This is a genomic window from Ciceribacter sp. RN22 (assembly GCF_024054295.1).
Classification (GTDB): Bacteria; Pseudomonadota; Alphaproteobacteria; order Rhizobiales; family Rhizobiaceae; genus Allorhizobium; species Allorhizobium lividum.
Genome location: NZ_JAMXLD010000002.1, coordinates 842,678 through 898,772 on the forward strand (window position 1 = coordinate 842,678; position 56,095 = coordinate 898,772).

The following is a 56,095-nucleotide window of genomic DNA, read 5'->3' on the forward strand; positions in this document are numbered from 1 at the left end:
GCCCTCGTCAGTGAGCGGATGTATAATCCTACCCCCTCAAACAAGTCAACAGACCACTACGGATTTTTTCAAAGAAATTTCCAAACATCTGAAAAATAACATACTTTTCGAATTTCAGGTAGCCGTGACTCAAACCTCGCGCCCAAAGCCCCCTCCCGCAAAGCATGACTCCACACAAAGCCCGCGGCGAAGCGGCAGCCGCCATCGGCCCGACACACAACCAACGAGACAATGAAGGGGCGCAAAGGTCTCCTTATGTGGGCGGGCGTGCCTGTGATAGAACCGGGGCAGTGCTTGCCGCGCGTCGTCCGCGGAGCGCGTTCGCGCGTGTCCGCCCCGAGAAATTCACAATCAAGTGCTCTGAAGCGACCTGGAGAAGGAATCGCCGGACGCGACGACCCGTCATTTGACGAGCACCCATCAAACGTGCAGATTTCGCGGCCAGATGCTTAGAAACGGAGTGTACTCTTGAACAAACGGAGGCAGGCGGCATGATGACGGACCGCAACATGCTGCGGTCTCTCGGCACCGAGCCGCCGATTCTTGCCGACGGCCGCCGTGCGCCGGACCGGCGGGAAATCTCGTTGCGCTGGCTGAGCGGTACCTTCCTTACCGGCATCACCTCGTGCGTGCTGATGGGCGTCGCATTGTTTGCCGCGCTCGATGGTCGCCAGCAGCTCGCCATTCCGGCGGAAGCCTATGCGGTCGCCGGACCGGACCAGAACGAGACCCAGGAAACCGCCAAACGCGGAGAACGGCTTCTCGGTCCGAACATCGCGGCAAGGCCTTCGGACAAGGCGATTCTCGAAGTGCCGACAGTCATTCACGAGGGAGAGACCGAGGTGGTGCGCCGGCAGCCCTTCATGCACGTGAAGATGAGCCTCGCCGCCAATTATACTGTTCAGGAGGACTATCCGAGGTTCGACCCGCTGGCGATCTTCGCAGACGACGGCGAAAAGAGCACGGCGCCGCGAACCGGCAGCCTCTACGGTTCCGACGTCGAATCCCAGGTGAGCTTAAGGACCGTCGCCTTTCCGGTATCAGGAAACGTTCACCCCTACGCCGGCGAGATGTCCTTCGACGAGGTGGAGGAGGCAGTTCGCACCAACGGATCGGTCTTGACCGACGGCAGCACGCAGATCGCCGCACTCTACTACATCGACCCGCAGCGTTTCGCCGACGACAGCGGCGTCGACCTGACCACCGGATTGGCCGCGCGCATCATCGAGCAGAACATGTCGGTATCGGCGCCCGAGCCACTCACGCCGCAAACACCCGAATATGCCGACGACATCATCCCGGTTCGCCGTGCGCAGTCGGTGGATGCCGCCATGATCGGCGCGGGCTACCCGCGGGCGGAAGCGGAGGACGTCGCACGCTACCTCGGCCCGCAGATCGGCGCGGACGGACTGTCCGAGGGCGACGTCCTCAGGATCGGCCTCATCCAGAAAGGAGAAGAGGCAAGGATCGTCCGTGTCAGTCTCTACCGACACGCCACACATGTCGTGACGCTTGCGCTGAACGACGCCGGCCGCCTGGTCGTCGGCAGCGAACCGCCCGTTCTCGACGCCATTGCGTCGGCCTTCGACGACCGGCCCATGTCAATTCCGGCCGGTCGCGACCTGCCGCGGGTATATGACGGCATCTACCGGGCGGCCATTTCCTACGGCATGAACCAACAGATGACAGCGCAGATCATTCGGCTGCTTGCCAGCAATGTCGATTTCCAGGCGCAGCTGAAGCCGACGGACATGCTGGAAGCCTTTTTCTCGGTGCCCGACGAGAACGGCCAAGCCACCGAGGAATCCGAACTTCTCTATGTCAGCGCCCGTTTCGGCGACACCCTGACGACTTTCTACCGCTTTCAGGACCCGGCCGATAACTCGATCGATTACTTCGATGCCGAGGGTAAGAGCATCCGCCAGTTCCTGCTCCGGAACCCGGTACCGAACGGTCGCTTCACCTCCGGCTTCGGTATGCGCCGCCATCCGATCCTCGGCTACTCCAAGATGCATACCGGCGCCGATTGGGCCGCCCCCCGCGGCACACCCATCATCGCCTCCGGCAACGGCGTCGTCGAAAAGGCGGGCTGGGACTCGGGTGGCTATGGAAACCAGACCCTCATCCGACACGCCAACGGTTACGTCACCTCCTACAATCACCAGAGCGCGATCGCGAAGGACGTCAAGCCGGGCGCGAAGGTCCGCCAGGGACAGGTGATCGGCTGGGTCGGAAATACCGGGCTTTCGACGGGTGCCCATCTGCACTACGAGCTGATCGTCAACGGCACCAAGGTCGATCCGCTGAAGGTCCGTCTTCCCGGCGGAAAGTCCCTGACCGGGGATGCGCTCGCCAAGTTCGAAGTGGAACGTCAGCGCATCGATTCACTGCTTGGCAACGTCGAGCGACAGAAGCAGCTAGCCGCGCGCTGAGGAACGGGAAATGATCGCACAGCGATCCGGCTACCCATGAAAAATGGCGGCACGCAGGCCGCCATTTCGTTGTTGCCGTCCTTGACGGGTCTGCCGCTTACGCCGCTTCGTCAGCCAGTTGCCGGACGCTGAACAGCAGTCGATCCGAGCCGGCGGTAATCGTCACTTTCGAACTATCCGGAATTCGACCCGAGAGAATCTGCTCCGCCATCGGATCCTGGACATATTTCTGGATGACCCGCTTCAGCGGCCGAGCCCCATAGACCGGATCATATCCCTTGTCCGCGAGCCAGTTGCGGGCGTCGTCGCCAAGCTCGAACTCGATCTTGCGTTCGGCGAGAAGGGCCACGAGCCGCTTCATCTGGATATCGACGATTGCTCCCATTTCCGTCCGCTGCAGACGATGGAAAAGGATGATCTCGTCGACACGGTTGAGGAATTCCGGCCGGAACGATGCCTTGACCACGTCCATCACCTGATCGCGGACCTGATCCGTATCGGAGCCTTCCGGCAGGTTTGTCAGGTACTCCGCCCCAAGGTTCGAGGTCATGATGATGATCGTGTTCTTGAAGTCCACGGTACGGCCCTGTCCGTCGGTCAGGCGGCCATCGTCGAGCACCTGCAACAGCACGTTGAACACGTCCGGATGGGCTTTCTCGATCTCGTCGAACAGCACGACCTGGTAGGGTTTGCGACGAACGGACTCGGTCAGCGCTCCACCCTCCTCGTAGCCGACATAGCCGGGAGGCGCGCCGATGAGGCGGGCAACCGAGTGCTTCTCCATGTATTCCGACATGTCGATGCGCACGAGAGCGGTGTCGTCGTCGAAGAGGAAGCGGGCAAGCGACTTGGTGAGCTCCGTCTTGCCGACGCCGGTCGGGCCGAGGAAGATGAAGGAGCCGATCGGGCGGTTCGGGTCCTGCAGCCCGGCACGCGACCGGCGAACGGCACGCGACACCGCCTGCACCGCATCGCCCTGGCCGACTACCGATTTCGCCAGCTCGTCTTCCATGCGCAGCAGCTTGTCGCGCTCGCCTTCCAGCATCTTGTCGACCGGAATCCCGGTCCAGCGCGACACGACATGAGCGATCGCGTCCGGCGTCACGACTTCCTGCACCATGGCATTGGTCGTGCTGTCCTGCGCCTCGGCTTGTGCCAACTGCTTCTCAAGATCCGGAATGACGCCGTAGGTCAGTTCGCCGGCGCGCTGGAATTCACCCTTGCGTTGGGCGACCGCCAGTTCGTTACGCGCTTCGTCGAGCTTGCCCTTGAGCTCGGCGGCAAGGCCGAGCTTCTGCTTTTCCGCCTGCCAGCGCGCCGTTAGCGCATCGGCCTGCTCTTCCAGCGACGTCACCTCGGCCTCCAACCGCACCAGCCGGTCGGCGGACGCGCTGTCGGTTTCCTTCTTCAGCGCCTCGCGCTCGATCTTCAGCTGCATGATGCGGCGGTCGAGCTCGTCGAGCTCCTCGGGCTTCGAATCCACCTGCATCCTCAGCCGCGAGGCGGCCTCGTCCATCAGATCGATTGCCTTGTCCGGCAGGAAGCGGTCGGTGATATAGCGGTTCGACAACGTCGAGGCCGCGACGATCGCGGAGTCGGAAATACGCACCTTGTGGTGTTGTTCGTACTTCTCCTTCAGCCCACGCAGGATCGAGATTGTATCCTCGACGGTCGGCTCGTCGACCATCACGGGCTGGAAACGACGGGCAAGCGCCGCATCCTTTTCGACATGCTTGCGGTATTCGTCAAGCGTGGTCGCCCCGACGCAGTGCAGTTCGCCGCGCGCAAGGGCCGGCTTCAGGAGGTTTGAGGCGTCCATCGCGCCGTCGGCCTTGCCGGCGCCGACGAGCGTATGCATCTCATCGATGAACAGGATGATTTCGCCACTCTCCGCCTGCACTTCGTTCAAGACGGCCTTCAGGCGTTCCTCGAATTCACCACGGTATTTCGCGCCGGCGATCAGTGCACCCATGTCGAGGGCCATCAGCCGCTTGTCCTTCAGGCTCTCCGGAACGTCGCCGTTGACGATACGCAGAGCGAGACCTTCGGCGATGGCCGTCTTGCCGACGCCGGGCTCGCCGATCAGGACCGGGTTGTTCTTCGTCCGGCGTGACAGCACCTGGATGGTGCGGCGGATCTCGTCGTCACGGCCGATGACCGGATCGAGCTTTCCGTCGCGTGCTTCGGCCGTGAGGTCGCGAGCATATTTCTTCAGAGCATCGAATCCCTGCTCGGCACTCGCCGTGTCGGCCGTGCGACCCTTGCGGATTTCGTTTATGACCTGATTGAGCGTTGTCGCCGTGACGCCGGCCTTCTTCAGGCTGGCGGAGGTCGATGCAGATGGCTCGATTGCCAGCGCCAGCAGCAGGCGTTCGACGGTGACGAAACTGTCACCGGCCTTCTTTGCCGCCTCTTCGGCGGTCGAAAACACCTTGGCGAGCGGTTGCGAAAGATAGACTTGGCCGCCGCCACCGGAAACCTTCGGAAGCTTGGAAAGGGCCATGTCGTTGGCCAGACGCGCTTCCTTCGGATCGCCGCCGGCGCGCGTGATGAGAGACGCCGCCATGCCCTGATCGTCGTCCAGAAGGACCTTGAGGACATGTTCGGCCGTAAATTGCTGATGGCCTTCCGACAGTGCGTGGGTCTGTGCCGACTGCAGGAAGCCGCGAACCCGCTCGGAATATTTCTCGATGTTCATCGCCTATCTCCACGAGCTGCACTGCCCGCAACGGCACAATGCAGCGGTTAAGGATCGGGCCCCCTGAACAGGCGAACCCGCGGGCGTGTTCGCCCTTGTGATCGAGATATGGGGAAAGAATTTCGGCGTTTAAAGAGGAACTTAAACGAAAAACTCCGGCACGTGGCCGGAGTCTCTCGATCCTTTACTTCGCAACAGCGGCGGTCGCCTATTCGGAGGCAGCCGCGGCCAGCTCCGGCTTTTCCGAGCTCGACTCGGCGTCAGTCGATCCTACCTCACCGGCATCATCCGCCTGCGCGCCGCCACCACCGCCGCGACGCTGGCGGCGCGGACGCGAGCCTGAATTGCGACGACGAGGCTGCCGTTGCTCGCCACCTTCCTCCGCAGCCTCTTCGGCAGCGGCGACCTCCACCGGAGTCCCCTCGATCACGGGTTGCGGGCCGCTTCCGGCAATCTCGGCCGGACGCGGCGCAGCCGGTGCCGCATGATGAACGGTCGGTTCATCGAGGATGTCCATGTCATCGACGTCTCGGTCGGCGTAGTCCCCGCGGTCATCGCGCTGGAAACGCTCCTGCATCTGCGCCTGAGCGGCAGCGATGATGCGATTGTAGTGCTCGGCGTGCTGGAGGTAATTTTCCGCCATGACACGGTCGCCGGAACTCTGGGCATCACGAGCAAGCGCTGCATACTTCTCGGCGATGTGCTGGGCAGTACCACGAATCTTCACATCGGGACCGGAGCTGTCATAGGTTCGCGTCAGCGGATTGGCGCCCTTGCGGTTGAAGTTGCCGCCGCCGCCGCCGTTGCCGCCACGCCCGCGACCACGCTTGTTCTGCTGTCCTGGCCTCATCGATTATTCACCTGAATTCTCTTGATTGCTGATAGATTGGCTACGCTGCCGCATCTGGTTAGACCGGATCAAAGCTCCGCGTGCCGCGGGCATGGTGCGCCATTGCTTCATCTGCCGCTGGTGAAAGCCAAATTAACTGATCACGCAACGGGATCTGCTTGCTTCGCGAAACTCCAAAGGAGCCGAAATCGAAGCCGCCCCAGACCCGAACGAATCTCTGTTCATTCCCCGCTGCCCGCTGCGTGCCCGCAACCTAGCCCGCTTCCTTCGGAAAACCAAGCGTTTTCTTCGCAAGTCGGAAACAACTTAGCACGCGCAGCAATTTCGCGTCGTGAACAGCAGGACCCGGTCATTGCCGCCATAGTCGCGATGCGCCTCGAGCAGGGAAAAACCTGCATTTTCGAACAGCGCGGTGACGCTCTTCTTCTGGTCATAGCCGATCTCGACGACCACCAAACCGTTCGTCTGCAGGAAGTTGCCCGCTCCCGTCGAGAGCGCCCGGTAGGCATCAAGACCGTCTTGACCACCGTCCAAGGCTGCGAACGGATCGTAGTCCCGGACCTCCGGGTCCAGCTCGGCGACCACGCCTGTCGGAATATAGGGAGGATTGGACACGATGATGTCGAACCTTCCCTTGATGTTCGCGAACCACGCGCTGCGCACGGTCTCGAACCGCTCGGCGACGCCATTGATGTAGGCATTGCGTTCCGCCGTCGAAAGAGCCTCTTCGGAAATATCGCTTCCGACGGCGCGAGCCTGCGGACACTCCTTGAGCAGGGCGAGCGCGATCGCCCCCGTTCCAACACCGAGATCGAGCAGCCGCGCACTGCCCTTTTCAGCAATCATCCGCTTCAAATGCGGCAACACGCAATCGACCAGAATTTCGGTATCCGGCCGTGGCTCGAGAGTCTCCGGAGAAAGCCGAAGGTCCAGCCCGTAGAAGGCCCGATGCCCCAGAATCCGGTGAACTGGCTCGTGCTTGCAGCGACGCGTGATGGCCACCCGCACCTGCTCGGCCTCTTCATGGGAAACGGCGGCGTCCCCTCGCATCACGACGTCGGAGAGCGACAGGCCAAGAACGCCGGCGACGAGAACACGCGCATCAGTCGATGGATCGGCCAGCTCAGCCTCGGCAAAACGCCGCCTCGCTTCGGCAATCAACAGGCTGACTGTATCGGGTTGCCCGCTCACGACTGCTCGCCGAGCTGCGCAAGCTGACCGGCCTGGTAGTCGGAGATCAGGGCATCCACGAGTTCGTCGATATCGCCCTCCATCATCCGGTCCAGCTTGTAGAGAGTAAGATTGATGCGGTGATCGGTGACCCGGCCCTGTGGAAAATTGTAGGTGCGAATACGTTCGGATCGGTCTCCGGACCCTACCTGGCTCCGGCGATCCGCCGAGCGCTCGCTTTCGGTCCGTTGACGCTCCATGTCGTAGAGCCTAGAACGCAGGACCTGCATCGCCTTGGCCCGGTTCTGATGCTGCGACTTCTCCGAACTCGTAACCACGAGCCCCGTCGGCAGGTGCGTGATACGTACCGCCGAGTCAGTGGTGTTGACGTGCTGCCCGCCAGCGCCGGACGAGCGCATCGTGTCGATCCGGATGTCCTCCGGACGTATCTCGACATCGATCTCCTCGGCCTCCGGCAGCACCGCCACGGTTGCTGCCGACGTATGAATGCGACCGCTCGCCTCCGTTTCCGGGACGCGCTGCACGCGGTGCACGCCGGACTCGAATTTCAGTTTCGAGAACGCGCCGCGGCCGGTGATGGACGCGATGATTTCCTTGTAGCCGCCCGCCTCGCCTTCGCTGGCCGACAGGACCTCGACCCTCCACCCTTTGGAACTGGCGAAGCGCTCGTACATCCGGAAGAGGTCACCGGCAAACAGCGCCGCTTCCGAACCGCCGGTGCCGGCGCGAATTTCGAGAATGGCGCTCTTTTCGTCCGCTGCGTCCTTCGGCAGAAGGAGGATCTGGATATCTGTCTCGAGCGCCGCAATGCGCTCCTCGACCTCGGGAATCTCGGTCTCGGCAAGAGCACGCATCTCACGATCGGTCGATTTGTCGGCCAGCATCGATCGCAGGCCCGCAAACTCGGAGATCGCCACCTCGTATTCGCGAACCTTGCCGACGACCGGCTGCAACTCGGCATATTCCGACGCGAGCTTGACGTAGACGTCCGCGGCCGGCCCGGCCGACATGCGAGCCTCGATCTCACCGAATCGGCGTTCGAGCTCACGCATCTTATCGACAGGTAGCTTTGCCACTCTCTACTCCAGGCAGATCATTCAAAGGGGAATGTTGTTGTCTTCCGCGAATCCGGTGAGGATGTCGCGTACAGGCAGATGCGTGCGGTGATCGTCCAGCGCGCCGTCCAGCAGCTTGCTCAGGCGGTCGACATCCAGCGCCAGAAGCATCGCCTTGATCGGGCCGATCGACGTCGCCGACATCGAGATCGACCGGAAGCCGAGCCCGAGAAGAGCCATCGCGCTCAGAGGCTTGCCCGCCATCTCGCCGCACAGCGTCAGCGGCGTCCCGGCCTTGTCGGCGGCGCGGACGATGTCGCGAAGAATGCGCAGGAACGATCGGCCGAGCACGTCGAAGCGGTCCGCCACCCGGGCATTGCCGCGGTCGACAGCCATCGAAAACTGGAAGAGGTCGTTGGAGCCGACGGACACGAAGTCCACCTCCTCCATCAGCTCCTCCAGTTGCCACAGCAGAGCAGGAACCTCGAGCATCACGCCGAACTGCAGGCGCTTCGGCAGCTGGTGTCCGAACTTGGAGAGGTGCTGGACCTCCTTCTGCATCAGTTCGCGCACTGCGCGAATTTCGGAGACCTCGGTCACCATCGGCAGCATCATCTTGAGTTCGGCGCCCGCCGACGCTTTCAGGAGCGCCCTGAGCTGAGTGCGCAACAGCCCGGGCCGGTCGAGCGACAGGCGTATCGCGCGCCAGCCGAGCGCCGGGTTTTCCTCTTCCTGCGACCGAAAATAGGAAACGACCTTGTCGCCGCCGATATCCAGCGTGCGAAACGTCACCGGTCGACCGTCGGCCTGGCGCAGAACGCTGCGGTAGAAATTCTCCTGTTCTTCCGCTTTCGGCATCGTGGAAGAAATCATGAACTGCAGTTCGGTACGGAACAATCCGATGCCTTCTGCACCCGAAGCGGCCAGTTGCGGCAGATCGACGAGCAGGCCGGCATTCATCTGGAGGAGGATACGCTTGCCGTCCTTCGTCAGCGGCTCCACGTCGCGAAGCGCCCGGAACTGCTCCTGCCGACGCGCGCGCAATTTCACCTTCTCTTCGTATGCCTTCTGAAGGTCCGCCATTGGCCGGACGTGGACCTTTCCGTCGTCACCGTCGATGATGACAGGATCGCCATTCTCGGCAAGCGCTACCGCGCCCGCCGCTTGGCCGACAACCGGGATACCCATCGCGCGGGCGACGATCACGACGTGACTCGTCACCGCCCCCTCTTCCAGCACCAGCCCGCGAATATGGCTGCGCGGATAGTCGAGCAGTTCCGCGGCACCCATGGCGCGCGCGAGAATGATCGCGTCGGACGGAAAGCCTTCCGATGCACTCCGCGACGAAAAACCGGTCAGCTGTCTGAGCAGGCGGTTGGCGAGGTCGTCGAAGTCGTGCATCCGCTCCCGAAGATAAGGATCCGTCAGACGGATCATGCGGGCCTTGGTGTCGCTCTGCACCTTCTCGACCGCCGCCTCCGCGGTCAGTCCATTATGGATCGCCTCTTCCATGCGGCGGACCCAGCCCTGATCGTGGGCGAACATACGGTAGGTCTCAAGCACTTCGCGGTGCTCGCCTTCCATTGCGACTTCACGCCGTGACAACATGTCATCGATCGAGATGCGCAGCGAACCGAGCGCATCGGCGAGCCGTCGGATTTCCTTCTCGCTGTCTTCGTTGAGAAGGTTGGTGACCACAATGCGCGGTTCGTGCAGCACGACATAGCCAAGCCCGATCCCCTCGCCATAGCTGTCCCCTTCGATGGTGACTGCCCGCGTAAGGTCGAGTTCGAGACCCGGCCTGGTGATCTTCTTCAGTTCGCCCGTCGCGATCATCTCGGCCAGCACCATGGCTGTCGTCTCGAGCGCTTCAAGTTCATCCTCCCGGTAATTCCGCTGTGCCTTGTTCTGGACCACGAGAACGCCAAGACTGCGGCCGGCTCTCAGAATCGGCACACCGAGGAAGGAATGATAGATTTCTTCCCCAGTCTCAGGGAGATAGCGGAACGCCGGATGGGCCTGAGCATCCGAGAGATTGAGCGATTGCGCGCTTGCTGCGATCGTACCGACAAGCCCCTGCCCCATTTTCAGCTGGGCAAGGTGCACCGCGTCCTTGTTGAGACCTTCGGTCGCGTAGAGTTCGAGGACGCCGTCGGAGCGCAGCACATAGACGGAGCACACTTCCGCGACCATGTTGCTCGCGATCTGACGAACAATCCGGTCAAGGCGCTCCTGTGGCTCAAGCGGCTCCGCCATCAGTTCGCGGAGCCGTTTGAGGAGGACGCGTGGACCGGCAGACAGGTCTCTCATCGCGCGCATGCTCCCGAAAACGGTCTATGGACGGGGCGGACCGCCACCCGCGTCAATCGTCGAGAGTGGCAGACCGCCTCAGCGGAATCAATTCTTATCGAGGCCGTAGCAGGAATGCAAAGTCCGGACCGCGAGTTCGGCATAGGGGCCGTCGATCAGGATAGAGATCTTGATCTCCGACGTGGTGATCGCCTTGATGTTGATGCCCTTTTCAGCGAGCGCCTTGAAGGCGGTGGCCGCCACGCCGGCATGGCTGCGCATGCCGATACCGATGACCGACACCTTGACCAGCCCTGATTCGCTCTGGAGCACGTCGTAGCCGATCTTCTCCTTGTTGTCGCCGAGAACGGCGAGCGCCTTTTCGACGTCGCCCGAGGGAACCGTAAAGGTCATATCCGTCCGGGTTCCGTCCTCGGAGATATTCTGAACGATCATGTCGACATTGATATGCGCCTCGGCGAGCGGACCGAAGATCGCGGCGGAAACGCCCGGCCGGTCTGCGACGCGGCGCAGCGAGATTTGCGCTTCATCCTTGGCATACGCAATGCCGGTGACAACTTCCTGTTCCACGATCTCTTCCTCATCGCAAATCAACGTACCGGGCGGATTGAGAAGGTCGCCCATCCCCGGAGCATCCGGGTCCTCGAAACTCGAGCGCACGAAGGTCCGCACCTTGTGCACCATGGCCAGCTCGACCGAGCGCACCTGAAGCACCTTCGCGCCCAACGACGCCATTTCCAGCATTTCCTCGAAGGCGATCTTCTTCAGTCTTCGCGCCTTCGGTTCGACACGCGGGTCCGTCGTATAGACACCGTCGACGTCCGTGTAGATATCGCAACGATCGGCCTTGACCGCGGCGGCGATCGCCACCGCCGACGTGTCCGAACCGCCACGACCAAGCGTCGAGATGCGATTATCGGGGCCGATACCCTGGAAGCCGGCGACAACCGCCACCTGCCCCTCGCCCATCCGCCGGATGATGTCCGAACCATCGATCTCCTGAATGCGGGCGGCTCCGTGGGCATTGTCCGTCTTGATCGGAATCTGCCAGCCCTGCCAGGAGCGCGCGTTGATACCCATAGACTGCAGGGCGATCGCCAGCAGGCCGGAGGTTACCTGCTCCCCCGAGGCGACGACCGCGTCGTATTCGCGTGCGTCATAGAAAGGCGAGTCGGCGCCGGCGACCTTCGGTATGTTGCGCACCCAGTCGACCAGTTCGTTCGTCTTGCCTGACATGGCCGAAACGACAACCGCCACTTCGTGACCGGCATCGACCTCACGTTTCACATGCCGTGCGACATTGTGAATACGTTCGAGATTGGCGACGGAGGTTCCGCCGAATTTCATCACGATGCGAGCCATTGCCTTAACTACCGTCACGAATGTTGGGTACCGACCGGCACCGCTGAAGAAACCACCTGAGCCGCGAGGCGCAGACAAGTTGCGGTCTCATAGCCAAATCCCCCGGGAAGTTCAATGGCCCCGGGCCTGAAACGCCTTCAGCTCAGGGCTTCGGCGGCGAACGATGTGACCAGACGACGGAGCGCCGTGTTTTCGCGGCGGGAGGATACGGAATGCCCGACGTCGCAACAGGGCGGGCGGCTCAAGGATCGTTTCGGATCTTCTCGCCCCCCGGAGCGGCTGGAACAATGGCGGCGCTCATGTCGATGAGGAGGCAGGACACACGGTTCTGGTATCTGCACGAGATTGATCTGCGCGGCCGCCACGGCGATCGCGCAGATTCGTCTGGGCTCGTCAATCGTGCGACTGACAGGCAATCATTCCTTGGTTGCAACGCTTGATCAGACGCTTGCCCTCTGCCTGCTTGTTCTTCTCGCGGATCAACTCGCCACGATCCCGCGGCGGAAGGCGGCGCCCGCTTCGTTCATAGACGGGCTGCGCGTCGTCGTCCCACATCACTGGTGGTGGCGGTGGCGGCGGAGGGTCTCGCCGCGGCTCGCGAACGCGCCGGGACGGCTCGCGCCAGCCGTATTCCTCGTCGTCGTCCCACCGCGGCGGCGGAGGAGGACGGCGATAAACATCGCGGCGAACCGCCGGACGATAGTACCCGTCTCGCCACTCGTCGCGATCCCGATAGAAGTCACGGTCGCGATAGTAGCGGTCCCAGTAGGTGTCGATGCTGAACACCACGGTCGGAATGCCGAGCGGTTCGTAGTAGCTCGGGCCGACATAGACGCGGCGCTGCTCATAACTCGCCTGCAGATAGCTGCCTGATACCCAGCCACGGATGCCGCGGTAGTCGACGTCGCACCAGGCCTGGGAACTCAGGCACCCGCGGATGTCCACACGGCTGCCGTAAGGGATCACCAAGACGGGGGGATACTGCGTGCTCGGGCCCGAACGCATGTTGACGTCCGCCGTCGAATAAGCAGGTGCAGCGTCCGCAAGCGCCGGGATGGCAAGCATTCCCACGGCGGCCATCGCAAGTAGCGATAATCTCTTCATGATCGTCTCCTGAACCCCGGAACGGGGCCTATGCACATCAAAACGGTAACGTTTCGGCAATGTGGATGGTCCCTCTTTCAGGCTGTATTGAGGCAGGCTCACAGTTGCGGTGCGACCGCCGGAGATCCGTGGACTTGACATCCTCAGTCGATCGTCCGACTTGATTTCTTCGGGAATTCATGGAGATCGGCAAATGACCGAACAGGCGCGCACCACCATTGACCAGGTCGAGGTCGACCGTTTTTCGGCGATGGCCGCGGAATGGTGGGATCCCACGGGCAAGTTCAAACCACTGCACAAAATCAACCCGGTCCGGCTGACCTATATTCGCGACAAGGTGGCGGAGCATTTCGGACGCGATCCGAAAAGCCACCATCCGCTACAGGGACTGAGAATTCTCGACATCGGTTGCGGCGGCGGCCTGCTCTCCGAACCGGTCGCACGGATGGGCGCAACGGTGCTGGGCGCGGACGCCTCGGAAAGAAATATCGGCATCGCCCGCACTCATGCCGAGCAGACGGGAACCATCGTCGACTACCGTGCCGTGACGGCGGAAGCGCTGGCGGCGGCAGGCGAGCGCTTCGACGTGGTGTTGAACATGGAAGTCGTCGAACACGTTGCCGACGTGGATTTCTTCATCAGCACATGTGCTTCGATGGTGAAGCCCGGCGGGCTCATGCTGATCTCGACGATCAACCGTACACTGAAGGCCGCAGCGCTTGCCATCGTCGGCGCGGAATACGTTCTGGGCTGGCTGCCGCGCGGGACGCATCAGTACGAGAAGCTGGTGCGGCCGGAGGAAATCGAGCGGCCTCTGTCGGCAAGCGGCATGCAGATCCTCGAGACCAAGGGCGTCTTCTTCAATCCGCTGCAGAACCAGTGGAACCTGTCGGCCGACATCGACGTGAATTACATGGTGCTCGCCAGCCGTCCAAGGCAGGCGACATGAGTTCGCCGCAAGCCGTCATCGACTGCTGGCTCCGCCACGGCCCCGAAGCCTGGTTTTCAAGCAACGCGGCGCTCGATGCCGAGATCGCGGCCGATTATGCCGACTTGCATTTCCAGGCTTCCTGCCGTGCGCTCTCCAATTGGCAGGAGACGCCGGAAGGGACGCTGGCACTGCTTCTTCTCCTCGACCAATTCCCGCGCAATCTCTTCCGCGGCAGCGGCCACTCCTATGCGACGGATCCGCTCGCCCGCGCCACAGCCCGTCGCGCGCTCGCCAAGGGCTTCGACATGGAGGTGGAGCCGATCCTGCGTCCGTTCTTCTACCTGCCCTTCGAGCATTCGGAGGATCTGGAGGAACAGCAGTTCGGCATCTCCCTGTTCGAGAAACACCGTGACGAAACGGGCGACGCCGAGCCGTTGAAATGGGCTGTCCTGCATCTGGAACTGATCGAACGCTTCGGCCGCTTCCCCCACCGCAATGCCGCCCTCGGCCGCGAAACGACACCCGAGGAGCAAGCCTACCTCGACGCCGACGGTTTCAAGGGCTGAAGCCGCGATCAGACGGGTAAGGTCGTGATCAGCGACAGCAGGTCGGCTTGACTCTTTGAATTCTGGATGGAGAACACCTTCACCCGTTCTCGGTCGACCGCGTAAGGGACACCCTCTGAGGTGAAGGCGGACTTAAAGCTGAAAGCCTGCGGTGTCGGCCCGCGATCGGTGAGCAACTCGAATCGCTCCACAGCCTCCGTCCAAGTCGGAAGCTGCCCAGCGTTCATCCAGAACAAGACCAGTGGCGGCCAAGCATGTCGCTCGTTCCAGTGACGAGCATGCTTTAGCGCGTCGGCATGAACACCCGAATAGGTGAAGGCCATCAGGCTTTCGATGTCTTGCCAGAGAGAGAGTGACGAAACCCCACTGGTCCGGCCGGCCTCTTCCAGAAAGCGCGGGAAGACCTGCTCGCCCCAGCTTTCCGGTCCCGGCTCGGCTGCATAACCGGACCTTCCAACGAAACCGACAGCGCGCGTCGCTGCTTCGAAATTCAGCGGCTCACGCAACGCAAAACCTTGGACGGATGCGGCCAGGTATGAGGCGGTATGGACGCCGAAATTATAGACGGCCAGATGATGGGAACCGGCCTTCAATTCACGTCGTCCGGCAGCACCGGCAGCGGAGCGATCTCGATGCCCTCTTCGAGCAGCGACTGAACCTCGACCGGCGAGGCCTGGCCGATGATGCCGCGGGCCTCCGCCTCGCCGTAATGGATCTTGCGCGCCTCTTCCGGAAACTTCTCGCCCACGTCGTCGCTGCTCGCACGGATCTCGCGGATTGCTTCCTTGAGCTTGACGAAGGCCTGCTTCTGCACCTCGGAGACCGCGAGTGCCTGGGTTTCTTCCTTCTGTCGCGCAGTGGAAACGGCCGGCGCCATCAGCACCTTGGACACCTCCGCGGAGCCGCAGGCCGGACAGGTCAGATAGCCCGACGCCTTCTGCCGGTCGAAATCGGCGCTCTCAGAGAACCAGCCCTCGAACTCGTGCGCCTTGTCGCAGCACAGGGAATAGCGGATCAAACCGTGACGCCTCCCTTGGCGAGCACGGGGGCGATGTCGAGCGAAAAGTCGCGGCCGTTCCTGAGGTTGGGAATCTTGGCCCGGCAGGCCTTGACCGCCTCGAGGTCGATCTCGGCCACCACCACGTCCTCGCCGGTTCCGCCCGCTGACGCGAGCACCTTACCCCAGGGGCCAACGATCATCGAGTGCCCGAAGGTCTCGCGCCCGTCCTCGTGGAGTCCCGCTTGCGCGGCCGAGATGACATAGGCGCCGTTCTCGATGGCGCGCGCGCGAAGCAGGATCTCCCAATGCGCCTCGCCCGTTTGCTTGGTGAAGGCCGCCGGCGTCGTCAGGATCTCCGCGCCCGCCATGGCCTCCGCCCGGAAGAGATGCGGGAAGCGCACGTCGTAGCAGATGCCGAAGCCGAGCTTGCCGAAGGGCAGATCCGCGACGACCGCCCGCTCGCCGGGACGGTAGACGGCGCTTTCGCGCCAGCTCTCGCCATTGTCGAGATCGACGTCGAACATGTGGATCTTGTCGTAGGAACAGATCTTGCGACCGTCTGGCCCGAACAGGAAGGCGCGGTTGGCGATCTTGCCGTCGGCGAGCTTGATGGCCGTCGACCCAACATGCAGGTGGATGCCGAGCTCCTTGGCGAGTTCCGATGCCTTCTTTACGATGAGATCGGTCTCTTCGTCGCGTAGCACCGCCATCAGTCCCGGACGGTCCTTCTGAACGGCACCGGTCATTTCGGGCGTCTGCACGTAAGCGGCACCGCGACTGGCAGCTTCGCGCACGAGACGGGCCATGGCATCGGCATTCTTGTCCGGATTCACTCCGGAGCACATCTGGACTGCAGCAGCCTTGAATGTCATCGCGTCACGCCTCTAGCTTGCCAGCATCTCGTCGAGCTTGCCTGCCCGATCAAGCGCATGAAGATCATCGCAGCCGCCCACATGCTTGTCGCCGATGAATATCTGCGGGAAGGTCATGCCGCCATTCGACCGCGCGATCATCTCCTCCCGCACCTCGGGTCTCCCGGTCGCATCATGTTCGACATAGGCGACGCCTTTTGCCTCCAGCAGCGCCTTGGCGCGTGCGCAATAGCCGCAGAATTGGCGTGTATAGATCGTCACCGATGCCATGCATTTCTCCGATGCCCGCCGGGGCTGAAGTGGATATCGTGGTAGGCTCATATAGGATCGGACAATGCCCTTGCAAAGGTTAAAACAGTGACATCGGCGGCTCCGGCGCGTTTCAGAACTCTGGCAACGGCCGACACTGTTGCTCCGGTCGTGAAGACATCATCTACTAACACCAGCCGGCGTCCGAAAACCTCTGTCTCGCAGCCGGGCGCGACAGCAAAAGCACCGCGCACGTTGTCGGCGCGCGCATTCGCACTGAGCCCGACCTGTCGGGCGGTACGCTTCACGCGCAGAACCGCCGATGCGAGAAACGGTTTGCCGACCGACCTCGCTATGTGCCGGGCCAGCTCCGCGGACTGGTTGAACTTTCGTGCGAAGAGCCGCGTGCGATGCAACGGTACGGCGAGAACGGCATCGGAGGTGGCAAGCTCCTCAGCGCCGGCACGCACCATCCACCGCGCGATGACCGGGGCAAGGTCGGTGCGGTCGCGATATTTGAGACTGTGTACGAGATCTCGGACGGGCCCGTCATGACTGGCAACGGACCGCAGCCGGTCGAAGACCGGCGGGTCGGCGATGGCCTCCGGCGACAGGGTCCCGGCCCCATGATCGAAGGGAAACGGCGTCCCCAGGACCTCGCAGAATGGCCGTTCGATGAACCGTATGGACGTCCAGCATTGCGGGCAGAGCGCACCGTGCTCCGCCACGCGAATACCACAATGAACACAGGACGGCGGATAGACGAGGTCACGAACCAATATTCCCAGCGTCGTCAGCGGCGAGGCTCTTAACCGTTCCGTGGATTGCGCTATATGACCGTCCATGAGTTGACTTTAGGCTCTTGCGGGCGCCTTTACCACACGCATAGTTTCAGCCGGACAGTGCCATGGACAAACTCTTCGATCTCGACCTGGTGACGGAAAACCGCCGCCGCGCCCATTTGCGGCGTACGGACGGGGCGGATTTCCTGCTGCAGATCGCAGCGCACGAACTCGCCGAAAGACTTTCCTTGGTCGAACGACATTTCGATCAGGCCGTCGAACTGCATGGCGCAAGCGGCGTGACCGCGCGGGAGTGCATGGAAACGGGCAAGATCGGCGAACTCGTGCGCGTCGAAACCCACGCGACCTTCGCCACACGGGACGAGACAATGACCGAGGCGCCGTTGGAGCAACTGCCTCTCGATGAACAGTCCGTCAATCTCGTCCTGTCGCCGCTTGCGCTCCATGTCACCAATGACACGCCAGGTGTCCTCATTCAGATTCGCAAGGCCTTGAAGCCCGATGGGCTGTTACTCGCGGCCATCCCGGGCGCCGGTACGCTGGCAGAACTTCGCGACGTCCTCCTGTCGACGGAGATCGAGCTTTCGGGCGGCGCCAGTCCACGGGTGATTCCCTTTGCCGACATGCGCGACATCGGCACACTGATGCAGCGGGCGGGCTTCACTCTTCCGGTCATCGATACCCAGACCTATACTGTTCGGTACGATTCGATTTTCGGGCTGATGCGCGATCTCAAGGCAATGGGTATGGGAAATCCGCTCATCGACCGGAGCCGTAGACCGCTTGGCCGGAGGTTTTTCCTCCGCGCCGCTGAGAAATACGCGGAACGCTACGCGGATCCCGATGGGCGCATCCGCGCGACCTTCGTCTTCATCTATGTCTCGGGTTGGGCTCCGCACGAAAGTCAGCAGAAGCCGCTGAAGCCCGGCTCGGCCAAGATGAGGCTTGCCGACGCGCTCGCCGTTTCCAAACGGGATTGACCGTCGTCAGGCGCCCGCCGTGTTGATGGTCGTGGTGATCGTGTCGAAAACGTTCATCAGTGCGCCGGTGAAGGCGCCATAGCCTACAAGCAAGGCCACGGAAATTATCGCCGCGATCAGTCCGTATTCGATGGCCGTCGCGCCGGCCTCGTCGGCGACCAGGTATTCCAGCAGGCGCATGCGTTCCCCCTCAAGTCGACCGGCTTCGGATCGGTTCCCGGTCAACAGCCTTCCCCGGCACCGTAGCGATCGATGATGCAGACGGAACCAGGCGTTTCCTGCAGGATGCTCCTGCGTATCGTATATCGTCGACCCGGCTCTGTCTTGCCGATCGAGCCCGTCGTTATGTTGTCGTAGTCATCCGGCGTGAACGCCAGACTCCTTCTTTCCGAGTTCCCCGCAAGCATAGGTGTGAGGATGAGCGAAAGCGCAATCGCCGCCGTTCCGAACAACAGGGCGATGTTCAACACGCCCGTCTTCCTGGCTTTTTTCGAAGACCGTTCTCCAGACCCGACGGTCTTCCAGAAATCCTCGTCTGCCATGATATGCCCCACGCACACTTTACCGCATGAACAGCTCTATCCATGCCTGACGGTTATAAACTTTTCGTTAAGAACAACTGCAAGAACTTCGAAGGGCTACAGCAAGTCCTGCAAGAAGGGGATGAGCGGTTCGTCAGCCGGAGGCATCGGGTAGTCACGCAAAGCCTGCGGGCGGACCCATTTGACCGCCTGCCCCTCCCTGCCGTGGGCAATGCCCTCGTAGCGGCGACAGATGAAGAGCGGCATCAGCAGGTGAAAACTGTCGTAGCTGTGGCTCGCGAACGTGAGCGGTGCCAGGCATGGGATGCGCGTGGTGACCCCGAGTTCTTCCTCGAGTTCGCGGACGAGTGTTTCTTCGGGTGTCTCCCCTGCCTCGACCTTGCCACCGGGAAACTCCCAGAGACCCGCGAGCGATTTTCCTTCGGGCCGCTGGGCCAGCAGGATTCGCCCGTCCGTATCCACGAGCGCACAGGCGGCGACCAGAAGGATCGGCTTGGTCCCGCCATTCATTGCGAACCGTCCTTGGACCAGTAGTAGTAGCGGTAAGCCTCGACGAAACCGAGCTTGGCATAGAGCGACAAGGCCGCTTCGTTGTCCGCAGACACCTGGAGCCAGGCGGTGCGCGCACCGCGCATTCGCGCCCAGCGCAGTGCGGACGAAAGGACTTCCATGCCGACGCCGCGCCGGCGATGCTTGTCCGACACGGCAAAGAGCAGGATGCCGGCAAGGTCGTTGTCCTGCACGCAGAGGAGCGACGCGACCGGACCGGCATTCGGGTCTTCCATCAGGAACATGCCGACGGCCGGCTTGATGGAATTGATGATCTCGGCCAGCACCGGCTTCAGCGCCACGTCCTGCCCCTGAAGGGCAAGACTTGCATCCACGAAGCGTCCGACGTCCTGGGTCGGCAGATGATCGAGCGTATCGGGGATTTCCAAGGCGGTGAGATCGGCCGTCTGCGTGATGACCTCTTCGAAACAGGTCCAGCCCTCGGCGATCAGGTGGTCGACGAGAGGCTTCGGTGTGAGTGGCGTTTCTCGCACCACGAGCGGACGGCCATAAGCGTCGAACTTTCGGGTGGCCTTTTCCAGCCGGACTGCAATATCGCGACTGTCGGACGGATCGAGCGCCACGACGCAGTTCAGCCGCTTCGACGGATGTCCGCCGGTCAGCCGGACCTGCCAGCTGCCGTCATACTGTACAGAAGCGGCTGGCCAGGCACGGAAGCTGACTGCCTCGAGCCGCCGAACGAGCGGAAGATTCGCTTGCTGTCGCTCCACCCGCATCCGCGCCATCAGCTCCGGTAATCGCCGTTGATCGCGACGTATTCCTTGGTGAGATCGCAAGTCCAGACGGTCGCCTCGCCGTTGCCAAGCCCGATATCGACCCGGATTGCAACGTCGTCTTCCTTCATCACTGCACTGGCCGCGGCTTCGGAGTAATCGGGATCTCGTTCGCCGTTGACCGCCACGCGGACATCGCCAAACCAGATGGCGAGCCGATCGCGGTCGGCCATCTCACCCGACTTGCCGACAGCCATGACCACACGGCCCCAGTTCGCATCCTCGCCGGCAACCGCCGTCTTGACGAGCGGCGAGTTGGCGATCGACAGGCCGATACGCTTTGCAGCCCCGTCATTCTCGGCTCCGGTGACGGTAATCGCGATCATCTTGCGCGCGCCTTCGCCGTCACGGACCACCTGCAATGCCAGGTCCTTGAGAAGGTCATCGAGAGCAGCCCTGAAGCCATCGAGGCGGACATCGTCTGCAGATTCGACACGCACCTGACCGTCCGCGGCGGCAGCGCCGGTCGCAAACAGCATCAGCGTGTCGGAGGTGGAGGTGTCACTGTCGACCGTTACGGAATTGAAGGTCGGTCCGACGCCGGCGGAAAGCAGGGCCTGCAGCGCAGGCGCCGCAATGTCCGCGTCGGTCACCACGAAAGACAGCATCGTCGCCATGTCCGGCGCGATCATGCCGGCGCCCTTGGCGATGCCGTTGATCGTCACGTCGATGCCGTCGATTGTCGCCGTCCGGGTCGCCACCTTCGGATAGGTGTCGGTCGTCATGATTGCCTTGGCGGCTTCCAGCCAGAAATCGCCGGTAGCGCTCTTGGCCATCTCGCCGAGGACGCCCGAAAACTTGGTCGCATCGAGCGGTTCGCCAATGACGCCGGTGGAGGCGAGATAGATCTCGTTCTCCGCGCAGCCAAGTGCCGCGGCCGCCGATTTCGCCGTCAGTGCGGTCGCCGCCCTGCCCTTAATGCCGGTGAAGGCATTGGCGTTGCCCGAATTGACGACCACACCGCGCGCAATGCCGTGGGCAAGATTTTCCCGGCAGAAATCAACCGGCGCCGACGGACATTTGGAACGGGTGAACACGCCGGCAACAGCGGCAGGCTCATCGAAGGCCATCAGCAGGACATCGGTACGGTTCTTGTACTTGATGCCGGCTGCTGCGGTCGCCATGCGCACGCCGCGGATGGGCGGCATGGCGGGATAGGACTTGGGAGCAAGCGGGGAAACAGTGGCAGACATTTCTTTGCGGCCTGAAATGATGCGAAGCACGAAAGGGAAGGCCCGCGCAGGCAGCGCGGGCCGAAAGGCTGCCGCCTTTATTGCGGCTGCTTGTTCACGTCTTCATAGCCCTTGCGCAGGGCCTCATCGACGATCTCTACCTTCTGCTCGGCCTTCGCCTTGGCGATCAGTTCGAGATACTTGTCGCGCATGACGAGCTGGCGCACCTGCTGCGAAACGTCTTCGTAGGCCGGCGGCGGAGCGTCGCGCTTGTCCTCGACCTTGATGACGTGGAAGCCGAACTGGGTCTTGACCGGGGTCTTGGAGTAAGTGCCCTTCTCCATGGAGAAAGCGGCCTGCTCGAATTCGGGAACCATGCGCCCCTTGGTGAAGTATCCGAGATCGCCGCCTTCCGACTTGTTCGGGTCGGTGGACTTCTCTTTGGCAAGTTCGACGAAATCCTTGCCCTTGTCGAGTTCGGCGATGATCGCCTTGGCTTCGTCTTCGGTCTTCACGAGGATGTGCCGCGCACGAACCTCCTCCTGCTTCGGCAGCGCTGCGATTTCCTTCTCATAGCGTGCCTTGACCTCGTCGTCCGTCACGGCGTCGACAACGTGCTTCTTGAAATACAGGTTGTGAAGCTCGCGCTCGGCGATGAACTGCATGCGCTGCTGGTAAGCCGGGTCGTCCTTCAGGCCCTCGGACGTAGCGTTGCCGGCGAGGAGCTTGACGTCTATGGCGCTCGAGAGAGCGGCAATCTTCTTCTGCTCGTCCGGGAGCTGCGAGAGCTGCGGATCGAGATTTGCCAGCGCGATATCGAGCTCAGACTGACGGATCTCGAGGTTCCCGACCTTCGCCACCAGTGCGTCTTCGGCGAAAGCAGGTGCCTGGAGACCCACGAACGCCACGCATGCAGCAAGGGCAAGTTTATGATAACGAGACATGAGAGACCTTTCGGATAGGATACCGCTTCAAACCGTTTGAATCGGGCGAAAAGTTGTCAGATAGGCCGGAAACCGGCGCCTCCGCATCAACCTGTCCCGTTGACATCATTCGACCCCCCTCTTATCTGTCACGCAACCTCGCGTCCAGTGATGTTTCCGGTAGCGGCACCCCATTTCGTCCGTGGCCGGATGCCGGCGAGTGCGCGCGCAATATGTGACGAAGTGTCAGAAAGGACCATGCTGATGGTCAGTCTTGGTGGGCTCGCCCGCAAACTGTTCGGCTCGGCAAACGATCGCCGTATCCGCTCCTACCAGCCGAAGGTCGCGGCGATCAACGCTCTCGAAGACAGCATGAAGGCTCTGGACGACGAAGCGCTTGCCGCCAAGACGACAGAATTCCGGGAACAGCTTGCCGCCGGCAAGACCCTCGCCGACCTTCTCGTTCCGGCCTTTGCGGTCGCCCGCGAAGCCGCACGCCGGACGCTCGGACTGCGCCCCTTCGACGTTCAGCTCATCGGCGCGATGATCCTGAACGATAATTCGATCGCCGAAATGAAGACGGGCGAAGGCAAGACCCTGGTTGCGACGCTTGCCGTGTATCTGAACGCGCTCGCCGGCAAGGGCGTCCACGTCGTGACCGTCAACGATTACCTCGCCAAGCGCGACTCGACGACAATGGGCAAGCTCTACGGCTTTCTCGGCATGACCACGGGCGTGATCGTCCATGGCTTGTCGGACGAAGAGCGTCGGGCCGCCTATGCCTGTGATATCACCTACGCGACGAATAACGAACTCGGCTTCGATTATCTCCGCGACAACATGAAGTACGAGCGCTCGCAGATGGTGCAGCGCGGGCATAACTACGCGATCGTCGACGAAGTGGACTCGATTCTGGTCGATGAAGCGCGCACGCCGCTCATCATCTCCGGCCCGCTCGACGACCGCTCCGATCTCTACACCACGATCGACGCCTTCATCCCGCTTCTGTCGGAAGAAGACTACGAAATCGACGAAAAGCAGCGTTCGGCAAACTTCTCGGAGGTCGGCACCGAAAAGCTGGAGAACCTGCTCCGGGAAGCCAACCTTTTGAAGGGCGCCTCGCTCTACGACGTCGAAAACGTCGCGATCGTCCATCATATCAACAACGCGCTGAAGGCGCACAAGCTCTTCACACGCGACAAGGACTACATCGTCCGCAATGACGAGGTCGTCATCATCGACGAGTTCACTGGTCGCATGATGCCCGGCCGACGCTATTCGGAGGGACAGCACCAGGCGCTCGAAGCCAAGGAAAAGGTGCAGATCCAGCCGGAAAACCAGACGCTGGCCTCGATCACCTTCCAGAACTATTTTCGCATGTACGACAAGCTTGCGGGCATGACCGGTACGGCGGCGACCGAGGCGGAAGAATTCGCCAATATCTACGGTCTCGACGTCGTCGAAGTTCCGACGAACCTGCCGATCCAGCGCATTGACGAAGACGACGAGGTTTACCGGACTTCCGAGGAGAAGTTCAAGGCGATCATCGAAGAGATCAAGGCGGCCAACGGACGTGGTCAGCCGGTGCTCGTCGGCACGACCTCGATCGAGAAATCAGAACTGCTTGCAGCCCTGCTCAAGCAGTCCGGTTTCCAGAACTTCTCCGTGCTCAACGCGCGTTATCACGAGCAGGAGGCCTATATCGTAGGGCAGGCGGGCGTGCCGGGTTCAGTGACCATCGCTACCAACATGGCCGGTCGTGGTACCGACATTCAGCTCGGCGGCAACCTCGAGATGCGGATCGAGCGGGAAACGGCCGATCTGGAGCCGGGACCGGAGCGCGATGCCAGGATCGCGGCGATCAAGGAAGAGATCGCACAGCTGAAGCAGAAGGCGCTCGAAGCGGGCGGCCTCTACGTCATCGCCAGCGAGCGGCACGAAAGCCGCCGCATCGACAATCAGTTGCGCGGTCGTTCCGGCCGTCAGGGCGACCCCGGGCGGTCCAAGTTCTACCTGTCCCTCCAGGATGACCTGATGCGCATCTTCGGTTCCGACAGGATGGACGGGATGCTGCAGAAGCTGGGCCTGAAGGAAGGCGAGGCGATCGTCCATCCCTGGATCAACAAGGCGCTCGAGCGCGCGCAGAAGAAGGTCGAGGCGCGGAACTTCGATATCCGCAAGAACCTCCTGAAATACGACGACGTGCTCAACGACCAGCGCAAGGTCATCTTCGAGCAGCGTATTGAGCTCATGGATTCTCCGGACGTCTCGGCCACAATCGCCGACATGCGCAACGACGTCATCGAATCCCTGGTAAGCCTGCACATTCCTGAACGGGCCTATGCCGAGCAGTGGGACACCGCCGGCCTCAAGGACGCCGTCGCGCGCCTCCTCAATCTCGACCTTCCGATCGGAGAATGGGGCAAGGAGGAAGGCATCGCCGACGATGACATTCTCGCGCGTATCACGGAAGCCGCGGATAAGGCTGTTGCCGACAAGGCCGAACGCTTCGGTCCGGAAATCATGCACTATGTCGAACGTTCCGTGGTGCTGCAGACGATCGATCAGCTCTGGCGCGAGCATATCGTCAACCTCGACCACCTGCGTTCTGTAGTCGGTTTCCGCGGCTACGCCCAGCGTGATCCGCTGCAGGAATACAAGGCAGAAGCCTTCGAACTCTTCCAGGCGCTGCTTGCAAATCTCCGCGAAGCCGTGACCACGCAGATGATGCGGGTCGAACTGGTGCGTGAAGCACCGCCGCCGTCGGTCCCCGAAATGGAAGGCCATCATATCGATGCGACGACCGGCGAAGACGACTTCGACGAGAGTGCAACAGCAGGCGCCCTGCTGGCCCTGCCCGACTACGTGGCTCCTGAAAACCGGGATCCCGAGGCCCCGTCCACCTGGGGTAAGGTCGGCCGCAACGAGGCCTGCCCCTGCGGCTCAGGCAAGAAATACAAGCATTGCCACGGCGCCTTCGAACAGGCGTAAGAGGCAAGGATAGAAACTTGGAAAGGCGGCTCTCGGGCCGCCTTTCTGAATTGTGATGATACACCGCCCGCGCGGCGGAGGAACTGTTTCTTAACGCTGAATGGGCACAGTACGCCGGTCTGTATTGCGTCATCGGTGAGTATAGCGTGTCGATCCCGGCAGTGATCCAGTTTGCGGAAAAAATACTGCCGAGCAGCCTGCATCCGGCTTTCAGGCGGTTGGAGAGCGTGCTGCTGAGCGACGACGCCAACGCTCAATCCCGGCGCAAGGCGCTCGCAGCCTTTGCGATCCGTGTCGTCAGCGCCGCCATCGCCCTTGTTTCGCAGATCATACAGGCCCGGATCATGGGCGAGTTCGAATACGGCATATTCGTTTTCGTCTGGGTCCTGGTTGTGCTCGCCGGCAATCTCTCCTGCCTCGGCTTCCACGCGACGATCATCCGTTTCCTACCACAGTACCAGGCACTGGGAGAGCATGACAGCATCCGAGGTCTGACTCACACCGCGCGGCGCTTCTCGATGTTCGTGGCAAGCCTGCTCGCCATCGCGGGCATCCTGCTCCTGCAGTTCGCCGGCGGCCGGATCGAAGCCTACTACGTCATGCCGCTGGTCTTCGGCCTTGCCACCCTGCCGATGATCGCGTTGGGCGATGTCCTCGAAGGTACCGCCCGCGCCAACCACTGGACCATCGGGGCTCTCAGCCCGACCTATCTCATCCGTCCGACGCTGATCCTGCTCTTCATCGTGATCGCCGTTCTCCTCGGCGCGCCGCATACGGCGACAACAGCCATGCAGGCGGCGCTGCTTGCCACCTATGTCACGTCCCTCAGTCAATTCGCGGTCATCGAGTGGAGATTGAGGAAACGCTTCTCATTCAACAGGGGAAAGATCGACTTCCTCGTTTGGTTCAAGGTTGCGATCCCGATCTTCCTGATCGAGGGCTTTTCCTTTCTTCTCACCAACTCGGATGTGGTCATCGTCGGTTTCTATCTCAATCCGGAAGAGGTCGCGGTCTATTTCGCAGCGTCCAAGACCATGGCGCTCGTGCAGTTCGTCTATTTCGCCGTGAAGACGGTCGTGGCGCCACGATTCTCGGCCATGATGGCGCAGTCGGACACGCGGCAACTCGCGATCTTCGCCGGGAATACCGTCCGCTGGAGTTTCTGGCCTTCGCTCCTTATGGGTCTTGCCGTTCTACTTTTCGGAAGATTTCTTCTGCTGCTGTTCGGTGAGGCCTTCACCTCGGGCTACATCCTGATGGCGATCCTTTTGGCCGGCATCCTATCGAAAGCCCTAGTCGGACCCGGCGAAGTCTTGCTGACCATGGCCGGTAAGCAGGGGCTTTGCGTGTGGCTTTACGTCGTCGCACTCGCGACAAACATCACTTTGAATGTTATGTTGATACCGCTCTTCGGCCTAGCAGGCGCCGCGTCGGCCACCGCCGCAGCCATGATGGTCGAAGCGCTTCTCCTCCACGTCGCCGTGCGTTCTTCGCTTGGCATCGTGCTCTTTGCATTTGCCAATCCGCTGGCAATCCTGGACAGAACAAGGCCATCCAGATCATGATGCAGCCGCCGATCTTCAACGAGAGCAAGAATGGTTCCGACAGCCGCCAGAACGGTACACTGTCTGCCGACGGTCACCCCGGCGCGGTTCCGGACGTACGCGTCGCCGTCGGCCGTCCCGGCCGCCACCTCGCACTCTATCCGGGCCGCATGGGGTACGATCTGCAGGAAGAACTGGACTTCCTCACCTATCGGGCGATGGAGCCAAATGTCTTCTTCGCCGCCCGCTTCCTCGCACCTGCCATCCCCCGGCTCGAGGAGCGGCAGATCCGCATCGCCATCATCCGCGACGAGGTCGGCGCGCGTAGCCGCATGCGCCTGTTGATGCCTTTCTCAACGGAGAAGCCGGGCTTCTCCGTCGGTCCTTCGATCATCCGGGCCTGGGCCAACCACTTCGGCCCGCTCGGGACACCGCTCGTCGATGCGGAGGACGCGGCGGAGACGATCGACAATCTTTTCGATGGCCTCGCCTCACCGGAAGCAAAGCTCCCCGGGATTCTCGTATTGCCAAACCTGCGCGTGAACGGTCCCTTTGCCAAGCTCGCCAGAGCTCTTGCGCTCAGCCGCGATCTGCCGGTGACGATCACCAATCCCACCGAACGCCCGATGCTGCAAAGCGACGAAGATGGCAACACCTATCTCAGGAATTCGATCTCCAGGGGCCATCTGAAGGATATCCGGCGGCAACACCGGCTACTCGCCCAGAAGGGAGAACTTGCCTACAATGTCGCCCGTCAGCCCGAAGAAGTTCGACTGCGCATGGAGGAATTTCTCTCGATCGAGGCGAAGGGCTGGAAAGGGAAGAAACGGACCGCCCTCCTCAACGACCGCTATCGTGCTGCGTTCGCCCGCGAAGCAGTCAGCAACCTTGCAGAGGTCGACGCGGTGCGCATTCACACGCTCGACCTCGACGGCAAGGCGATCGCTTCGATCATCGTCTTCATCATGGCTGGCGAAGCCTATACGTGGAAAACCACTTTCGACGAGGACTATGCCCGCTTCTCCCCCGGCAAGCTGCTCGCGGCGGACCTGACCGACTGGCACCTCGACGACGCCAACATCGTGCGCACGGATTCCTCGACGGATGCCGAGGACACGGTCCTGCATCGCATGTGGCGGGAACGCGAGGAGATGGCGACTGTGGTGATCGGCCTCAACCGCAATTCCGACCGCGATGTCCGGCAGGTGGCGACGCAGCTCCACCTCTACCGGAATACGCGTAATCTCGCGCGAATGCTGCGCGACAAGATACTGTCGCGCCGGTTCGGAGACCGCTGAAGGCGCTATTCCGCAGCGAAGCCGGCGGTGTCCTGCTCACGCAAGATCCGGCGTATCACCTTGCCGGACGTTGTCAGCGGCAGTTCGTCCACGAAGGCCACCTCCCGGGGATATTCGTGCATGGACAGCCGCAGCTTGACCCACGAACGGAGTTCTTCGGCCAGTTCGGGGCTGGCGACATGGCCAGACCGGAGGACAACGAAGGCCTTGACGATCTCCGTTCGCACCGGATCCGGCTTGCCGATCACGGCCGCGAGCTGCACGGCAGGATGCCCGAGCAGGCAATCCTCGATCTCCGCAGGCCCGATGCGGTAACCGGAGGAGGTGATGACGTCGTCATCGCGACCGAGAAAGACGAAATAGCCGTCCTCGTCCTGCCGGCCCATGTCGCCCGTCGTCATCCACTCGCTGACGAACTTGGCAGCGGTCGCTTGCGGATTCTGCCAGTATTCGAGGAACATCACGGGATCCGGACGACGGACGGCGATCTGCCCGACGGCACCTGTGGGAAGGACGGTTCCATCCGGGCCGACGATTGCGACCTCGTGGCCGGGCACCGGACGTCCGATCGCGCCGGCTTTGCTGACGCCGATATGGCCTGCCGACGAAAGAACGAAATTGCATTCGGTCTGTCCGTAGAACTCGTTCGGCACGATCCCCAGAGTGGATTTCACCCATTCGTAGGTTTCGCGCCCCAACGCTTCGCCGGCGCTCCCGATGCTGCGCAAAACGAGGTCATACCGGGCTCGAGGGCCTTCCACGACCTTCATCAGCCTCAGGGCGGTCGGTGGGATGAAGGCATTGCGCACCTTCATCTCGGCCATGATGCGGAAAGCCATGTGCGGATCGAATTTCTGGGCGGGCGACGAGACAACCGGAATTCCGAGCAGCAGCGCCGGAAGGAGCGCGTTGAGCAGGCCTCCGGCCCAGGCCCAGTCCGCCGGCGTCCACATCTTGTCTCCCGGTTGCGGCGGAAACGCGTGCGCCATCTGGAAACCCGGCATGTGCCCGGGAAGAACGTGGTGCCCGTGCAGGGCACCCTTCGGCGGTCCCGTCGTACCGGAAGTGAAGATCATCATCGCAGGCTTGTCGGGACCACCCTCCACCACGTCGAACACGGACGGGTGGGTATCGATCAATCGAGCAAAGGAAAGAGCCGGGGCATCAACGTCGTCGATCGAGATCACATGCTTGAGTTCAGGCAGTCGCCCGCGGATCGGTGCGAGGCGCGACAGCCCAAAGTCGTTGGTGACCACCACCTTGGCGCCGGACGCCCGCAGACGAAATTCGAGAGCTTCCTCTCCGAAGAGAAGCGCCAGCGGTAGCGCAATTCCGCCGAGCTTGTAGATCGAGACATGTGCGACAACCGTCTCGAAGGATTGCGGCAGAAGCAGTGCCACACGGTCGCCGACGGCGACGCCGAGCGAATGCAGCGCGTGCGCAAACGCCGACGAGCGCTCGGAAAGCCCTCGATAGGTCATCGACCGATGAATGCCGTCGGGGCTGAAATGCTCCAGGCAGACCCGTTCAGGGTCCCGGACCGCCCAGTCATCGCTGACGGCGCGCCCGATGTTGAAATCCTCGGGTATCTCCCACGAAAAGTCGCGGACGATGTTTTCGTAAGAGCTACTTCTTGACAGAAACATGCCGGTATCCCGTCTCACATCGGGAACTGCTAGCACTCGTTTCGCACATGCACAATGAGAAAGGCGGACCGTCGCACCGGACCGCCTATACCGCAGCAACCGGGGTGACGGAAATGTTGCCGAATCCCGCGTGATCGACACGAACACGCCGAAATTCAGTGATCAATGCGATCTGAGAGATGAATGGTGCCCCATGCCGGAATCGAACCAGCACTCCTTTCGGAACTCGATTTTGAGTCGAGCGCGTCTACCAGTTCCGCCAATGGGGCCCGAAACGTAGAACTCGGCCGGACTATACGAACCGCGGCCATCCGGTCAACCTGCTTTTTGCAGTTTCACCCGCTCACGAGAAGTTTTGCCGTGCGCGGCAAGCGCCGGTGATGCAGGCATTTACACGAAGGTCGGGCTTGCTTAAAACCGGCCCGCAAACGGTCAGGAATGAAAGCATGCTGCGCCGCCTCTATTATTGGACAATGTCTCTCGCGGCCCGCAAGTCAGCAGAAGCCTGGCTCGCCGTGATCGCCTTTATCGAGAGCTCGATCTTTCTAGTCCCGGCGGATGTTCTCTATCTCCCCATGACGCTGGCACGACCGGAAAGAGCATGGAGGTACGCGATTATCGCAACGATCGCTTCCGTGCTGGGCGGGATAGCCGGATGGTTCCTCGGCTATTACGCCTTCGAGGCAGTCGCCAGACCGATCCTGGAATTCTACGGCAAACTCGACGCCTTCGAGCGGCTGCGGACAGGTGTCGACTACCAGACTGTACTGCTGCTGCTGGTCACCTCGGGTCTTGCCCACCTGCCGCCGATCAAGGTCGTCACCATCCTTTCCGGCGTCGCCCACATCAATCTGGGGCTGTTCATCGTCTCGGCCATTGCCGCGCGCGGCGGACGCTTCCTTCTGCTCGCCTGGTTGCTGCGGCGCTATGGCGAACCGATGCGCGACTTCATCGAGAAGCGGCTCGGCCATATAGCCGCCGCCGGCGCGGCAGTATTGATCGCGCTCTACGTGGGCTATCGCTACGTCGCACACTGAAACGGGAACAGGCCATGAGTCTTTCTACACCACTCGTCAAGAACAAGACGGCCGTCGCGGCGGTTCTGATCACGCTCGGCATGGCTTTCGTCGTCGGCTCCGCGCTCGCCTTCGAGCATATCGGCGGCTACATCCCCTGCGCGCTCTGCCTTCTTCAGCGGAATCCCTACTACATCGGCATCCCCGTCGGGATTCTGGCGATACTGGCGGCCGTCCTGAACCTGCCGTCCTGGATCACGCGAGGCCTGCTTGCGGTCGTCATGATCCTGATGATCGTCGGCGGGGGCCTCGGCGTCTATCATTCCGGCGTCGAGTGGGGCTTCTGGGAAGGACCGGCAAGCTGTTCTGTCGGTGGTGCAGCTCCCGCCGCCGGGTCCGGCGACATCCTCAACCAGCTCAACAGCGTAAAGGGTCCGTCCTGCACCGAGGCGACGCTGCGCGTGCTCGGACTTTCCTTTGCGGGGTGGAACGTGATCGGAAGCGTAATACTCGCGGCGATCGCCGCCTGGGGTGTCTTCGGCAAGCGGAACTGACGGTTCAGGGCTGCAATTCGGAGTCCCAGTAGAGGTAGTCGACCCAGCTTTCATGCAGGTAGTTCGGCGGGAAGAGCCGGCCGTTGTTGTGCAGGTCTTGCACCGACGGGCGGTAAGGCTTCTGCGCCGGGAACATCTGTGCCTGTTTCGGCAGCTTGCTGCCCTTCCGGAGATTGCAGGGCGAGCAGGCCGCCACGACGTTCTCCCAGGTCGTCTCGCCGCCATGGGCGCGCGGGATGACATGGTCGAAGGTCAGGTCGTCGGTCGAGCCGCAATACTGACACTCGAAACGATCCCGCAGGAAGACGTTGAAGCGGGTAAATGCCGGGTTGCGGGATGGCTGGACATAGGTCTTGAGGCTGACGACGCTCGGTAGTCGCATCGAAAAACTGGGCGAAGATACCGAGTGCTCGTACTCTGCTATGATATTGACGCGGTCAAGAAAGACGGCCTTGATCGCGTCCTGCCAGGACCACAGCGACAAGGGGTAATAACTCAGCGGCCTATAGTCGGCATTCAGCACGAGCGCCGGCAAGGACTGGGGCGAGACTGCAATCGTCAAGGGCGTCTCCTGAGCGATTCGGCATCCACCTTTGTATATTAGGTCCGTTGTTACAGGATTGTGAAGCGGAATAACGCACCCGCTAGGGAATGCGGCGTTTCGCGCGCACGAGAAGCGAAACGTGGAACCGCGATCGGCGTCAGGCCGGGGGCCTGAGTCCGGGAAGAGGGGCAGAGTCTCCCGCGTAATATGCCCAGAAGAGCCGGGCGGCGACAGAGCGCCACGGCCGCCACGCTTCTGCGATCAGGGTCACCGCGGACCTGGATAAGCGTTCGCCGTGTCCGAAGACCTTGCCGACCGCGATTCTCAGCGCGAGATCGCCCGCTGGAAAGACATCTGGATGTCCGGCGCAGAACATGAGGTAGACTTCCGCCGTCCAAGGGCCGATGCCTCGGTACGAGGTAAGGACACCGACGACCTCCTCCGCATCGCGGCCTCCGAAGGAGCCGAGGTCGAGTTCACCGGCAACAACCGCCTCCGCGATCCCGCGCAGTGTCGCTGCCTTTGCCCGGGAGAGCCCGAGGCGGCCGACCGCAGCCTGGTCGAGCGAAAGATAATTCGGAGCTGTCGGCTCGCCGGTCGCCCCGACAAGTCGCCCCCATATCGCATCGGCACTTGCCCTCGACACCATCTGCGAAACGACGATCTGCGCGAGGCCCGCGAACCCCGGCTCCATGAGACGAAGCGGCAGGCGATCGACGGTAGCATGAATCGCACGCAGGCGGGGATCGATGCGGCACAGTTCTGCAAGTCCGTATTCGACGTCCTCCGCGGTCCGGATGATCCTCATGCGACTCCCTCGTTCCTCTTGGCTGCAGGGCACTGTTCATGTCAGAAGAAAGCATGACCGCCTTCGACAATCAAAGGTCCGTTTTCCGCTTTGCGCCGAGCCCGAACGGGCGCCTTCATCTCGGCCATGCGCTCTCGGCCTTGCTCAATCAGGATATGGCAAATGCTTCCGGGGGGCGGCTCCTGCTGAGGATCGAGGACATCGATCTCTCCCGTTGCACCCCGGAATTCGAGGCTGCGATCTTCGAAGATCTGGGCTGGCTCGGAGTCTCGTGGGAAAGACCGGCGCGCCGCCAGTCCGAGCATCTCGACGGGTATCGGCAGGCGCTGCAGAGACTGATCGATCTCGGACTGGCCTATCCGGCCTTCATGTCGCGCGGCGAGGTGAAGGCGTTTGTCTCCGAGGCCGAGCAACAAGGTCGGCCCTGGCCACGCGATCCCGACGGCGCTCCGATTTACCCGCCGCTCGACCGGCTTCGATCCGCGGCCGAAAGAGAACGACTTCTCTCCGATCACCATCGACATACCTGGCGTCTCGACATCGGAAAGGCAACGGCGGAACTCGGCAGAAGGCTGACCTGGGCGGAAACGGGCGATGGATCAAAAGGCAGTATCGCCGCGCGTCCGGAGGACTGGGGCGACATCGTGTTGTGGCGCTCGGATGCGCCGTCGAGCTATCACCTGTCGGTCACGCTCGACGATGCGCTCCAGGGCGTCACCCATGTGGTCCGCGGACTTGATCTCTTCCATGCAACTGCCGTGCACAGGCTTCTGCAGGAACTGCTGGGACTGCCCGCCCCCGCCTACCATCACCACCGGCTGATCCTCGGCGCCGACGGCCGCAAGCTCTCCAAGAGCGCCGGCGACACCGCTCTCGCGGCACTGAGGGCGCAGGGGCTTACGTCAGCCGACGTCCGACGGCTGGTCGGTCTTGCGTGAGCGCCTTCGGGCATTGGCCATGCGTCGGCCGGAGAGGATGTCATATTTCAAGAGCGCGGCGTTGAATTCTGCACCGATGATGAAAATCGCGCCGACCATATAGAGGAAGACCAGCACCACCATGACCGACGCCAGGCCAGCATAGGTGGCGGCGTAGTTGGCGAAGGTGGCGAGATAGGACGCGAAGGCCAGGGCGCCGACAAGCCAGAGCACCAGAGTCAGAAGGACGCCAGGGATGACGTCCCGCAATCGCCGGTGCCCGGCCGGCAGACCGAGATGAAAGATGATCAGGCCGGCGGCCAAAAGGAGCAACGTTCCGTAGACTCTCCAGTTGGAGACGACCGCGAGAAATTCCTCCAGCAACGGAAACCACCTGCTGGCAAAGGCAAGCGCAATCGGAACGGCGACGAGAAGCGCACTCACGATCGCCAGCACCACGACCCCTCCGATCACATAGGCGAAACTGACGAGGCGCGCGAGATACCACGGACGGTCCTCGGTCACGCGGTAGGCGCGGTTGAGCGACACCCTCAAGGCCTCGACCCCGTTTGACGCAAAATACGCCGCCGCCAGCACTGAAACCGTCAGAAGCCCGCGCGGCACGGTGAGGACTTGCAGGACCTGCTCGGCAAGCGGTCTGGCAATCGCCTCTGGCCAGGTATCGAAAATGAGGTGGATCGCAGTGTCGGCGAACGTATCCGCACCGAAGAAGCCGGCAACCGCGGTCCCGAAGATCAGGAACGGAAAGACTGCCAGCAGTGCCGAGAGCGCCACGTGACTTGCCATCGCCCAGCCGTCATCCTCGGAAAAATGCTTCAGCGCATCAAAGCCCACCTTGTAGAGCATGCGCAGGAATGCTGGCATCTCGTCTCCCGATCGTCAGTGCCGGTTGTCACCCGGAAGCGAATATGGGAAACCTCCGCGGCATTGTACAGGAAACATTCCATGGCGGACCGCCCCTGCATCATCGTTACCGGCTGTTCTTCAGGTATCGGCGCCTACTGCGCCGGAGCGCTGCGCAACGACGGATGGCGGGTTTTTGCGACCGTCCGCAAGCCCGCGGATCTGGCTCCCCTCGAAAAGGCGGGGATCGAAGCCCTGTTGATGGACTATACCGACAGCCCGAGCGTCACGGCACTGGTGCAGGAGGTCGAAAGAAGGACCGGCGGACGCATAGACGCCCTCTTCAACAATGGAGCCTACGGCCAGCCGGGTGCCGTAGAGGACTTGCCGACCGAAGCGCTCCGGCGGCAGTTCGAGACGAACGTCTTCGGCTGGCATGAACTCACGCAACAGATCGTTCCGCTCATGCGCCGGCAAGGCCATGGCCGGATCGTGCAGTGCTCGTCCATCCTCGGAATTTTGCCCTATCGTTTCCGTGGCGCCTATACCGCCTCGAAATACGCCCTCGAGGGGCTCAGCCTCACGCTGCGGATGGAACTCGAAGGAAGCGGCATCCATGTGAGCCTGATCGAACCGGGCCCGATCGAGTCGCGGTTCACCGCCAACGCGCTGACCCATATTCGCGAGAACATCGATCTCGAAGGGTCTGTGCATGCCGAAGAGTACAAGAGGCAGCTCGCGCGCCTCGAAGGCACCGGACCGGTCAACCGTCACAAGCTTGGACCGGAGGCTGTCTATGTCGCCCTGAAGCACGCCTTGACCGCCGGGCGACCCCGTCCCCATTATCTCGTGACGACACCCGCCCGGCAGGGCGCCCTACTCAAGCGACTCCTGCCCGCCGATCTTTTCTACAAGCTGATGCGATCGCTCAGCTGAAACCAGCAATAAAGGCCGAGGAAGCAAAATGTCCGCCTTCACAACAACGCTCACGTTGATCGTCATGGGTCTCGTCGTCCTCGTACTCGTCCGAGGCCTGATGAACATGATGAAGGGCGGAAGCGGCAGCCGCTCGAACCAACTGATGCGCATGCGAATCCTGTTGCAGGCGGTGGCGATCATACTCATCATGGTCACCCTCTGGTTGACGGGCGGCGGACGCTGACGGGAGCGTAAGACATGGTCAGGTTGAACAAGATCTATACCCGCACCGGCGACGACGGCACCACCGCTCTGGTCAGCGGACCGCGCCGTCAAAAGCACGATCTGCGGGTGGAGGCCTATGGCACCGTCGACGAAACGAACTCCGCGATCGGCGTTGCACGGCTTCATACGGCGGCAACACCCGACCTCGATGCCATGCTCCTGCGCGTCCAGAACGACCTCTTCGATCTCGGGGCGGATCTTGCGGCACCGGAAACCGGCGAAGCACTGTCTTACGAGCCCCTGCGGGTGATCGAGGAACAGGTTGCCCGTCTCGAGCGCGAGATCGATCAGCTGAATGTCGGTCTCGACCCGCTGAAGTCCTTCATCCTGCCGGGCGGGACGCCCGCAGCCGCCCATCTCCATCTCGCGCGCACGGTGGCGCGCCGCGCCGAGCGGATCATGGTCGAGCTCTCGCGATGCGAAGGGGAAACGGTTGGCGCTGCGGCGCTCAAGTACATAAACCGCCTTTCGGATTTTCTCTTCGTCGCCGCCCGGTTCGCCAATGCAGGCGGCAGGAACGACATTCTCTGGGTGCCGGGAAAGCACCGCTGACGGGATGAAGGCCGCCAATGTTCATCCCGCTCCATGATCGCAACGGCCTCAAGCACATAAAACGGCAATACGTCACCCATGGGCTGATCGCCCTCAACGTCGTCGTTTGGCTTCTGACGGGTCCATTGGCGTCGCAGGAAGTCGTCCAGGCAAGCGTCCTAGGCCTCGGCTTCATTCCCGCCGTGGTCTTCGGCAGCGCTGTGCTCGACCCGTCGCTCGTCCTTGTTCCGGATCAACTGACGCTGGTCACCTACGCCTTCCTGCACGGCAATGCTATTCACCTTGCCACGAACATGCTTTTTCTGTGGGTCTTCGGCGACAACGTCGAGGACGCCCTCGGACATGTCCGCTTCCTGCTCTTCTATCTTCTCTGTGCAGTGGCTGGCGCCCTCGCCCACGGTGCTCTCGTACCAACCTCGCAAAGCCCGCTGATCGGCGCCTCCGGCGCAATCGCCGGTGTGGTGTCCGCCTACGTTTTGCTGCATCCGAAGGTGCGGATCTGGGTTCTGGTTCTTTTCCGTTTCCCGCTCCCGCTGCCCGCCTTCGTACCGCTTCTCTTCTGGATCGGGCAGCAATTCTGGATGTTGGGTCTCAGCCGTGACGACAACGTCTCCTGGGGCGCTCACGTTGGAGGCATCGCCGCGGGAGCACTGCTGGTGATCTTCATGCGACGGCCAGGCGTGCCTCTGTTCGATCGCGCGATCGTCACTCCGAGGGCAGTGGAGCAGCGCTCCATCGCCTCGGCGCCCACAGACGGAGAAACGCGCGACTCCGTCGGCTGGAAGCCGTAGCCGAGTTGACGTCATCAACATTGACGTAGACGTAAACGTAACTTATTCATGCCGACAGATGCGACGAACCGGGCGCGGGACGTTGTGTTTGGATAAAAAATGCGTATCGATGTCGCCAACCGACAATCGGAGGACCGCTTTCAGGCGCATTTTTCGGCGGAAAGCAGCGAAGGAAGGAACCCATGAAGATACTCGTGACCGTCAAGCGGGTCGTCGACTACAACGTCAAGATCCGTGTGAAGCCCGATGGATCGGGCGTCGAGCTTGCCAACGTGAAAATGTCGATGAACCCGTTCGACGAGATCGCGGTGGAAGAAGCCCTGCGCCTGAAGGAAGCCGGCAAGGCTTCGGAGATCGTCGTCGTCTCCATCGGTCCGTCCAAGGCCGAAGAAACGCTCCGCACCGGGCTTGCCATGGGTGCCGATCGTGCCGTGCTGGTTGAGACCGAAGACGCAGTCGAGCCGCTCGCCGTCGCGAAGATCCTGAAGGGCGTGATCGAAGCAGAACAGCCCGGCCTCGTCATCACCGGCAAGCAGGCGATCGACGATGATTCCAATCAGACCGGCCAGATGCTCTCGGCCCTCCTCGGCTGGGCCCAGGCAACCTTCGCCTCCAAGGTCGAGATCGGCGACGGCTCCGCCAAGGTGACCCGCGAGGTCGACGGCGGCCTTCAGACGATCGAGGTCAAGCTGCCGGCTGTCGTCACGACGGACCTGCGTCTCAACGAGCCGCGCTATGCCTCGCTGCCGAACATCATGAAGGCGAAGAAGAAGCCGCTCGACAAGAAGACCCCCGCCGATTTCGGCGTCGACACCACGCCGCGCCTCAAGGTGCTGAAGACCGAGGAACCCGGCGGACGCAAGGCCGGTGTCAAGGTCAAGACGGTCGCCGAGCTTGTCGACAAGCTCAAGAACGAAGCCGGCGTGCTCTAACGGATCCGGAGAGGAGATTTACAACATGGCCATTCTTCTTCTGGCAGAACACGACAACGCAACCCTGTCCGACCAGACCGCGAAGGCTCTGACCGCCGCAGCCAAGATCGGCGGCGACGTCCACGTGCTCGTCGCCGGCTCCGGCGCGAAGGCTGCGGCCGATGCCGCCGCAAAGCTCTCTGGCGTCTCCAAGGTCCTGCTCGCCGACGATGCTTCGCTTGCCAACAATCTGGCGGAACCGCTCGCGGCCCTCATCGTTTCCCTGGCCGGCGGCTATGATGCCATCGTTGCGCCCGCAACGTCGATCGGCAAGAACGTCATGCCGCGCGTCGCCGCCCTGCTCGACGTGATGCAGGTCTCGGAAATCATCGAAGTCTTGTCGCCCGACACCTTCAAGCGTCCAATCTATGCCGGCAACGCCATCCAGACGGTCCAGTCTTCCGACGCCAAGAAGGTCATTACCGTGCGCACGGCCTCCTTCACGGCCACCGGAGAGGGTGGTTCCGCTCCGGTGGAAACCGTCGCCGCAGCCGCGAACCCCGGTGTCTCGACTTTCGTCGGCGACGCACTGTCTTCCTCTGACCGTCCCGAACTCACCTCCGCCAAGATCATCATCTCCGGTGGCCGTGCACTCGGCTCTTCGGAGAAGTTCAAGGAGGTGATCCTTCCGGTGGCCGACAAGCTCGGTGCAGCCGTCGGCGCCTCGCGTGCGGCCGTCGATGCCGGCTACGCGCCGAACGACTGGCAGGTCGGCCAGACCGGCAAGGTCGTCGCTCCGGAACTCTATATCGCCTGCGGCATCTCCGGCGCCATCCAGCATCTCGCCGGCATGAAGGACTCGAAGGTCATCGTCGCCATCAACAAGGACGAGGAAGCACCGATCTTCCAGGTCGCCGATTACGGCCTCGTCGGTGACCTCTTCGAAATTCTTCCCGAACTCGAAAAGGCGCTTTGACAGAAACCAGTTCCTTCGCAGTTGCGAAAGGGCTGGAAAAATCAAGCGAGCAAGTCTATCAATTTTTGCCGGGCCGATACTGTCGGCCCGGCAGATTTTTGTGGGACAGAGTGCGGCGAGGAGAGCGCGATGGGAACGGCAATCAAGAGCTTGGGCGTCGTAGGTGCAGGCCAGATGGGTTGCGGGATCGTTCAGGTCAGTGCGCTCGCCGGCTACAAGGTGACCGTCTACGACCTTTCCCGGGAGAGGATCGAAGCAGGTCTGGCGACCGTCAACGGCAACCTTGCCCGTCAGGTGAACAGCGGCAAGCTTTCCGACGACGATCGCAAGGCTGCCATGGCGCGCATCGCCGGCACCACCGACATCAACGACATGGCGCCGATGGACATGGTCATCGAGGCGGCAACCGAGGACGAGACGGTCAAGCGCAAGATCTTCGCCCAGATCTGCCCTGTTCTCAAACCCGAAGCCCTGCTCGCCACCAACACCTCGTCTCTCTCCATCACGAGGCTCGCGGCCGCTACGGATCGCCCCGAACGTTTCATGGGCATCCATTTCATGAATCCGGTTCCGGTGATGAAGCTGGTGGAACTCGTGCGCGGCATCGCCACCGATGAAACCACCTTCGCAACGGCAAGGGCCTTCGCCCAGTCGCTCGACAAGACGATCACGGTCGCGGAAGACTTCCCGGCCTTCATCGTCAACCGCATCCTGCTGCCGATGATCAACGAGGCGATCTACACGCTCTATGAAGGTGTCGGCACGGTGGAAGCGATCGACACCGCTATGCGGCTCGGCGCCAATCACCCGATGGGCCCGCTGCAGCTGGCCGACTTCATCGGCCTCGACACCTGTCTCTCGATCATGCAGGTGCTGCACGACGGATTGGCCGACAGCAAGTACCGCCCTTGTCCGCTGCTGGTGAAATATGTCGAGGCCGGGTGGCTCGGCCGCAAGTCCGGCCGCGGCTTCTACGACTATCGCGGCGAGACGCCGGTCCCGACGCGTTGAGGTCAAGCAGGACGACAAGGCCGCGCGGGCAAATGTCCGCCGGCTGCAGGCGGCTCAGAGCTTGACGGCGGCCGCGATCAGCGCCTGCGCGTCGCCGCTATCCCACGCGGCGGGACCATTCATCGAGCCGAGCAGACATCCCTTTTCGTCGACAAGCAGGGTCACCGGGAGGCCGAAGGCCAGTCCCTGCTTTTTCAGAGCATTGAAGACGCCCATCGTGTTGTCGCGATAAAGCCCGAGTTTGTCGACGCCGGTCTCGGCGAGGAAGGCCTTCGGCTTTTCGGCGTCGCCCGTATCGATGTTGACGGCGACGACCTCGAAATCCTTGCCACCCATCTTTTCCTGAAGTCCGTTGAGCGCCGGCATCTCTTCGCGGCATGGCACGCACCACGTAGCCCACACATTGAGGAGAACCGTCTTGCCGGCGAAATTCTCGACCGACACGTCCTTTTGCGCGGCATCCTTGAATGCCAGGCCGGCAATCGAACGCGGCTCCGTGGCGGCGACCATGGCAGCCACTTCACCGGTCGTGACGGCCCCCAGGCTCGCCGCCTTGACGACTGTCCCCGCGCATTGACTGACTTCCGCGGCAAGCTCGCCATTGCCAGACATGGTCTGCTTCACGTATACCGCTGCCGCGCCGGCCAAAATCCCGGCGACTGCCGCAATCGCAACCAGCTTGGCGGAAGGAAGTCCGAGGGGTCTTTTTTCTGTCATCAACATCTCCGGGATGGGCATCAAATGGCCGAGGACACCAAGGACGAGCTGACCTCCAACCAGATGTGGGGCGGACGTTTCGCCTCTGGCCCCGCAGCCATCATGGAGGAGATAAATGCCTCCATCGACTTCGACAAGAAGCTTTATGCCCAGGACATCCGCGGTTCAATAGCGCACGCGACCATGCTTGCCCATCAGGGCATCATCACGGCAGAAGACAAAGACAAGATCGTTCACGGACTGAACACGATCCTGTCAGAGATCGAAAGCGGCCGTTTCGAATTCTCCCGTCGCCTCGAAGACATCCACATGAACGTCGAGGCCCGGCTTGCCGACCTGATCGGTCCGGCAGCAGGACGCCTTCATACCGCGCGTTCCCGCAACGACCAGGTGGCGCTCGATTTCCGCCTCTGGGTAAAGGAAGAACTGCAGAGGACCGAGATTGCGTTGACCTCGCTGATCAACGCCTTCCTCGACCGGGCGGAAGAGCACGCCGAAACGGTGATGCCGGGCTTCACCCATCTGCAGACGGCCCAGCCGGTCACCTTCGGCCACCACTGCATGGCCTATGTCGAAATGTTCGGCCGTGACCGGCAGCGTGTGCGCCACGCGATCGAGCACCTCGACGAAAGCCCGATCGGCGCGGCGGCGCTCGCCGGCACCGGCTATGACATCGACCGGCACATGACCGCCAAGGCTCTGGGCTTCCGCGAGCCGACCCGCAACTCGATCGACACTGTGTCGGACCGCGACTTTGCGCTTGAATTCCTTGCTATGGCCTCGATTACGGCCACCCATCTCTCGCGCCTGGCCGAGGAGATCGTGATCTGGTCCACGCCGCAATTCGGCTTCGTCCGGCTTTCGGATGCCTTCTCGACCGGCTCGTCGATCATGCCGCAGAAGAAGAATCCGGACGCGGCCGAACTCGTGCGCGCCAAGACGGGGCGGATCAACGGGTCGCTCGTCGCGCTTCTCACCGTCATGAAAGGCTTGCCGCTCGCCTATTCGAAGGACATGCAGGAAGACAAGGAGCAGGTATTCGATGCGGCCGAAAGCCTGGAGCTCGCCCTCGCGGCGATGACCGGCATGGTCCGCGACATGACCATTCGGGCAGACCGGATGAGGGCGGCGGCCGGTGCCGGCTACTCGACAGCGACGGATCTTGCCGACTGGCTGGTCCGCGAAGCCGGGCTGCCGTTCCGCGAGGCCCATCACGTGACCGGCCGCGCTGTGGCTCTCGCTGAAGGCAAGGGCTGCGATCTCGCCGAGCTATCGCTCGCGGAACTGCAGGCGATCAACCCCGCGATCACCGCGGGCGTCTTCGACGTGCTGACGGTTGAGGCATCGGTCGCCAGCCGCAAGAGCTACGGCGGCACGGCCCCGAGCGAGGTTCGCAAGCAGATAGCCTGGTGGCGCCAGCGCAACTGATCACTTTCCTTTTGCGTTCGCATCACGAGATTGAGGGTGCACAAGGCCCCGCTTTTTCGATAGAGGCTAGATATTGGTTCTTCCGGTTGGGCAAAGTGATGGCTAGGGCGCTTCGAAGCTTGTTCGTGACGATGGGTGTGATGGCTGCGGCGTCGACGGCGCTTTCCGGCTGCGGGCGAAAGGCGGACCTCGATCCGCCGAACATGCCGGCTGCCGAACAGAACAAGCAGTCGACCAAACAGGACGCCACTGTTCCGGACGATCCCTTTGTTCTCGATCCTCTTCTCTGACAGGTCCCCGCGTGAATCACTTCGAATATCGTGATGGCGTCCTACACGCCGAGAACGTGCCCGTTCCGGCGATTGCCGCAGCAGTCGGCACGCCCTTCTACTGCTACTCGACGGCGACGCTGGAGCGCCACTACCGCGTCTTCTCCAAGGCGTTCGAAGGTACGGACGCAATGGTTTGCTACGCCATGAAGGCGAATTCCAACCAGGCCGTGCTCAAGACACTGGGGCGTCTCGGCGCCGGTGTGGACGTGGTCTCGGAAGGCGAACTGCGGCGAGCGCTGGCCGCCGGCATCCCGGGCGAACGCATCATGTTTTCCGGCGTCGGCAAGACAGTGCATGAGATGGATCTCGCGCTGGAAGCCGGAATCTACTGCTTCAACGTCGAATCCGAACCCGAACTCGAAGTGCTGAACCAGCGGGCACAGAAGGTCGGCAAGGTGGCCCACGTCTCGTTTCGCATCAATCCGGACGTCGACGCGCGTACGCATGCCAAGATTTCGACCGGCAAGAAGGAAAACAAGTTCGGCATCTCCTACGATCGCGCGCAGGCGGTCTACGCCCATGCCGCCACGTTGCCCGGCATCAAGGTGACGGGCATCGACATGCATATCGGCAGCCAGATCACCGAGCTGCAGCCGTTCCAGGATGCCTTCCGCCTGCTGAAGGAGCTGGTGGCGACGCTTCGTGTCGACGGGCACGCGATCGACCACGTGGACATCGGCGGCGGCCTCGGCATCCCTTATCACGACGACAACAATCCGCCGCCGGAGCCGGACGCTTACGCGAGGATCGTCAAGGAGCAACTGAGCGGCCTCGGCTGCCGCATCGTCACCGAGCCGGGACGACTGATCGTCGGTAATGCGGGCATCCTCGTGACCGAGGTGGTCTACGTGAAGGACGGTGGCGACAAGACGTTTGTGATCGTCGACGCTGCGATGAACGATCTCATTCGTCCGACGCTGTACGACGCGCACCACGAGATACGTCCCGTCGTGCTCTCCGCAGCCAATGCACCGAGGATTCGTGCCGACGTGGTGGGCCCGGTCTGCGAGACGGGTGACTATCTTGCGCTCGACCGCGAAATGGCGATGCCGCGCGCCGGGGACCTGTTCGCGGTCGGCTCGGCCGGTGCCTATGGCGCCGTCCAAGCCAGCACCTACAACAGCCGGCGCCTCATCCCAGAGGTGCTCGTCAGGGACGGTGAATTCCACGTCATCCGTCCGCGCCCCAGTTTCGAGGACTTGATTGAACTCGATTCGCTGCCTGCCTGGCTCGTCTGACCTGACCAAACGCGATCTGTTTCGAAAATGGCGACTGGCGGGGCTTTGCCCTCGTCTTCGCCATAAAGAATGCTATCCTTGAGTTTCGCCAAGTCCGTCGCTGCCGAAGCGACGGCCGGACGTTCGATGCCAAGTGAGAACCGCACAGATGAACGCTCCTCTGCCTGAACGAGAGAGCACGACACCTCTGGGAACCGATCTCAGGCTTGCGCGCCGCGTGCGTGCAAAGCGTGCGGTCGCGCGTCTTGTCCTCTTTATCGAGCGCCTCGTACCGCTTTTCCTTCCGGTGCTCGGCTTCGCGGCACTGTTTGTCTCTTTTGGCTGGCTCGGCCTCTACCGCATCTTTCCCGACTGGCTCCGTCTCGCGACGGTCTTCATTCTCATATTCGGCTTTCTGGCATCCTTGTTGCCTTTTGCGAAACTGCGTTGGCCACGGGCCGATGAGGCTGACCGACTGCTTGAGGAGCGAAATCATCTCCCGCATCAGCCGGTTGCTGCGCAGGATGATATCCCGGCCTTCGAAACGCCATTTGCCCGCGCGCTCTGGAGCGAACACCAAAGACGCATGGCCGAGACGATCGCGTCTCTCGACGCCGGCACTCCACGCCCCGACATCGCGCGTCACGACAAGTTTGCGCTGCGGACCATCCCTGCTTTGCTCCTGGTGACAGCTTTCGCCTACTCCGGTTCCAACGGAGCCGGCACGATGGCCGATGCTTTCCGCTGGTCGGCATCCGGCGCTGCGACGCCAGACATGCGCGTCGACGCCTGGATCACGCCGCCGGCTTATACCGGCAGGGCACCGGTGTTCCTGACGCGCCGCGATTCTGGCGAAGACAGCGGGGCACCTTCTGCGGTCAACGTCCCTCAGCACTCCAGAATGACGATCCGCGTGAGCGGAGGCAGTGGCGAAGAACATATCCTGTTTCAGTCGGCAACGGCGGCGGAAGCCGTACCGCTCGGAGCTGCCAAGGCAGATAACCCCGCTGCCGGTCCGGCCTCTGAAGCTGTCCAAACCACCGGACAGACCTACGAGGCGGAACTCACCGAGAGCGGCGTGCTGGCCGTCGGTCCGAACCGCTGGACCATCGACGTGACGCCTGACCAGCCGCCGCAGATCGCGTTCGACGGAACGCCACGACGCAGCGTCAACGGTGCTCTCGAGATCGCCTTCAAGGGCCACGATGACTACGGCCTCGTCGAGGCACACGCCGAAATCGAGCCGACCGCCGCCGAACCGAACGCGACCCCGCTCTATCCGGCGCCCGAATACAAGCTCGATCTGCCACGCCGGAACCCGCGCGACCCGAAGGGGACATCGAGCAGGAACCTGACCGAGCATCCTCTCGCCGGACGGAAGGTAAAGATCACGCTGGTTGCGCGGGACGGCGCCGGCCAGACGGGACGTAGCGCTCCTTTCGAGATGACATTGCCTTCGCGAGACTTCGCCAAGCCGCTTGCTGCGGCCGTCGCCGAGGAACGGCAGGTCTTCGCGCTCGACACGCGTGATCTTCCGAAGGCGATCGCGCTCAACGAAGCCTTGTCCGTCAGGGCGGACGAGACGATCCCGAGCCTCACGCATTTCCTGCTGATTCAGTCGGCTCAAGCGCGGATGAAGCTCGCACGCACATCGGAGGATATGAAGGGCACCGCCGACTATATCTGGGAGATCGCTCTCGGAATTGACGACGGCGATCTCTCGCTGGCCGAACGGAAGCTGCGGGAGGCGCAGCAAGCACTGCAGGACGCGCTCGAGCGCAACGCTCCGGACGAAGAGATCAAGAAACTCATGGACGAGCTTCGCGCCGCCATGCAGGACTTCATGAAGGCGATGGCCGAGCGTCAGCCCAATGCCGGTTCGGAAGACCGTCAGCAATCGGCGCAGAACGTCCTGCGCCAGCGCGACCTGGAGAACATGCTGAACCAGATCGAGAATCTTGCCCGCTCCGGCAACCGTGACGCCGCACGAGACATGTTGTCCCAATTGCAGCGGATGATGAACAATCTCCAGACCGCGCGACCGCAACAGCGCAACCAGCAACAGAACAGTCAGGTGCAGCAGCAGATCGACAAGCTCGGCGAGCTGATGCAGGAGCAGCAGAAGCTCATGGAGGAGACCTTCAAGCTCGACCAGGCGCTGAAGGATCGCATGCAGCGCGGCGACCCCGGTGACGGCGAAGACGGTGAATTGACGGAAGAGCCGCGGCAACAGCCGGGCGGGCAGCCGTCGCCCACTGACAACATGACCGCAGAACAACTACGTGAGGCCCTGAAAAGCCTGCGGGCGCAGCAGGATGCACTCGGCCGAAAGCTCGGGGACCTGCAAAATGGCCTGCGCGATCTGGGCGTGAAGTCGGGTGAAGGCTTTGCGCAAGCGGAACGCGAAATGCGCGGTGCCGGAGAGGCCCTGGGCCAAGGCCAGGGAGAACGTGCCGTGCAAGGACAAGGCAAAGCGCTGGAAGCGCTGCGTCAGGGTGCGCGCGACATGATGGGACAGATGATGCAGGCGATGCGTAGCCAGGGTCAGGGCCAGGGGACGCAGCAGGGTGACCAGACCGGTCGCGATCCGCTCGGGCGTCCCCGTCCGACCGACGGCCCGGAATTCGGCAACGACGTGAAGGTCCCGGACGAGATCGACGTCCAGAGAGCCCGGGAGATCCTCGAGGCGATCCGCGAGAAACTCGGCGACAATCTCAGTCCCGAACTGGAACGGCGCTATCTGGAACGGTTGCTGGACATCCAGTAGGCGGCGGACGTCGTCCTTGCCTCAGATCGCGAGTGCCTGGGCCACGGCCTTGCGGATATCGAGAAGCGAGAACGGCTTGTCGACCACGTCGACCACCTTCGTCATCAGGTCGTCTGCGCGCTCCCGCTGTTCGGCATAGCCAGTCATCAGCAGAATCTTCAGGTTTGGAAACGCCGACGAGGCACGGTGCGCGAGTTCGATGCCGTCCATCACCGGCATACGGATATCGGATAGCAAAAGGTCGAAAGCGCCGTCACCGAGTCTTTCCAGTCCTTCGGCTCCGTCCGCTGCCTCTGCGGTGTCGTGCCCGTCGAGTCTCAATGCACGGGCGACGAACGAGCGCAGTGAGTCCTCGTCTTCCGTTATCAGAATCCTTGCCATGGGCATGCTCCCGTCATCCGTTCATGTCGCTGCAAGTCACCAGAGTTTCCTTTTCGATCGGTAAACGGAAACGGCCGGTGACAGCGAGATGGTTAACAGGAGCTTTGCAGAAGCGGACTAGGCTGCGCCTTCCGCCTCGCCGGTCACGACGCCGACGAAGGGTAACTCGCGGAACGCGTAGGCCACGTCCATACCGTAGCCGACGACGAAGTAATCCGGGCACTCGAAACCGACATAATCGGCCTCGAACACTTCCTTGCGCTTCACCTTCTTGTCCAGGAGAACCGCAATAGAGACGTTGCGTGCGCCACGCTCGTACATCAACGTCCTGGCAAACAGCAGCGTGCGCCCCGACTCCAGGATGTCGTCAATCAGCAGGACGTTGCGACCGTGCACATCGCTGTCGATGTCCTTGATGATCCGCACCCCCTGGGAAACGGTGCCTGTGCCATAGCTGGACAGCGTGATGAACTCGACCTCCGGCGCCAGTCCGGCATGATGCAGAGCCCGAATGAGATCAGCCGCGAAGATGAAGGAGCCCTTGAGAACCGAGATGACCAGGAGATCCTCGCAGGGGCCGCTGGCGATCTCCGCGGCGAGTTGACGATTGCGCTCGGCAATCTGCTCGGCGGTATAGAGGGGCTCGATGTTCTTTCCGCGGACGATCGGCATACTTCACTCCATGGGACGAAAGACCGTCGACGACATGTGGTTGCCGACATGCTTGCCGCCCGGCGATAGCACAATCAGATGCTATGAGCATCCGCTTCCGCGAAAGAAAGCCGCAATTCCGGTAATTTTCCACCGGGATGCCGAAGACGCGCGGCAAGGCCGCGGCTTTCGCCGGCGTCGATCGATCCGGCAGGGCCGTCGATAAAGGTGCTGGCCACGACCTGCCCGCCGGAAATGAGGTCCGCCCGAACCCGCGGTATTCGCTTCTGCTCCGGGCCGCGATTTTCGATGATCGCGTTCACCAGCAGCACCCGCATTCCGTTTGCGTCTTGCGGCGTGAGCGTAACATGCGTGATGTCGAGCGCGGCGACGCGCACAGGCAGGGCTTGTTCCGGCGTGGCAAGCAGACCCGCGACGGCGAAGACACAGCCGAAGACAGCAGCCACAAGAACCGCGAAGTGTCTGTCAGACAGGCGTCCGAGGGCTCCCTCGATGCCCGTGACCAGCCTGCTGACCACAGTGGAAAAGAGGGACTCGCGACGACGGATCGGCCTTGCCTGCCGAGCATCGTGATTGTCGTTGCACCAGCTCCGCGCAACGGTCGCGCGGTCGGTCTTCGCGATGGTGATGAACTGCGCATCGAGAACATCGGTGACGGATGCACGGCGCGTGGAAGGGCGCGCTCCCCGGGCAGGGCGCTCCGGCGGCAGCAGGTCGATGGTCGCCTCGGCCGTCCGTCTGTGATTGCGGAATGCGCTCATCTTGCCCTCGCTGCGCGGCCCATCAAGGCGCCGCAAAACAGGCCATTGAAACGAATCCTCTCCAGTCGTAAATTTGAATGGTTAATGCTTCGCAAAGATCTGCCTGGAAGGCCGTCTTTCGACGCCAGTTTACCGTCTGTTAACCGAGTGCGTTAACAAGTCGCCAGAACTCGAGCACTGTCAGACCGGACCTGTCCGTTGATTCATTTCGAAAACGTCGGCCTGCGCTATGGAATGGGACCGGAGATCCTGAGAGATCTCACCTTCGACATCCCGAAGCGCTCCTTCCAGTTCCTGACCGGCCCCTCGGGAGCCGGCAAGACGACGCTGTTGCGTCTGCTCTTCATGTCGCTGCAACCGACACGCGGGCTCATCCGCAGCTTCGGTCGCGACGTGACACAGATTCCACGCGGCGAGCTGCCAATGTTGCGGCGACGCGTCGGCATCGTATTCCAGGATTTCCAGCTTCTCGATCACCTCACGACCTACGAGAACGTCGCGCTGCCCCTGAGGGTTCGCGGCAAGGAGGAGGCCGCATATCGAAACGATGTCATCGAGCTCCTGAAATGGGTCGGCCTCGGTGAGCGCATCAATGTGCTGCCCCCGGTCCTCTCCGGCGGTGAGAAGCAGCGCGTGGCGATCGCCCGGGCACTGATCGACCGCCCGGAAATCCTGCTCGCGGACGAGCCGACGGGCAATGTCGATCCACCGATGGCACGACGCCTGCTGAGCCTCTTTCTGGAACTCAATCGTCTTGGCACCGCGGTCGTCATCGCCACGCATGATTTCTCGTTGATGGACCAGGTCGACGCGCGCCGCATGATCCTCACCGACGGACGGTTGGAAATCTATGACTGACCTGCAACGCCCGCTTCCTCGCAGCAAGCAGCCGCAGCGTCGGACGGAAATGCATGTCCGCCCCACGGCCCCGATCCTGCCTGCCTCCAACATTCAGGGAAATGCGCTGATGGTGGTGATCGCCATCATGGCCTTTCTCGCCTGCCTGACGCTCGGAGCCGTCAGCATGGTGCGGGCGACCGCCGCGGGCTGGCAGAGCCAGATCTCGCGTGAGATCACCATACAGATCAAGCCCGAGGACGGTCTCGACATGAACAAGGCACTGGTGCGCGCCCGCGACCTTGCCTTGACTTTCGTCGGCACCAAGGACGGCACGATCATGGACGACGATGCGACCGCTCGCCTCCTTGAGCCCTGGCTGGGCAGCGGGCTCGACATCAACGACCTTCCCGTACCGCGCCTCATCATCATCACAATCGACGAGACGCATCCGCCGGACTTCGCCGCGATGCGCGCGCTCCTGAAAGAGGAGGTGCCGCAGGCCTTCCTCGATGATCACCGTACCTGGGTGGACCGTCTCGTTTCGATGGCGCGAACCACGGTCTTCGTCGGCTCGGGCATTCTGCTGCTGGTCTTCGTCGCCATGGTGCTGACCGTTGTCTTCGCGACCCGCGGTGCGCTCTCCGGCAACCGCCATATCATCGAGGTCCTGCACTTCGTGGGTGCCGAGGGCTCGTTTGTGGCGCAAGAGTTCCAGAAGCACTTCCTGAAGATTAGTCTCAAGGGAGCGACGGCAGGAGGCCTCGCCGCTGCGTCGCTCTTCGCGCTGGCAGGCTACTGGCAGAGCCGATCGCTCGCCACGCCCGAGAGCGACCAGACGGCGGCGCTCTTCGGCACCTTCAGCATCGGCTTCATGGGGTACCTGGGCATTTTCGCCACGATGATCGTCATAGCGTTACTGACGACCCTGACCGCTCGCTTCACCGTTATCAGGACCATTTATGAAATCGATCTGATCCGCTCGGATCCGGCGCGCACGGACGGACTGATCAGCGACTGAGGAAAGCCTGTTGACTTGCCACAAAGCCGCCTGTTCGCCATGGCAAAAGGGCGGTATGCACAACACATGACGATGGGTCGGATGTCACGGATTACAGCAAGTCCGAAGATGCCGCGGCAACGTCCCGCGCACGGCCTCTTCGCGCGGCGTGGGCCGTTGCGTCGCGTGCTGCATTATGGCGGCATCATCGCCATATTCGCCTGCGCCGTGGTCGTTGCCGGCTTCCTGCGCTTTGCCGACCATGTGACGACACTGAAACCGCCCGCGGATCCCCGAGCCGATGCGATCGTCGTTCTGACCGGCGGATATCAGCGTATCGACCAGGCAGTCGATCTCCTCCGCCGTGGTTCGGGAAAACGCTTGCTCATCTCCGGTGTCCACCCCGCGACGACGCCATCCCAGATCCGACGGATGACACAAAGCTCCAACGATCTCTTCGATTGCTGCGTCGACATCGGCTACCAGGCACTCGACACCATCGGTAATGCAAACGAGATATCCCACTGGATCCACGACCGTGGATATTCCCGGGTTCTGGTCGTGACCAACAACTATCATATGCCGCGAAGTCTCATGGAACTCCGGCGCATCGACCGCGCGACGGAATTCATCGCGTACCCGGTCGTGAACTCCGATCTCAAGACCACGAACTGGTTCGCGAACCCCAGCGTTCTACGAACATTGCTTGCGGAGTATGGAAAAACCCTGGTCGCCTTCGCCCGCGGCATCGTGGGCTGGAGCATGGGAGACGGTTTGCGCTCGAGCGCGACGCTCGCCAAATCAGTCCAATGATAACGCGGGGCGCTTTCTCTCCGCCCTGATTTCGTATAGGCACGTCGCAACCACGCCGCGGGAAGCCTTTCATGATCGCCTTGCGTTCCATTCTCTTCAACACAGCCTTCTATCTGAATCTCATCCTGCGAATGATCGTGCTTTCGCCGATCTACTTCGTGCTGCCGCGCAAGAAGGCATTTTCGATTCCGAAGAACTGGGCGCTGTCCTGCCACTGGCTGATGAAAACGATCGTCGGCACGACATTCACGATCGAAGGGCTCGAGAACATCCCCAAGGGTGGATACATTCTGGCGCCGAAACATCAGTCGTTCTGGGACACCTTCGCCTTGCTGCCCTGGCTCGACGACCCGGTCTACATCCTGAAGCGCGAACTGCTCTGGATCCCCCTCTTCGGCTGGTATGCGAAGAAGCAGCGAATGATTCCGGTGAACCGCGGGGCACGCGGCAAGGTCATGGCGGCGGTGATGGCCCGAACGTCCGACGAGATGCGCAACGGGCGGCAGCTCATTATCTACCCGGAGGGAACACGCCGCCCCCCCGGCGCGCACCCGGTATACAAATACGGTATCGCCCGGCTCTATCGCGATCTTCAGGTGCCGGTCGTACCGGTGGCAATGCATCCGGGCCTCTTCTGGCCGCGCCGCAAATTCCTTCGTTTCCCCGGACACTTCAAGGTCCGGATTCTGCCTCCGATCGAGCCTGGCCTCGATCCGGATGCCTTCTTCGAGAAACTCATGCAGGTGCTCGAAGCGGCAAGCGACGAATTGCTGGTCGAGACGGCGAGGGACAACCCGCATGTTCCGCTGCCACCGACGGCGAAGCGACGGCTCGATGAACTCGCGAAAGGAGCGACAAAGTCGGGCGAGCACCACTGAGGCCCGACGGCAGTGCCGGTCAGGCGACCGGCTGCCCGATCGTCTCGACGACCTGCTCCAGCCAATGATCCCGTATGCCCATCTCCTGCAAATGCGCGACGGTATTGGCGACATAAGCCTGATTGGGACCGGATTGCCCGACGGCATGGCGTACGATGCCCGCGGCCTCGGCAACGGTCATTGCGCCGGCATACTGCCGATGACTGCGATCCACCACGTAAGTGACCGCAGAGACGGTGCGACCGTCGTCAAGCGCTATCGGCATCGAGCGCTCCCGGTAGACATGGGTGACGAGTTCCCGCTCGCGGAGATAGTCGAGCGTCGCGTCCCGCTCCGACGCAGCGACACGGAAGGCGACGCCGCGGCACGAGCCACCGCGATCGAGCCCCAGCACCAGACCCGGTCTCTCTTCGGTTCCCCGATGCACCCAGGAATGGACGCAGAGCGAGCGCCGATAACCGAAAGCCCGTCCGTGCACCTTCTCCACAAATGGGAAGCCCGGGTTCCACATCAGCGATCCGTAGCCAAAGACCCAAAATTCGTCCATATCCGACATCATCTCAGTGGTTTGAAATCGTTCCCATCATGGAGTGCCCGATGACCTCGTCAACCCGATCCGGTCAGACAACGGTGACGCGGAAAGTCTTCCTGCTCGGCATACTCGTCGTAGTCGCGGCAGCCGTCTATAGCGGAGGCTGGATGCTCGCTGCAACCATGATGCAGAAGCGCGTTGCAGAACTCCTCAGCGGCGGAAATGCCGCGGGAGCGGAGGTTCGTTGCAAGGACATGGATATCCGCGGCTATCCCTTCCGGATCGGCCTCTTCTGTTCGGCAATCACTGTGGATGATCGTTTCAACGGCATTTCTGCATCCCTCGGCGCGTTCCGTTCCGCCGCACAGGTTTACGCGCCAAGCCATTTCGTATGGGAGATGGATAGTCCGGCGGAATTGCGATCGGCCCTCGGCTTCTCCTTCTCGCTACAATGGGACAACCTGCGCTCCAGCGTCAGCGCCTGGTTCGACGGCCTGTCTCGCTCTTCACTTGTCGCCGAAGGGTTGAAGGTCGACACCACGGCGGTGGCTGACGGCAGAACCGTTTCCGTGCAAAGCGAGCACGGCGAATTCCATGTCCGCCGCAACGGAGAGGACCTCGACGCCGCCGCCCTGGTGAAAAACGCGGTCGTAGCGCTCCCGAGCGCTACGCAACTCGCCCTCCCACCCATCTCCGCGAGCGTCGACGTGACGATGCTTGGCAAGGCTACCCTTCTCGATCTGGTCCGTAACGCGGCCGCGACGGAGCTTTACGGCAGCAAGGGCGAAATCCGCCGGCTTGTGATCGACCTCGGAGAGGGGCGCGTTCTGACGGTCAGCGGTCCTTTGTCCGTCGGCGACGATGGCAATCTCTCCGGCAAGCTCCATCTCGAGCTCGAGAAGGTCGAGGGCTGGAAAGACGCTCTGACTACCGCCTTCCCGGATTCGGCCGAGAATTTCGCGAATGCGGCGAAGGTGCTCACTGCGCTTTTCGGTGGCAGGGACTCCGGCTCGGCCGAACTCAGCCTGCACGAGGGCGTCGTCTCCGTCGGCATCATCCCGATCGGCGTCCTTCCGCCGCTCTGATGATCAGCTTTTCTTCTCGTCCAGGGCGTGACGGCCGAAGTCGGGCGCATCGACATCCTGACCCGCTTCGACGATCGAGCGACGGATTGCCCGCGTGCGAGTGAATAGCTCGAACAGCTTGTCGCCCTCCCCCCAGCGGATGGCGCGCTGCAGGTAGGCGAGGTCTTCCGAGAAGCGCGCCAGCATTTCGAGGATGGCGTCTCGGTTATGCAGGCAAACGTCGCGCCACATGGTGGGATCTGACGCGGCAAGACGCGTGAAGTCTCGGAAGCCGGATGCGGAATACTTGATCACTTCCGATTCCGTGACCGTTTCGAGATCGTCCGCCGTGCCGACGATGTTGTAGGCGATGATGTGCGGCAGGTGGGAAACGATCGCGAGCACCTTGTCGTGATGCTTCGGGTCCATCTCGTCGACCTTGGAGCCCAGCGCGTCCCAGAAAGCCCTGAGGCGGGTGAGTGCCTCGGCATCAGTCCCCGGCAGCGGCGTCAGGATGCACCAGCGCCCCTTGAAGAGGCCGCAGAAGCCCGCATCCGGTCCGGATTTCTCGGTGCCGGCGATGGGATGCCCGGGTATGAAGTGGACGCCCGGCGGCACGTGCGGAGCCATCTGTGCGATGACCGACGCCTTTGTCGATCCCACATCGGTGACGATCGCGCCGGGCTTCAGGTGCCGCGCGATCTGCTTGGCGACGCTTTCGGACGCGCCGACCGGAACGGAGACGATGACGAGGTCGGCGCCCTCGACGGCCTCGGCAGCGGAGAGCGTGTAACTGTTGCCGAGTTCCAATTCCTCCGCTCGTCTGAGCGTATCCGCCGAACGCGTCGAGATCACGATCTCGCCGGCCAGCCCCTGGTCCTTCACGTCGCGTGCAATGGAGGAACCGATGAGACCGATGCCGATAAGCGCGATCTTGTCGAAATGGACCTCTGTCATCAGTTGCGTCCCATGAACTCACGGAGTGCGTCGATCACGCCGAGATTGGCTTCTTCACCGCCGATCGTCATCCGCAGTGCATTGGCAAACCCGTAGCCACGGACGGCACGAAGGATATAGCCGCGGCTGGTGAGGAAGGCATCCGCGTCCGGGGCACGTTTGCCCTCGGCATCCGGGAAATGAATGAGCACGAAATTCGTGACCGAAGGCGTCACTTCGAGACCCATCTCCTTGAGTGCCTCCGTCACCCTATCCAGCCAGAGCCGGTTGTGAGCCACTGCCGTTTCGACGAACGCCTGATCCCGTATCGCCGCAGCACCCGCGGCAATCGCCGGCGCATTGAGATTGAAGGGGCCGCGCACGCGGTTCATGGCGTCCACGATCTCCGCAGGGGCAAAAATCCAGCCGATACGCAGCGTGGCAAGGCCGTAGGCCTTCGAGAAGGTGCGGGTCATGACGACGTTCCGATTGCCCGAAACAAGCTCTATGCCGGCCTCGTAATCGTTGCGGCGAACATATTCCGCGTAGGCGGCGTCGAGGACGAGGACGACGTGAGCCGGCAGCCCGGCCTGAAGGCGGCGGATTTCGCTGACCGGAACGTAGGTCCCGGTCGGATTGCCGGGATTGGCGATGAAGACGATCTTCGTCTTTTCGGTGATGGCGGCGAGAATGGCGTCGACGTCGACGGTGCAGCTCTTTTCCTTCACCACCACCGGTGTGGCCCCGGCACCCATGATCTGGATCTTGTAGACGAGGAAGCCGTGCTCGGTGATGATGCCCTCGTCGCCCGGTCCGAGATAGACATGGCAGAGAAGGCCGAGCAACTCGTCCGAACCGTTGCCACAGAGAATGTTGGCCATGTTCAAGCCATGGACCTCGGCGATCGCCTCGCGCAGGGCTGTTGCCTGCCCGTCCGGGTAAAGCTCGAGATGGTCGGCGCTCTGCTTGAAGGCCTCTATGGCTTTCGGACTGGGTCCGAGCGGCGTCTCGTTGGACGAGAGCTTGAACACACGCTCGACGCCCGGAGCATGCTCCTTGCCCGGCACATAGGCGGCGATGTCGAGAATTCCGGGACGCGGCGTAGGCTTGGTCATGTCGCTGCTCGTCGAACTGCTGATAACGTGAGAAAAACCGGGCGGATGCGCGGCCTTCGGATTCAGAGCCATTAGAACGGAAACCGCCATTTGTCGAGGGTTCGACGCCTGCCGGAAAGGCTCACACGTCGGCCGGCAGCCGGGCGGTCGGCACACCACGCGGAGCCAGGGCGGGAGCGAATACGCGACGGGAAGCGCGCGCCTTCACCGGAAGGCCCTGGTAGAGCCTCTTCTGTGCCTCGACGATGATGACCCCGGAAAAGGCCGGCCAGATGAAGCGGCCCACCCGCTCGAAACTTCGCCGCAGCCGCAGGACGGCCCGTATCTTCGACGGCGGAAAAAACAGTGCCTCGGCGCTTGCCCCGGGGGTGAAATTTGTCTCCCGCAACAAGGTGGTGAGCTGGCCACGAGAATAGGGGCGGCCCGAGCCGAAAGGCGTGTGTTCCATCCGCGCCCATACCCCGCGCCGGTTCGGTACCACGATCACCAGCCGTCCGCCCGGCGCCAGCACGCGCCAGATTTCCTTGAGGGTCTCGCGCGGGTCTTCAACGAATTCGAGCGAGTGAACCATCAACAAACGATCGATTGATGAGTCCGGAAGAGGCAACTCCTCCTCAAAGACCAGGGCCGTGGCCG

56 protein-coding genes and 1 tRNA gene (1 of these 57 only partly in view) are annotated in these 56,095 nt (G+C 62.1%); 26 read left to right on the plus strand and 31 right to left on the minus strand.

Annotation, left to right across the window (positions count from 1 at the left end):
• Window positions 1–491 precede the first annotated feature (491 nt).
• On the plus strand, window positions 492–2,432 hold the full coding sequence (locus tag NHF53_RS18980; protein WP_252835595.1) for a M23 family metallopeptidase: 1,941 nt from the start codon (window positions 492–494) through the stop codon (window positions 2,430–2,432).
• 97 nt (window positions 2,433–2,529) lie between these two features.
• Here the strand turns inward: NHF53_RS18980 and clpB are convergent, their stop codons facing one another.
• The 7 genes from clpB to NHF53_RS19015 all read right to left on the minus strand — a co-directional run bounded on the left by clpB (window position 2,530) and on the right by NHF53_RS19015 (window position 13,002).
• On the minus strand, window positions 2,530–5,130 hold the full coding sequence (gene clpB / locus NHF53_RS18985) for an ATP-dependent chaperone ClpB (RefSeq protein ID WP_252835596.1): 2,601 nt from the start codon (window positions 5,128–5,130) through the stop codon (window positions 2,530–2,532).
• Window positions 5,131–5,338: 208 nt separating this feature from the next.
• Entirely contained in the window at window positions 5,339–5,980 is a 642-nt protein-coding gene (locus NHF53_RS18990; RefSeq protein ID WP_252835597.1) for a DUF4167 domain-containing protein, read from the minus strand.
• A 306-nt stretch (window positions 5,981–6,286) separates the two neighbouring features.
• Window positions 6,287–7,171, minus strand: coding sequence for a peptide chain release factor N(5)-glutamine methyltransferase (gene prmC / locus NHF53_RS18995; RefSeq protein ID WP_252835598.1), 885 nt, complete (start codon window positions 7,169–7,171; stop codon window positions 6,287–6,289).
• The gene (gene prfA / locus NHF53_RS19000; RefSeq protein WP_252835599.1) at window positions 7,168–8,247 is read right to left on the minus strand and encodes a peptide chain release factor 1; all 1,080 of its coding nucleotides are present in this window, start codon (window positions 8,245–8,247) and stop codon (window positions 7,168–7,170) included. The genes prmC and prfA overlap by 4 nt, the downstream gene beginning before the upstream one ends.
• A 21-nt stretch (window positions 8,248–8,268) precedes the next feature.
• The gene (gene ptsP, locus NHF53_RS19005) at window positions 8,269–10,536 is read right to left on the minus strand and encodes a phosphoenolpyruvate--protein phosphotransferase (protein ID WP_114362983.1); all 2,268 of its coding nucleotides are present in this window, start codon (window positions 10,534–10,536) and stop codon (window positions 8,269–8,271) included.
• Between the two features lie 87 nt (window positions 10,537–10,623).
• Window positions 10,624–11,898 (minus strand): aspartate kinase, encoded by a 1,275-nt coding sequence (locus NHF53_RS19010; protein ID WP_252835600.1) that lies wholly within the window; start codon window positions 11,896–11,898, stop codon window positions 10,624–10,626.
• Window positions 11,899–12,291: 393 nt separating this feature from the next.
• Window positions 12,292–13,002, minus strand: coding sequence for an SH3 domain-containing protein (locus NHF53_RS19015; protein WP_252835601.1), 711 nt, complete (start codon window positions 13,000–13,002; stop codon window positions 12,292–12,294).
• A 193-nt stretch (window positions 13,003–13,195) separates the two neighbouring features.
• On the opposite strand from NHF53_RS19015, the gene ubiG reads away from it, so the two are divergent.
• Window positions 13,196–13,951: a bifunctional 2-polyprenyl-6-hydroxyphenol methylase/3-demethylubiquinol 3-O-methyltransferase UbiG gene (gene ubiG / locus NHF53_RS19020; protein ID WP_252835602.1), complete on the plus strand. Its 756-nt coding sequence runs from the start codon at window positions 13,196–13,198 to the stop codon at window positions 13,949–13,951.
• Complete coding sequence (locus NHF53_RS19025) at window positions 13,948–14,499, plus strand: DUF924 family protein (RefSeq protein ID WP_252835603.1); 552 nt, start codon at window positions 13,948–13,950, stop codon at window positions 14,497–14,499. Before ubiG ends, NHF53_RS19025 begins: the two co-directional genes overlap by 4 nt.
• Before the next feature lie 8 nt (window positions 14,500–14,507).
• Here the strand turns inward: NHF53_RS19025 and NHF53_RS19030 are convergent, their stop codons facing one another.
• From NHF53_RS19030 to NHF53_RS19050, 5 genes are read right to left on the minus strand one after another with little or no spacing between them, the layout of a single operon-like run.
• Window positions 14,508–15,092: a DUF3291 domain-containing protein gene (locus NHF53_RS19030; RefSeq protein WP_252835604.1), complete on the minus strand. Its 585-nt coding sequence runs from the start codon at window positions 15,090–15,092 to the stop codon at window positions 14,508–14,510.
• Window positions 15,089–15,517, minus strand: a complete 429-nt coding sequence (locus tag NHF53_RS19035) for a DUF1178 family protein (protein WP_252835605.1) — start codon at window positions 15,515–15,517, stop codon at window positions 15,089–15,091. Before NHF53_RS19035 ends, NHF53_RS19030 begins: the two co-directional genes overlap by 4 nt.
• The gene (locus NHF53_RS19040; protein ID WP_252835606.1) at window positions 15,514–16,371 is read right to left on the minus strand and encodes a carbon-nitrogen hydrolase family protein; all 858 of its coding nucleotides are present in this window, start codon (window positions 16,369–16,371) and stop codon (window positions 15,514–15,516) included. Before NHF53_RS19040 ends, NHF53_RS19035 begins: the two co-directional genes overlap by 4 nt.
• A 12-nt stretch (window positions 16,372–16,383) precedes the next feature.
• On the minus strand, window positions 16,384–16,641 hold the full coding sequence (grxC, locus tag NHF53_RS19045) for a glutaredoxin 3 (protein WP_114362974.1): 258 nt from the start codon (window positions 16,639–16,641) through the stop codon (window positions 16,384–16,386).
• A gap of 47 nt (window positions 16,642–16,688) precedes the next feature.
• A complete protein-coding gene (locus tag NHF53_RS19050) occupies window positions 16,689–17,465 on the minus strand; it encodes a ComF family protein (protein ID WP_252835607.1) in 777 nt (258 codons plus the stop codon).
• Between the two features lie 62 nt (window positions 17,466–17,527).
• Here NHF53_RS19050 and NHF53_RS19055 point away from each other — a divergent pair, with 62 nt between their 5' ends.
• Complete coding sequence (locus tag NHF53_RS19055) at window positions 17,528–18,403, plus strand: methyltransferase domain-containing protein (RefSeq protein WP_252835608.1); 876 nt, start codon at window positions 17,528–17,530, stop codon at window positions 18,401–18,403.
• 6 nt (window positions 18,404–18,409) lie between these two features.
• Here NHF53_RS19055 and NHF53_RS19060 read toward each other — a convergent pair whose 3' ends face one another.
• The 6 genes from NHF53_RS19060 to NHF53_RS19085 all read right to left on the minus strand — a co-directional run bounded on the left by NHF53_RS19060 (window position 18,410) and on the right by NHF53_RS19085 (window position 22,404).
• The gene (locus NHF53_RS19060) at window positions 18,410–18,583 is read right to left on the minus strand and encodes a Flp family type IVb pilin (protein WP_114362971.1); all 174 of its coding nucleotides are present in this window, start codon (window positions 18,581–18,583) and stop codon (window positions 18,410–18,412) included.
• 41 nt (window positions 18,584–18,624) lie between these two features.
• Window positions 18,625–18,945, minus strand: a complete 321-nt coding sequence (locus NHF53_RS19065; protein ID WP_114362970.1) for a hypothetical protein — start codon at window positions 18,943–18,945, stop codon at window positions 18,625–18,627.
• Between the two features lie 96 nt (window positions 18,946–19,041).
• Window positions 19,042–19,455 (minus strand): 8-oxo-dGTP diphosphatase MutT, encoded by a 414-nt coding sequence (gene mutT / locus NHF53_RS19070; protein WP_252835609.1) that lies wholly within the window; start codon window positions 19,453–19,455, stop codon window positions 19,042–19,044.
• Window positions 19,452–20,231 carry an N-acetyltransferase gene (locus tag NHF53_RS19075; protein ID WP_252836006.1) on the minus strand — a complete coding sequence of 260 codons (780 nt, stop codon included), beginning with the start codon at window positions 20,229–20,231 and terminating at the stop codon, window positions 19,452–19,454. Before NHF53_RS19075 ends, mutT begins: the two co-directional genes overlap by 4 nt.
• An 8-nt stretch (window positions 20,232–20,239) precedes the next feature.
• Complete coding sequence (gene argJ, locus NHF53_RS19080; RefSeq protein ID WP_252835610.1) at window positions 20,240–21,481, minus strand: bifunctional glutamate N-acetyltransferase/amino-acid acetyltransferase ArgJ; 1,242 nt, start codon at window positions 21,479–21,481, stop codon at window positions 20,240–20,242.
• 77 nt (window positions 21,482–21,558) lie between these two features.
• Window positions 21,559–22,404 (minus strand): peptidylprolyl isomerase, encoded by an 846-nt coding sequence (locus NHF53_RS19085; protein ID WP_252835611.1) that lies wholly within the window; start codon window positions 22,402–22,404, stop codon window positions 21,559–21,561.
• 243 nt (window positions 22,405–22,647) lie between these two features.
• On the opposite strand from NHF53_RS19085, the gene secA reads away from it, so the two are divergent.
• The 3 genes from secA (at window position 22,648) to NHF53_RS19100 (ending at window position 28,216) form a co-directional block, all read left to right on the plus strand.
• On the plus strand, window positions 22,648–25,374 hold the full coding sequence (secA, locus tag NHF53_RS19090; protein WP_252836007.1) for a preprotein translocase subunit SecA: 2,727 nt from the start codon (window positions 22,648–22,650) through the stop codon (window positions 25,372–25,374).
• A 146-nt stretch (window positions 25,375–25,520) separates the two neighbouring features.
• A complete protein-coding gene (locus tag NHF53_RS19095; protein WP_252835612.1) occupies window positions 25,521–26,939 on the plus strand; it encodes a lipopolysaccharide biosynthesis protein in 1,419 nt (472 codons plus the stop codon).
• Entirely contained in the window at window positions 26,936–28,216 is a 1,281-nt protein-coding gene (locus tag NHF53_RS19100) for a GNAT family N-acetyltransferase (RefSeq protein WP_252835613.1), read from the plus strand. The genes NHF53_RS19095 and NHF53_RS19100 overlap by 4 nt, the downstream gene beginning before the upstream one ends.
• A gap of 5 nt (window positions 28,217–28,221) precedes the next feature.
• Here the strand turns inward: NHF53_RS19100 and NHF53_RS19105 are convergent, their stop codons facing one another.
• Both NHF53_RS19105 and NHF53_RS19110 read right to left on the minus strand, forming a co-directional pair.
• The gene (locus tag NHF53_RS19105) at window positions 28,222–29,862 is read right to left on the minus strand and encodes an AMP-binding protein (RefSeq protein ID WP_252835614.1); all 1,641 of its coding nucleotides are present in this window, start codon (window positions 29,860–29,862) and stop codon (window positions 28,222–28,224) included.
• Between the two features lie 184 nt (window positions 29,863–30,046).
• A tRNA-Leu gene (locus NHF53_RS19110) sits at window positions 30,047–30,131 on the minus strand.
• Between the two features lie 177 nt (window positions 30,132–30,308).
• On the opposite strand from NHF53_RS19110, the gene NHF53_RS19115 reads away from it, so the two are divergent.
• Both NHF53_RS19115 and NHF53_RS19120 read left to right on the plus strand, forming a co-directional pair.
• Window positions 30,309–30,899: a YqaA family protein gene (locus tag NHF53_RS19115; protein ID WP_252835615.1), complete on the plus strand. Its 591-nt coding sequence runs from the start codon at window positions 30,309–30,311 to the stop codon at window positions 30,897–30,899.
• Window positions 30,900–30,913: 14 nt separating this feature from the next.
• The gene (locus tag NHF53_RS19120) at window positions 30,914–31,432 is read left to right on the plus strand and encodes a disulfide bond formation protein B (protein WP_252835616.1); all 519 of its coding nucleotides are present in this window, start codon (window positions 30,914–30,916) and stop codon (window positions 31,430–31,432) included.
• Between the two features lie 4 nt (window positions 31,433–31,436).
• On the opposite strand, the gene NHF53_RS19125 is transcribed toward NHF53_RS19120, so the two are convergent.
• The gene (locus tag NHF53_RS19125; RefSeq protein WP_114362964.1) at window positions 31,437–31,994 is read right to left on the minus strand and encodes an HNH endonuclease; all 558 of its coding nucleotides are present in this window, start codon (window positions 31,992–31,994) and stop codon (window positions 31,437–31,439) included.
• A 139-nt stretch (window positions 31,995–32,133) separates the two neighbouring features.
• Window positions 32,134–32,784 (minus strand): DNA-3-methyladenine glycosylase, encoded by a 651-nt coding sequence (locus NHF53_RS19130; RefSeq protein WP_252835617.1) that lies wholly within the window; start codon window positions 32,782–32,784, stop codon window positions 32,134–32,136.
• Between the two features lie 38 nt (window positions 32,785–32,822).
• Between NHF53_RS19130 and gluQRS the strand changes: the two genes are divergently transcribed.
• The gene (gene gluQRS / locus NHF53_RS19135) at window positions 32,823–33,722 is read left to right on the plus strand and encodes a tRNA glutamyl-Q(34) synthetase GluQRS (RefSeq protein ID WP_252835618.1); all 900 of its coding nucleotides are present in this window, start codon (window positions 32,823–32,825) and stop codon (window positions 33,720–33,722) included.
• Here gluQRS and NHF53_RS19140 read toward each other — a convergent pair.
• A complete protein-coding gene (locus NHF53_RS19140; protein ID WP_114362961.1) occupies window positions 33,687–34,586 on the minus strand; it encodes a YihY/virulence factor BrkB family protein in 900 nt (299 codons plus the stop codon). The two genes, gluQRS and NHF53_RS19140, sit on opposite strands and share 36 nt — an antisense overlap.
• An 81-nt stretch (window positions 34,587–34,667) precedes the next feature.
• On the opposite strand from NHF53_RS19140, the gene NHF53_RS19145 reads away from it, so the two are divergent.
• From NHF53_RS19145 to NHF53_RS19175, 7 genes are all read left to right on the plus strand, one after another.
• Entirely contained in the window at window positions 34,668–35,501 is an 834-nt protein-coding gene (locus NHF53_RS19145; RefSeq protein ID WP_252835619.1) for an SDR family oxidoreductase, read from the plus strand.
• A gap of 28 nt (window positions 35,502–35,529) precedes the next feature.
• Complete coding sequence (locus NHF53_RS19150; protein WP_114362959.1) at window positions 35,530–35,727, plus strand: twin transmembrane helix small protein; 198 nt, start codon at window positions 35,530–35,532, stop codon at window positions 35,725–35,727.
• Window positions 35,728–35,741: 14 nt separating this feature from the next.
• Window positions 35,742–36,320, plus strand: a complete 579-nt coding sequence (locus tag NHF53_RS19155) for a cob(I)yrinic acid a,c-diamide adenosyltransferase (protein ID WP_252835620.1) — start codon at window positions 35,742–35,744, stop codon at window positions 36,318–36,320.
• A 17-nt stretch (window positions 36,321–36,337) separates the two neighbouring features.
• Window positions 36,338–37,111, plus strand: a complete 774-nt coding sequence (locus NHF53_RS19160; protein ID WP_252835621.1) for a rhomboid family intramembrane serine protease — start codon at window positions 36,338–36,340, stop codon at window positions 37,109–37,111.
• A gap of 182 nt (window positions 37,112–37,293) precedes the next feature.
• A complete protein-coding gene (locus NHF53_RS19165) occupies window positions 37,294–38,043 on the plus strand; it encodes an electron transfer flavoprotein subunit beta/FixA family protein (RefSeq protein WP_112686749.1) in 750 nt (249 codons plus the stop codon).
• Between the two features lie 25 nt (window positions 38,044–38,068).
• Window positions 38,069–38,998, plus strand: coding sequence for an electron transfer flavoprotein subunit alpha/FixB family protein (locus NHF53_RS19170; RefSeq protein ID WP_252835622.1), 930 nt, complete (start codon window positions 38,069–38,071; stop codon window positions 38,996–38,998).
• Window positions 38,999–39,127: 129 nt separating this feature from the next.
• On the plus strand, window positions 39,128–40,009 hold the full coding sequence (locus tag NHF53_RS19175) for a 3-hydroxybutyryl-CoA dehydrogenase (RefSeq protein WP_114362954.1): 882 nt from the start codon (window positions 39,128–39,130) through the stop codon (window positions 40,007–40,009).
• 54 nt (window positions 40,010–40,063) lie between these two features.
• Here the strand turns inward: NHF53_RS19175 and NHF53_RS19180 are convergent, their stop codons facing one another.
• Window positions 40,064–40,726, minus strand: a complete 663-nt coding sequence (locus NHF53_RS19180; RefSeq protein ID WP_252835623.1) for a redoxin family protein — start codon at window positions 40,724–40,726, stop codon at window positions 40,064–40,066.
• Window positions 40,727–40,750: 24 nt separating this feature from the next.
• Between NHF53_RS19180 and argH the strand changes: the two genes are divergently transcribed.
• The 4 genes from argH (at window position 40,751) to NHF53_RS19200 (ending at window position 46,470) form a co-directional block, all read left to right on the plus strand.
• Window positions 40,751–42,154 carry an argininosuccinate lyase gene (gene argH / locus NHF53_RS19185; RefSeq protein ID WP_252835624.1) on the plus strand — a complete coding sequence of 468 codons (1,404 nt, stop codon included), beginning with the start codon at window positions 40,751–40,753 and terminating at the stop codon, window positions 42,152–42,154.
• Window positions 42,155–42,285: 131 nt separating this feature from the next.
• Entirely contained in the window at window positions 42,286–42,444 is a 159-nt protein-coding gene (locus tag NHF53_RS19190) for a lipoprotein (protein WP_252836008.1), read from the plus strand.
• Between the two features lie 11 nt (window positions 42,445–42,455).
• Complete coding sequence (gene lysA, locus NHF53_RS19195) at window positions 42,456–43,724, plus strand: diaminopimelate decarboxylase (protein WP_252835625.1); 1,269 nt, start codon at window positions 42,456–42,458, stop codon at window positions 43,722–43,724.
• Between the two features lie 148 nt (window positions 43,725–43,872).
• Entirely contained in the window at window positions 43,873–46,470 is a 2,598-nt protein-coding gene (locus tag NHF53_RS19200; protein WP_252835626.1) for a TIGR02302 family protein, read from the plus strand.
• Window positions 46,471–46,491: 21 nt separating this feature from the next.
• Here the strand turns inward: NHF53_RS19200 and NHF53_RS19205 are convergent, their stop codons facing one another.
• The 3 genes from NHF53_RS19205 to NHF53_RS19215 form a co-directional block, all read right to left on the minus strand.
• Window positions 46,492–46,851: a response regulator gene (locus tag NHF53_RS19205; RefSeq protein WP_114362948.1), complete on the minus strand. Its 360-nt coding sequence runs from the start codon at window positions 46,849–46,851 to the stop codon at window positions 46,492–46,494.
• Between the two features lie 117 nt (window positions 46,852–46,968).
• The gene (gene hpt / locus NHF53_RS19210) at window positions 46,969–47,523 is read right to left on the minus strand and encodes a hypoxanthine phosphoribosyltransferase (protein ID WP_114362947.1); all 555 of its coding nucleotides are present in this window, start codon (window positions 47,521–47,523) and stop codon (window positions 46,969–46,971) included.
• 74 nt (window positions 47,524–47,597) lie between these two features.
• The gene (locus tag NHF53_RS19215) at window positions 47,598–48,284 is read right to left on the minus strand and encodes a hypothetical protein (RefSeq protein WP_252835627.1); all 687 of its coding nucleotides are present in this window, start codon (window positions 48,282–48,284) and stop codon (window positions 47,598–47,600) included.
• 198 nt (window positions 48,285–48,482) lie between these two features.
• Here NHF53_RS19215 and ftsE point away from each other — a divergent pair, with 198 nt between their 5' ends.
• The 4 genes from ftsE to NHF53_RS19235 all read left to right on the plus strand — a co-directional run bounded on the left by ftsE (window position 48,483) and on the right by NHF53_RS19235 (window position 51,812).
• Complete coding sequence (gene ftsE, locus NHF53_RS19220) at window positions 48,483–49,142, plus strand: cell division ATP-binding protein FtsE (protein ID WP_252835628.1); 660 nt, start codon at window positions 48,483–48,485, stop codon at window positions 49,140–49,142.
• Window positions 49,135–50,142: an ABC transporter permease gene (locus tag NHF53_RS19225; protein ID WP_252835629.1), complete on the plus strand. Its 1,008-nt coding sequence runs from the start codon at window positions 49,135–49,137 to the stop codon at window positions 50,140–50,142. Before ftsE ends, NHF53_RS19225 begins: the two co-directional genes overlap by 8 nt.
• A gap of 81 nt (window positions 50,143–50,223) precedes the next feature.
• Window positions 50,224–50,934: a YdcF family protein gene (locus tag NHF53_RS19230; protein WP_252835630.1), complete on the plus strand. Its 711-nt coding sequence runs from the start codon at window positions 50,224–50,226 to the stop codon at window positions 50,932–50,934.
• A gap of 71 nt (window positions 50,935–51,005) precedes the next feature.
• Complete coding sequence (locus tag NHF53_RS19235; protein ID WP_252835631.1) at window positions 51,006–51,812, plus strand: 1-acyl-sn-glycerol-3-phosphate acyltransferase; 807 nt, start codon at window positions 51,006–51,008, stop codon at window positions 51,810–51,812.
• Window positions 51,813–51,831: 19 nt separating this feature from the next.
• On the opposite strand, the gene NHF53_RS19240 is transcribed toward NHF53_RS19235, so the two are convergent.
• Entirely contained in the window at window positions 51,832–52,371 is a 540-nt protein-coding gene (locus tag NHF53_RS19240; protein WP_114362941.1) for a gamma-glutamylcyclotransferase, read from the minus strand.
• 38 nt (window positions 52,372–52,409) lie between these two features.
• On the opposite strand from NHF53_RS19240, the gene NHF53_RS19245 reads away from it, so the two are divergent.
• Entirely contained in the window at window positions 52,410–53,429 is a 1,020-nt protein-coding gene (locus NHF53_RS19245; protein ID WP_252835632.1) for a DUF2125 domain-containing protein, read from the plus strand.
• 3 nt (window positions 53,430–53,432) lie between these two features.
• On the opposite strand, the gene NHF53_RS19250 is transcribed toward NHF53_RS19245, so the two are convergent.
• From NHF53_RS19250 to NHF53_RS19260, 3 genes are all read right to left on the minus strand, one after another.
• Window positions 53,433–54,365 (minus strand): prephenate/arogenate dehydrogenase family protein, encoded by a 933-nt coding sequence (locus tag NHF53_RS19250; protein ID WP_252835633.1) that lies wholly within the window; start codon window positions 54,363–54,365, stop codon window positions 53,433–53,435.
• Window positions 54,365–55,459 (minus strand): histidinol-phosphate transaminase, encoded by a 1,095-nt coding sequence (hisC, locus tag NHF53_RS19255; protein ID WP_252835634.1) that lies wholly within the window; start codon window positions 55,457–55,459, stop codon window positions 54,365–54,367. Before hisC ends, NHF53_RS19250 begins: the two co-directional genes overlap by 1 nt.
• Window positions 55,460–55,580: 121 nt before the next feature.
• On the minus strand, window positions 55,581–56,095 hold the 3' portion of the coding sequence (locus tag NHF53_RS19260; RefSeq protein WP_252835635.1) for a class I SAM-dependent methyltransferase. 235 nt of this gene lie beyond the right edge of the window; the window shows 515 of its 750 coding nt (coding positions 236–750); its start codon lies beyond the right edge, outside the window — the gene reads right to left on this strand; the stop codon is at window positions 55,581–55,583.

Coding starts and splice junctions, on each gene's coding strand:
- NHF53_RS19160 (WP_252835621.1), top strand. CDS start 36,338: ATGTTCATCCCGCTCCATGATCGCAACGGCCTCAAGCACATAAAACGG.
- NHF53_RS19130 (WP_252835617.1), bottom strand. CDS start 32,784: ATGAGGATCATCCGGACCGCGGAGGACGTCGAATACGGACTTGCAGAA.
- grxC (WP_114362974.1), bottom strand. CDS start 16,641: ATGGCATCGGTGACGATCTATACACGCCAATTCTGCGGCTATTGCGCA.
- NHF53_RS19025 (WP_252835603.1), top strand. CDS start 13,948: ATGAGTTCGCCGCAAGCCGTCATCGACTGCTGGCTCCGCCACGGCCCC.
- NHF53_RS19120 (WP_252835616.1), top strand. CDS start 30,914: ATGAGTCTTTCTACACCACTCGTCAAGAACAAGACGGCCGTCGCGGCG.
- NHF53_RS18980 (WP_252835595.1), top strand. CDS start 492: ATGATGACGGACCGCAACATGCTGCGGTCTCTCGGCACCGAGCCGCCG.
- ptsP (WP_114362983.1), bottom strand. CDS start 10,536: ATGAGAGACCTGTCTGCCGGTCCACGCGTCCTCCTCAAACGGCTCCGC.
- argH (WP_252835624.1), top strand. CDS start 40,751: ATGGCCGAGGACACCAAGGACGAGCTGACCTCCAACCAGATGTGGGGC.
- NHF53_RS19065 (WP_114362970.1), bottom strand. CDS start 18,945: ATGGCAGACGAGGATTTCTGGAAGACCGTCGGGTCTGGAGAACGGTCT.
- NHF53_RS19055 (WP_252835608.1), top strand. CDS start 17,528: ATGGACAAACTCTTCGATCTCGACCTGGTGACGGAAAACCGCCGCCGC.
- secA (WP_252836007.1), top strand. CDS start 22,648: ATGGTCAGTCTTGGTGGGCTCGCCCGCAAACTGTTCGGCTCGGCAAAC.
- hpt (WP_114362947.1), bottom strand. CDS start 47,523: ATGCCGATCGTCCGCGGAAAGAACATCGAGCCCCTCTATACCGCCGAG.
- NHF53_RS19205 (WP_114362948.1), bottom strand. CDS start 46,851: ATGGCAAGGATTCTGATAACGGAAGACGAGGACTCACTGCGCTCGTTC.
- gluQRS (WP_252835618.1), top strand. CDS start 32,823: ATGTCAGAAGAAAGCATGACCGCCTTCGACAATCAAAGGTCCGTTTTC.
- NHF53_RS19240 (WP_114362941.1), bottom strand. CDS start 52,371: ATGATGTCGGATATGGACGAATTTTGGGTCTTTGGCTACGGATCGCTG.
- NHF53_RS19180 (WP_252835623.1), bottom strand. CDS start 40,726: ATGACAGAAAAAAGACCCCTCGGACTTCCTTCCGCCAAGCTGGTTGCG.
- NHF53_RS19105 (WP_252835614.1), bottom strand. CDS start 29,862: ATGTTTCTGTCAAGAAGTAGCTCTTACGAAAACATCGTCCGCGACTTT.
- NHF53_RS19235 (WP_252835631.1), top strand. CDS start 51,006: ATGATCGCCTTGCGTTCCATTCTCTTCAACACAGCCTTCTATCTGAAT.
- NHF53_RS19050 (WP_252835607.1), bottom strand. CDS start 17,465: ATGGACGGTCATATAGCGCAATCCACGGAACGGTTAAGAGCCTCGCCG.
- NHF53_RS19200 (WP_252835626.1), top strand. CDS start 43,873: ATGAACGCTCCTCTGCCTGAACGAGAGAGCACGACACCTCTGGGAACC.
- ubiG (WP_252835602.1), top strand. CDS start 13,196: ATGACCGAACAGGCGCGCACCACCATTGACCAGGTCGAGGTCGACCGT.
- NHF53_RS19010 (WP_252835600.1), bottom strand. CDS start 11,898: ATGGCTCGCATCGTGATGAAATTCGGCGGAACCTCCGTCGCCAATCTC.
- NHF53_RS19145 (WP_252835619.1), top strand. CDS start 34,668: ATGGCGGACCGCCCCTGCATCATCGTTACCGGCTGTTCTTCAGGTATC.
- NHF53_RS19015 (WP_252835601.1), bottom strand. CDS start 13,002: ATGAAGAGATTATCGCTACTTGCGATGGCCGCCGTGGGAATGCTTGCC.
- NHF53_RS19060 (WP_114362971.1), bottom strand. CDS start 18,583: ATGCGCCTGCTGGAATACCTGGTCGCCGACGAGGCCGGCGCGACGGCC.
- NHF53_RS19170 (WP_252835622.1), top strand. CDS start 38,069: ATGGCCATTCTTCTTCTGGCAGAACACGACAACGCAACCCTGTCCGAC.
- NHF53_RS19155 (WP_252835620.1), top strand. CDS start 35,742: ATGGTCAGGTTGAACAAGATCTATACCCGCACCGGCGACGACGGCACC.
- NHF53_RS19215 (WP_252835627.1), bottom strand. CDS start 48,284: ATGAGCGCATTCCGCAATCACAGACGGACGGCCGAGGCGACCATCGAC.
- NHF53_RS19115 (WP_252835615.1), top strand. CDS start 30,309: ATGCTGCGCCGCCTCTATTATTGGACAATGTCTCTCGCGGCCCGCAAG.
- clpB (WP_252835596.1), bottom strand. CDS start 5,130: ATGAACATCGAGAAATATTCCGAGCGGGTTCGCGGCTTCCTGCAGTCG.
- NHF53_RS18990 (WP_252835597.1), bottom strand. CDS start 5,980: ATGAGGCCAGGACAGCAGAACAAGCGTGGTCGCGGGCGTGGCGGCAAC.
- NHF53_RS19100 (WP_252835613.1), top strand. CDS start 26,936: ATGATGCAGCCGCCGATCTTCAACGAGAGCAAGAATGGTTCCGACAGC.
- NHF53_RS19175 (WP_114362954.1), top strand. CDS start 39,128: ATGGGAACGGCAATCAAGAGCTTGGGCGTCGTAGGTGCAGGCCAGATG.
- NHF53_RS19230 (WP_252835630.1), top strand. CDS start 50,224: ATGTCACGGATTACAGCAAGTCCGAAGATGCCGCGGCAACGTCCCGCG.
- hisC (WP_252835634.1), bottom strand. CDS start 55,459: ATGACCAAGCCTACGCCGCGTCCCGGAATTCTCGACATCGCCGCCTAT.
- mutT (WP_252835609.1), bottom strand. CDS start 19,455: ATGAATGGCGGGACCAAGCCGATCCTTCTGGTCGCCGCCTGTGCGCTC.
- NHF53_RS19140 (WP_114362961.1), bottom strand. CDS start 34,586: ATGCCAGCATTCCTGCGCATGCTCTACAAGGTGGGCTTTGATGCGCTG.
- NHF53_RS19190 (WP_252836008.1), top strand. CDS start 42,286: ATGGGTGTGATGGCTGCGGCGTCGACGGCGCTTTCCGGCTGCGGGCGA.
- NHF53_RS19245 (WP_252835632.1), top strand. CDS start 52,410: ATGACCTCGTCAACCCGATCCGGTCAGACAACGGTGACGCGGAAAGTC.
- NHF53_RS19250 (WP_252835633.1), bottom strand. CDS start 54,365: ATGACAGAGGTCCATTTCGACAAGATCGCGCTTATCGGCATCGGTCTC.
- argJ (WP_252835610.1), bottom strand. CDS start 21,481: ATGTCTGCCACTGTTTCCCCGCTTGCTCCCAAGTCCTATCCCGCCATG.
- NHF53_RS19165 (WP_112686749.1), top strand. CDS start 37,294: ATGAAGATACTCGTGACCGTCAAGCGGGTCGTCGACTACAACGTCAAG.
- NHF53_RS19085 (WP_252835611.1), bottom strand. CDS start 22,404: ATGTCTCGTTATCATAAACTTGCCCTTGCTGCATGCGTGGCGTTCGTG.
- NHF53_RS19075 (WP_252836006.1), bottom strand. CDS start 20,231: ATGCGGGTGGAGCGACAGCAAGCGAATCTTCCGCTCGTTCGGCGGCTC.
- NHF53_RS19040 (WP_252835606.1), bottom strand. CDS start 16,371: ATGACATTCAAGGCTGCTGCAGTCCAGATGTGCTCCGGAGTGAATCCG.
- NHF53_RS19150 (WP_114362959.1), top strand. CDS start 35,530: ATGTCCGCCTTCACAACAACGCTCACGTTGATCGTCATGGGTCTCGTC.
- NHF53_RS19225 (WP_252835629.1), top strand. CDS start 49,135: ATGACTGACCTGCAACGCCCGCTTCCTCGCAGCAAGCAGCCGCAGCGT.